The organism is Allobosea sp. 05T439 (assembly GCF_056396005.1).
This window is the reverse complement of the sequence record NZ_JBFTKP010000029.1, coordinates 1-57073: the sequence shown is the minus strand read 5'-3', so window position 1 is coordinate 57073 and position 57073 is coordinate 1. Positions and strand designations below refer to the sequence as shown.

Sequence of the window (57073 nt, the reverse complement as noted above, 5' to 3'; positions counted from 1 at the left end):
TCGGCGGACAGGCGATGGAGATCGGCGGCGGCAGACCCGCCTCGTCGGTCGCCTGCTTCAGGCCGGCGAAACGTTCGCGCTGGACCGAGGTTTCGTCATTATGCCCGGCGAAGGCGATGTGCCTGTGACCGAGCCCCAGCAGATGGCGACCAATGGCCTGCGTACCTGCCGCGTTCTGAGCGCCGGAATAATCCGAGACCAATCCCTCGACATGGCGCAACGCCTGGACCAGCGGCAGGTCGGACGGAATCTGGGCTCTCAATTCCGACGCATCGCTGCCGGTCGACGGGCAGAGGATCAGCCCGTCGAGCCGATGTTCGCGCATCCGGGTCAGGATTCGTGACTGCCGTCCGCAATCCTCGCGCGTGTCGGCGATCAGAACGAGCGCGCCCTCCGCCTCCAGGCTCTCGGACACGCCGGCGGCGAGCTCCGAATAGAAGGGGTTGGCAAGATCGAAGACGATCAACCCGATCGTGCCCGAACGAGCGCCCCGCATCGCGGCAGCGGCACGATCATAGATATAGCCCAGCTGGGACGCGGCGCGCTGAACCCGCTCGCGCGCCTCGGCCGAAACCGGGGCGCCGCGCAGCGCCAGCGAAGCGGTCGACTTCGACACGCCCGCCTGTTCCGCGACTTCGATCAGCGTGGGCCGGGACATCGCTAGAGAACGGCTCCGAGGAATTGCTGCAGTTCAGGAGTCTTCGGCGCACCGAAGAACTCCTCGGGTGGCCCCTGCTCGTGAATGCGTCCCTGGTGGAAATAGACCACCCGGCTCGCCGCCTTCCTCGCAAAAGCCATTTCGTGTGTGACAAGCAGCATGGTCATGCCGGACCGCGACAGGCCCTCCATGACCTTGAGCACCTCGCCCGTCAGTTCCGGATCGAGCGCCGATGTGACCTCGTCGAAGAGCATCACCTTCGGACGCATGGCCAGGCTGCGCGCGATCGCGACACGCTGCTGCTGCCCGCCTGAGAGCTGCTCCGGGAAGGCGTCGTATTTCTCGGCCAGCCCGACCTCGGCGAGCACGGAACGGGCGATATCCGAAGCCTCGGCCTTGCCGATCTTCTTCACCAGCCTGGGCGCCAGCTCGATGTTCTTACCGACCGTCAGATGCGGAAAGAGATTGTAAGACTGGAACACCATGCCGACATCCTGGCGCAGCGCACGCAGGGCCTCCTCACCCGGAGCAAGCGCGTGACCGGCAACGATGATCTGCCCGGAATCAGGCGTCTCCAAGCCGTTCAGACAACGCAGGAAGGTGCTCTTGCCCGAGCCGCTGCGGCCGATCACCGCGATCAGCTCCCCTTCGGAAACACTCAGCGAGACACCGTCGAGGACGGTGAGCGATCCGAACGACTTGCGAACGTCCTCAGCTACGACGACCGGCATGGAGCCTCCTCTCGAGCCGCTGGCTCATCACGCTCAGCGGCCAGCACATGGCGAAGTAAAGAAGTGCGACAGAGCCGAAGACCCAGAAGGGCTGGAATGTCACGTTGTTCATGAGGGTGCCGGCCCGCGTCAGCTCGACAAAGCCGATGATCGACGCCACCGAGGTGTTCTTGACGATCTGCACCATGAAGCCGACCGTCGGCGGTACCGCCAGCCTGACGGCCTGCGGCAGCACGACATAGATCATGCGCTGCGCCGGTTTCAGCGCGAGCGAGGACGCCGCCTCCCATTGCTGGCGCGGCACGGCCTCGATACAGCCTCGCCAGATGTCGCCCAGAAAGGCACTGGCATAGACCGTCATCCCGAGCGCCGCCGCCACGAGGGGTGGAAAGCGCAAGCCGAGGAACGGCAGGCCGTAGAAGACGAGGAAGAGCACGATCAGCACCGGCGTGCCCTGCACCACGCTGATCCAGCCGGCTGCGATGTTCCTGAGCATGGCGTTGCGCGACACCCGCATCAGCGCGACGACCATGCCGATCGCGCCGCCGCCAATKAAGGCCAGCAGCGAGAGCAGCACGGTCCAGCGCGCCGCCTCGACGAGAAAGGTGAATTCGGCAGGACCGAAGGAACGGATCATCGACGCACCGCCACCGCGCGACGGCGCGGAAACAGGAACCGGCCGGCGAGATCGAAGCTCAGGCGGAACAGCATCGTGAGGCCGAGATAGAAGCCGGCGAGGATGATGTAGACCTCCATCGAGCGATAGGTGCGGCTGTCGATCAGGGCTCCCGCAGAGGACAGTTCCTCGACGGAAATCTGGGAGAGGATCGATGAGGCAAGCATGGTGAGGACGAACTGGCTCGACAGCGCCGGCCAGACCCGCTCCAGGGCCGGCAGAAGCACGACGTGGAGCAGAATGTCGCGGCGCCTCAGTCCGAGTGCCGCACCGGCCTCGATCTGCGAGCGATGGGTGGCCTCGATTCCAGCGCGAATGATCTCTGCCGAATAGGCGCCGAGATTGAGGGTGAGCGCGATCAGCCCGGCCTGGATCGCCGTGATCTGAATGCCCAGGCCGGGAAGCCCGAAGAAGACGAGGAAGAGCTGGACGATGAAGGGCGTGTTGCGCATGCCCTCGACATATCCGGCTGCAAGAACGCGCAGGAGCCGGCTGCGTGCGCTGCGCGCGACCGCGCACAGGACGCCGATGACCACGCCGAGCACGATAGCGACAGCGGAGATCCAGACGGTCTGCAGAAGGCCGCTCAGGAGCGTGTCTAATTGCGCCCAAACGTCGGAAAAGACGAGGCTTGGCATAGTGCTGACATTTCGATCGCGGGAGAAGACGAAGCCGGTGCGCCGCCGGGGCGCACCGGCGCGCTAGCTCAGAAGACCGGGAGTTCCGGCAGAGGCGCGTTGAGCCACTTCTTGGAGATTTCGTCGAGCTCTCCAGAGTTCTTCATGAACCAGATCGTGTTGTTGAGCCACTGATGCAGCTCCATCTGGTCCTTGCGGACAGCCATCGAGTTGGGCTGCAGCGCGAAGGCAAACTTGAGCTCGGCGTTGGCGCCCTTGTTCTGACCCAGAATCTGATTGACCGTGGTGTCCGGAAGGGCCGCGGCATCGACCTGGCGGCTGAAGACCGCCTGGGCGCAGATCGCATCGTCATCGAAGCGCACGATGTTCGTACCCGGCATCGCCATGCGCGTCAGCGTGGTGTCCTGCGGGCTGCCGCGCGGAACCGCGACGCGCTTGCCGGCGAGATCAGCCAGAGACTTCGCGGCCAGATCGTTCGCGCCCATGATCGACATGCGGAAGGCGCTGTAAGGCATCGGGAAGACGATGGTCTTGGCGCGCTCCGGCGTCGGTCCGAGCGTCGCGACCAGCAGGTCCACACGCTTGGCCTGCAAGGCGGGAATGCGTGCCGGCGGCGCCAGCGCGGTGATCTCCGCCTTCACGCCCATGTATTTGGCGATGAGATTGGCGACATCGACATCGTAGCCCGATGCTTCGCCGCGCTCATTGACGATACCGAAAGGCGGCACGCCCGACACGACACCGATGGCAATGCTGCCGCGCTTGGTGAATTCCTCAGGCGTCGAGGCGCTGGCTGTCGTCGTGCTTGCAGTGACCGCAGCAGCGGCGGCCGTCCCCAAGGCTAGCGCGCCCAAAGCGGCGCGGCGTGACGGATTATGCTCGTCCATGCACTTTCTCCATGTCGCGTTTCCATGAGCCGGGCTTCTAGAACGTTCCAGCTTCGAACTGGAACGTTCCATATGACCAAATCGGTGTCAAGCCCATGAACGCTTCCATCCAGCTCATGGCTCTCCGCCCGCCAGCAAGAGCCGCCGAAAGCCTCTTCGAATTCTGGAGATCCAGGGCACAGCCGAGGCAAGCGAGCGATGCAGATGGCTGGTTCTCGCGCCTGGCGTGATGGCGCCTGCAGCGCGCCTGTGAGGTTGCATGCGAGCCGCCCCTGGTCGGTCGATCCAGGACTGAACGAACACTCCGGAAACCACCGCGCACGTGCCGCGCGATTTTTCCCGGGGGGCAGCTCAATTCTGCGAACAAGCAGGAATTCACCCTATACAACCTAAGCGAGAAACCTCAGGTTTAAGAGCAGCGCGGTGAGAAAATCTGCGAGCGGGGGAAATTGGCATGGCATGCCTTGATGTCGTTGATGCCCCCCACTGGATTCATCACGTCCTGGTCACGACGGACGATGTGAATCTGCGCCTCAAGCTCGACGCCATGGATGCGTGGCTCAGTCTGCGGGGAATCCCCTATCGCGTTGTCGCCCTGCCCAGGGACAAGATGGCGATACGGCTCTGCTTCCTGGAAGAGGAATCTGCCCACGCCTTCAAGGCGTTTGCCGGCGGGCTGAGTGTCCCCTCCGACGAGACGACCCTCGCGCTGGCTGCGGATCCCGCCAATGATGATTTCTATCAGGTGCTTGAACACCGGTTGGCTGATTGAGGCCGGATAGCGCTCGCCGCCCAAGGCCAGATCATCAGACCGGATATCGTATCCGGTCTGATGATCTGGCCTTCTGTGTTTGCATCGGCTTTTCCGAAAACCGCGATCCACTTTTCGGGCCGATGCTTTAGCCTGACGTCGACAACCCGCGCGGACACCCAGCCCGCTCATTTCGCGCTGTCCAGGATTCCGAGGTCACAGCGGTCCTGAGGACGGCCGCCTGACGTGAGCCCGGCGCGAACCAGCGCCCGAGAGATTTGCCGGGCCCGGCTTGGATCAGCGAAGGCGCCTGCCTTCAAGCGCCTCGACGATGGCCTTATAGCCCCGAGCGCGGGCATGTTGCAGCGGCGTAAGGCCGTCCCGATCAGCAATCMCGGGATTGGCGCCGGCAGCGACCAGGGCCCGCACGGTCGCGACATGCCGTGGGCCGCCATTGCCGAGCACCACCGCCTCCATCAGCGCTGTCCAGCCGAGATTGTTGACGTGATCGAGGGGCGCCTTCGCCTTGATCAGCTCTTCTACGATGCCCTCATGGCCGAGATGGGCGGCGGCGATCAGCGCGGTGCCGTCATAGCGGCTGGTGACGAGGGTCGCGGCCGCGCCCGCGGCGAGCAGAGCCTTCAACGTCGGCACATCGTCACTGACTGCGACGATGGTGACGGCATCATAACGCTGGTGGTCGAGAAGCGCCGGGTTCGCTCCCGCGACGATCAGGGCGCACGCCACGGCCCCCTGCCCGCGAAAGGCCGCGACATGGAGCGGCGTGCGGCCGTTCCCGTCCCGGGCGTTCAGGTCAGCCCCCGTCGCGGCAAGGTGGTTGACCCGGGCGACGTCGCCGGACGCGGCAGCGGCGTGGAGGCCCTGATAGGCGGACAATTCCGCGGCACTCGGCGGCGTCTGCGCCCGCACTTGGCCCGACAGGGTCGCGACCGCGAGGATTACGGCGGCGAACAGCGTTCTCGACATTGCCCCACTCCGACGATCCCGAAGACGGCCGAGCGCCGGCCGCCTTCATCGACATGCCTAAGAATAGTCTCAGCGCAGCTTCGCCTTCACCTTCTCGATGCCGGCATTGGCGCATTCTTCATCAAGATGCCCCCCGGGAGCGCCCCCGACCCCGACCGCACCGATGACCTCGTCACCGACCTTGACCGGCACGCCGCCGCCGAGCAGCAGGAAGCCTTCGATCGACGCAAGATGACGAGCGGCCGGATTCTTCTCGGCGCCCTCCGCGATCGCCGAGGTAGCGTTGCGGGCAGAGGCAGAGGTGAAAGCCTTGGCGCGGCTGGCCTCGACAGTGTGCGGCCCGGCCCGATCGGCGCGAAGCACGGCGCGCACGAGCCCGGCACGATCGACGACGGTCGCCGTCACATTGAAATTCTTGGCCGCGCAAGCCTCGACGGTGGCCTGGGCGAGTTCCTGGGCGATGGCCAGCGGCATGTTCCGTTCCTGAAGAACCTGAGCCCCGGCGACGACGGGGACAAGCGCAAGGGCTGCGGCGGCAGCAAGGCGGATCATGGACATGATTTCTCCGGTACTGAGCGTGATCGAACCCTGTGCTCGACGGAGAAAGGTTAGCCCGAGGCGGCGGCGAAGATTATCGGTGCGGTGCCGGAGCCATCTCCGTAATCATACGGAGACCTGCCGGAGGCCGAGCCCTAAAGCGCGGCCCGCACCATGGCGGCAACCGAGGTCGCGCCAAGCTTTACCCCGATATTGGCACGATGGGTCTCGACCGTGCGGGGCGAGAGGTCGAGAGCGCGTGCGATCTCCTTGGTCGACCGGCCCTGCGCTACCAGATCGAGAATTTCGCGCTCGCGTGGGGTCAGGCGAGCGAGCAGTGCGGCCCGCTCGGTCCGCTCTGCCTGATCCCGGCTCAGGTCGTCGCGCTGCGCGAAACCGGCCTCGATCGCTTCGAGCAGAACCTGCTCATCGACCGGCTTGGTCAGAAAATCGACGGCCCCGGCCTTGAATGCGCGCCGGCAGGCGGTGACATCGCCATGGCCGGTGATCACAACCGTCGGCATACGTACTGCCGCGGTGGCCATCCGTTCGAGCAGCTGCAGACCCGAGACCCCCGGCATGCGGATATCGACGACCACGCAGCCATCCTGCCGCGGATCCGGGCGATCAAGGAAAGCCTGCGCGCTCGAAAACGGCTTCGCGGCGAATCCCATGGTCTTCAACAGCAGGGTCAACGCTTCCCTGACATCGCTGTCGTCATCCACCAGATAGACCGTGCGTGCAGCCGGCTTCATTCCGCAGCAACCTTCCGCTCCGCGATCAAGACGGGGATACGGATCGTGAAGACGGCCCCACTCGCCGCTCCGTTCCGGACTTCCATGCGTCCGGCCGCGCTTTCGACCAAGCGCTCGCATAATGGCAGGCCAAGGCCCATTCCGCCGCTCTTGGTCGTGAAGAACGGCTCGAAGAGGCGCGCCATATCGGCATCCGCGATGCCGCTCCCCTGATCCGCGACCGAAATCACCGCCTCCCCCGCAACCTCCCGGACCCTGATCGTGATCACGCGCCGCTCCTCCGGCATCGCGTCGAGCGCCTCGGCAGCGTTTCGAACCAGATTATGCACGACCTGCTCGATGGAAACGCGATCCACCACCGCCCATGGCGGAATGGGGCTCAGCTCCAGCCGCAACGTGATCGCGCGCTCCTGCAGGTCGCGTTCGACCAGTTCGACCACATTGCGGGTAATCTGGTTGAGATCTGCAGGCTGCCGGACCGGATCACGTCGTKAGACATAGGCCCTCAGCCGCTCCAATATCTCGCCCGCCCTCCGCGCGTGACGGACATTGGCCTCAAGCACGCTCACGAGTTCGTCGGGGGTTTTCCCTCCCGACCGAGCCAGGCGAAGGCCCGCCTGGCTCTGGCTGAGGATCGCCGTCAGGGGTTGGGTTATCTCATGGGCAATGCCGGACGCCATTTCACCGACTGTATTGACCCGCATCGCATGGGCCAGCCGGGCCTCATGCTGGTGCAGGCGCATGGCCTCCCTTGCGCCCGCCGTTCGCCGTCTCTCGCGCCGGATCACCAGCAACAGGAAGACCGCGAGCCCCGTCGCGGTCAGGACGACGAATGCGGTGCGCGGCGGGAGGAGATCCGCCAGAACCGGCTGCCCGGCGAGGTGCAGCACGAGCGGCTGTGACCGACTGCCCAGCGCCCTTTCATAGGTGAGACGGGGGATCACTCCCTGTTCGGGAAGGGTTACCCCGGTCTGAACGAGGATCGCTCCGGCAGCATCCCGAAGCACGAGAGCGATCTCGTGCGGCTGGCCGCCCTCCGGTTCGACCAGGAGCTTGCCGTCGATCACCAGGATGAGCGCGCGGACTTCGGACGCAGTGTCGGGAAGGCGCTTGACCAGCGCGTAGAACGGCGTCCCCCCTCGGCTGGCGACCGTCCCAGCCTGCCCTGGCCCGAGTTCGCGGAGCTTTCCCGCAAGCGCCGCCATGTCGAAATCCCGGAGAGCAGATGGTGGGCTGCCGACATCCATTTCGGATGACTTGGGGAAATCGATCAGGGCGACAGCAGCGATGCGGGGATAGAAGCGCTGCATCGCCTCGACCACAGCCTGGAAGGTTGCGGATGATGCATCCGAGCTTGCGAGGACTGCTGCGAGGCTGGTCAGATGGGCGTCATGCTGATCGACGCGCTGCGACAGGACGCGGTGCAGCGTGCCGCCATCCCGCTCCAGCCCGTCCCGCACCCGGACGAATTCGGTAGCAGCCGCCAGGGCAAGGGCGATGAGCGCCAGCGGTATCCATAATCCGAGAAACGCGAGGAACCGTTGCTTCACGAGGGTGCGCCTAGTTTAGGCCAACCTATCGCGCAAGCCGTTCGCAGTCACCGTCGCGCTCGCCGAGCCGAAACAGCCAGCCTGTCCAGCCTCTCGCTTCCCACATCAGGCAGGATGCCAGAGGATGCGCGAGGCGGCGTTGAGCCTCGCGCATCGGCCTGTTTCAGAGATGACCGGCCTGGTCATCCGCCCTGCGGCCACCCCGGATATGGCCGGCCGGGTCGTCGGCGCCGCGGGCGCGACGTACGTCGCCGACCGGATTGTCTGCCCCACGCCCACGCCGGGCCTGGCCGACTGCATCGTCCGCACCCCGGCCCTGCCGCACATGGCCAGCCGGATCGTCCGCTCCACGCCCACGCCGGGCCTGGCCGACTGCATCGTCCGCACCCCGGCCCTGCCGCACATGGCCGGCCGGATCGTCCGCTCCACGCCCACGCCGGGCCTGACCGACCGCATCGTCCGCACCCCGTCCCTGCCGCACATGGCCGGCCGGATCATCCGCTCCACGCCCATGCCGAGCCTGACCTACAGCGTTATCAGCACCGCGACCGCCTCGGGCATGACCGGCTCCATCATCGGCGCCGCGGCCACGCGCATCGGCTGCGCTGCCACCGCCGCTCGACGAACCGCCGAGACCACCACCGCTGTCGCCACCGCGGCCGCTGCCGCCGCTACTGCCGCTGGAGCCTGAGCCGGAGCCGGAGCCACTTCCGCCGCCACTGCCTCCGCTGCCTCCGCCAGAGCCGCCGCTGCCACCACCGGAGCCTCCACCGCTCCCTCCGCCTCCAGAACCACCTCCGCCGCCGCCTCCGCCGCCACCTCCCCCGCCGCCGTCGCGCGCCAGGATGACGCGGGCCGCGTCCTCATGCGAGGTCGCACTCTTGTGAGCTGGGGAATCGTTCTCGCCCTCACCGCTCCGGGACAGGGCTGACGCCCCCAGGCGGATGATGCCTTCCAGGTGAGGCGAGCTGTCGTCACGGATGGCGGCGCTCGCGCCCTGCGAGCCGGTGGTCGCCACCAGGATGGTGGTCGCCAGCATAAGTGATCGCAATGTCATGGTCGTATCTCCTTGCCATAGCCACCGCCGATCATTCTCTCCTCGGTGACGGAGCAGAGCCTGCGCGCCCTCGAACCTCGCCAGCCTGACGCGGCCTGTCAGGGAAATGTCAGCTTGGGTGTCGTAGCTTCGAAAGCTACCATGCGACATTCACGCAACATCGCCCTGTGGCGCGCGGTTCCGGCCCTCGCGGTCGTATTTGCGCTCGTCACGACAAGCCCGGCCTGGATCGCCCCCTCCTTTGCCAAGGATGGCGGAGGCGATGGCGGCGGGGGCGGCGGCGGTTCTGGCGGCGGTGGGGGGGGCGGCGGTGGCGGCGGCGGCTCCGGAGGCTCCGGAGGTGGAGGTGGCTCCGGAGGCGGAAGCGGAGGTAGCGGTTCCGGCGGCGGCGGCTCCGGCGGTGGCAGCGGTGGCTCCAGCGGCGKCTCCGGATCCAGCGGCGGCGGAGGCTCCGGCAACAGCGGAAGCAATTCCGGCAGCGGCAGATCGGGCCATGACGGCGGGTCCGCCGCGAGCCAGAATTCGGGAGACAATCAGCGTGGTCGCTCGGGTCGCGGCGGCAGGAACGGCGAGGATGCCGTCAGCACCGGCCAGCACTGGGGCAATACGAGTGCCGATTTCGCACGTCAGGCGACCCAGGGAGGACAGGTCGTGTCGCTCGGCGCCGTCCTGTCAGTGGTGCGCGCGGCTGTTCCCGGTGACGTGCTCGAGGTCGATCTGCGCCTCGCGCCCACGGGCGAATGGCGCTATGAACTACTGGTTCTCGACGGCGCAGGCCGCTACCGCGAAGTCGTAGTCGACGCCCGGCGCAACCGGATCCTCCAAATGCGGAGGCGATGATGAGAATTCTCGTCGTGGAGGACGAACGGCGCATCGCCAGCGATGTCGCCTCCGCGCTCACGGAAGCCGGCTATGTTCCGGAGGTCGTCCATGATGGAGAGGCCGCCTGGTTTCGCGCCGAGACGGACGATTTCGATGCGCTCGTGCTCGACCTTGGCCTGCCGAAGCTCGACGGGCTCTCGGTTGTCCGCAAGCTGCGGGCAGCCTCGGTCAGGACACCTATTCTGATCCTCACCGCGCGCGGCGCCTGGATGGAGCGCGTCGAAGGCATAGACGCCGGCGCCGACGACTATCTGCCCAAGCCGTTTCAGGCCGAGGAACTGGTCGCCCGGGTCGGCGCACTCATTCGCAGAGCTGGCGGTCACCTGACGCCTCAACTGGTCTATCGAGACCTCAATATCGACACGCGCCGCAGAACGGTTGCGGTTGGCGGGCGCAATGTCGAGCTGTCTCCGCTGGAATATCGGCTGCTGCGCTACCTCGTGCATAATCAGGGGCGGGTTGTGTCGCAGGGCGAATTGATCGACCATGTCTATGGCGGCGATCACGAACCCGACAGCAACGCTGTCGAAGTGCTGGTCGGGCGCTTGCGCCGGAAGGTCGGGGCGGAGACGATCGGCACCCGGCGTGGCCATGGCTACATCATCGGGGGCTGAGGCGATGAGCTCGGGCTCGATCCGCAAGCGCATCCTGACGATCGCAGCCCTGACGATTGCCGTGACGCTCGCGGCCGCAGGCGCAGCGCTCATCTTGGTGTTCGAGCAGCATGTCCTGAAGCGCATCGCGATCGAGCTGGAGATCCGCTCCAGCGAACTCGCCAAGGCGTTCGAGCTCGATGCGGACGGCAACCCGCTGATCAACCACGATCTCGCCGATGCGCGCTATCAGCTGCCCTATGGCGGCGCCTACTGGCAGATCAGCGAAGGGGCGGTGCAGCATCTGCGCTCGCGCTCGCTCTGGGACCAGATCCTCGATACGAGCACGGCCAAGGGGGAGGACAAGAGCAAGGGCGCGTTCGAGATCGACGGGCCGAACAACTCCGAGCTCTACGTCCTCGAACGCTCGGTGAAGCTCGATGGCGCCGATGGCCCACGGACGTTCCAGCTGGCCGTCGCGCTTGATCATGCCGATATCGGCGAACTGCGCCACGCCTTCTCCCTCGATGTCGCCAAGATCCTGTTCCTGCTCGCATTGTTGCTGATCGGTGGGGCCTGGCTGCAGATGCGGTTCGGCCTGCGCCCCCTTCATCAGCTACGCGCGAGTCTCACCGCCGTGCGCGAAGGCCGCACATCGCGCCTGACAGGTACCCTTCCCGAGGAGATCAAGCCGCTGGTCGATGATCTGAACAGGCTGCTCGATCGCCAGGATGAGCTGGTGCGCAAGGCGCGCGACAGGGCGGGCCTGTTGGCCCACGGGCTGAAGACGCCGCTCACGATCCTGTCGAGCGAAGTGGCGCGCCTTGAAAAGTCCGGACAGCACGCGCATGCAGCCATTCTGCGTGAACAATGCGAAGCGATCGGCGCACATGTCGAGCGCGAGCTTGCGCGAGCGCGGACGCACGGTGCGATCCAGGCAGTGAGCATGAGAACGCTCGTGCTGCCGATCGTTAACCGGCTGGTCGATCTGATGAGCCGCATCGACAGCGCCGACAGCATCAGCTGGAGCGTCACGATTCCCGAACACGTCAGCGCCGCGATGGAAACCGACGACTTCGCCGAGGTCGTCGGCAATCTGCTCGACAATGCGCGCAAATGGGCACGCAGCGCCGTTACGGTGCAGGTCCACACCGCTGACGGCGGCAGCACCGTTCTCTCGGTCAGCGATGATGGGCCCGGCGTGCCGGGAGACCGACGCCAACTGATCCTGCAACGTGGCGTCCACTTCGCTCCGGACAGTCATCATTCATCCGGACTGGGCCTTGCAATCGTCTCGGATACATTGGCCGAGTACGGCCGGGAACTGATCATCGCCGACACCGAAACGGGCTGCACCATCTCGTTCGAAATCGAGCCGCCCCGGCGCAGCGAACGAAGGCAGGGCGATGGCACAGCGAAGCCGAGACCGGCAGTCATCCCCTCGGTTGCGCGGGCTGCCGAATGAAGCCCGGGCCGTAGCGCAGTCACAGCCGCAATCGCGTCAGATATGAATGGCGTGGCCGAGCGCCTTCAGCGCCGCCTCCTGCACGGCCTCGCCAAGCGTCGGATGGGCGTGGATCGTTCCGGCGATATCCTCGAGCGTTGCGCCCATCTCGATGGCGAGCCCGAACGCCGCGCTGAGTTCGGAGACGGATTGCCCGACTGCCTGGATACCCAGGATCACATGGGTGTTGGCCTGCGCGACGATGCGCACAAAGCCCTGCTCGCTGTGGAGCGTCATCGCACGGCCGCTGGCAGCCAGCGGAAACTGCCCGGTCTTAATTTCGAAGCCGGCGCGACGCGCCTCGCCCGGTGAAAAACCGGCCGAGACGATTTCCGGATCGGTGAAGCAGATCGCCGGAATGCAACGCTTGTCCCAGGCGCGCGGCAGGCCGGCGACGATCTCCGCCACCAACTCGCCCTGCGCCATGGCGCGGTGCGCCAGCATCGGCTCGCCGGTGACATCCCCGATCGCATGGATACCGCGCATCGAGGTCTCGCAGCGCTCGCCGATGCGGATGAAGCTGCCATCCATGTCGAGCACCAGTTCCTCGAGCCCGAGATCGGACAGCACCGGCTTGCGGCCAACGGTGACGAGTGTCGCGTCCGCCGCGATCCGCCGTTCCTCGCCTTCCGCCGTCTCCACCAGCAGGGACTTGCCGTCCGGAGTCGCGCCGCGCGCCTTCGCCCCGAGCAGAAGCCCGACGCCGAGCCTCGACAGCGATCTCTCGACCGGCGCGGTCAGCTCGGCATCGTAAAGCGGAAGAATCCGTGGCAACGCCTCGACGAGGGTGACCTGCGAGCCGAGCTTCGCAAAGGCGATCCCGAGTTCCAGGCCGATATAGCCGGCACCGACGACCGCCAGCCGCCCCGGAACCGCGGGCAGCGACAATGCCTGCGTCGACGAGATCACAGTGCCGCCAAAGGGCAGGAAGGGCAGCTCGACCGGCGCAGAGCCGGTGGCGATGACGATTGTTTCGGCCCGGATCAGCTTCGGGCCCGTCTCGGTCTCGACGGCAACGGTCTTGCCGTCGCGAAAGCGAGCCCGGCCATGCACGATCTTGACTTTGGACTTGCGCAAGAGCGCGGCGACGCCGTTGTTCAGGCGCTGGACGATCCCGTCCTTCCAGCCGATGGCCTGCTTAAAATCGAGCGCCGGCGCCGAGGCCGTGAGCCCGAACGGCGTCTTGCCCTGCGCGGCCGTGGCCAGCTTCTCATATTCATCGGCGACATGGATCAGCGCCTTGGACGGAATGCAGCCGACATTGAGGCAGCTGCCGCCAAGCTTCGTGCTCTCGACGATCACGGTGTCGATGCCGAGCTGGCCAGCCCTGATGGCGCAGACATAACCGCCCGGGCCCGCGCCGATGACAAGCAGTTTGCAGGTGATCTCGGTCATGGCGTCAGGCATCCACGAAGAGCATTGCCGGGTTTTCCAGAAGCTCCTTGAGCCGCTGCACGAAGACGGCCGCATCCCAGCCGTCGATGACGCGATGGTCGAAGCTCGACGACAGGTTCATCATCTTGCGCGGGACGAAGCTCGTGCCGTTCCACATCGGCCGGATCATCATCTTGTTGACGCCGACGATGGCGACCTCGGGGTGGTTGATCACCGGCGTGGTGGCGACGCCGCCGAGCGCGCCGAGCGATGTGACCGTGATCGTTGAACCCGTCAATTCGTCCCGGGTCGCGATGCCTTCGCGTCCCCGTTCGGCGAGCCGGCCGAGTTCCCGGGCGCAGTCCCAGAGATCACGAGCCTCGGCATGTTTTACGACCGGCACGATCAGTCCGGTCGGCGTCTGGGTCGCGATACCGATATGGATGCCGGCATGTTGGTGGACGATCCCGGCCTCGTCATCGAACAGCGCGTTCAGGTTMGGCTGCTCGGCCAGCGCCTTGACCAGCGCCCGCATCACGAAGGGCAGAAGCGTCAGCTTCGGTCGCTCGAGCGTCGGCTTCTTGTTCAGGACTGCGCGGAGGTCCTCCAGCGCGCTGACGTCGACCTCCTCGACGATGGTGATGTGGGGGATGCGCGCCTTGGACAGCGCCATCTTCTCGGCGATCTTGCGGCGCAGGCCGACGATCTTGATGTCGGTGACGGCGGTCAGGCGCGCCAGCCCTGGCGCTCGTTCGGCCTCGGGCCCGCGCAACGCGAAGCTGTCGAGGTCCTCGTGAGTGATGCGCCCACCCGGGCCGGAGCCCACGACCTGGCGCAGGTCGATCCCGGCCTCGCGCGCCTTCAGCCGGACGGCCGGCGAAGCGAGCGGCTTCTCGCCAGCCTGCCGCCTCGGTACGGCGCTCAGCGTGGGAGCTGAGACCGCGCGCGGCTTGGGCGATGCAGCGGGCCTGGCCTCGGTCAGCTTTGCCGGAGCGGGGGCGGGAGCTTCGTTCTTCGGCGCGGCGACAGGCTGCTCGACAACGACCAGCTCCGGCGCCGCGCTCCCTTCCGGTTCGCCAGGATCAGTCGCGCCCTCGCCTGCAACCTTCAGCCGGACCAGCGCCGAGCCGATCGCAACGGTGTCGCCGATATCGGCGCCGACCCAGACCACCTCCCCGTCGACCGGCGACGGGATCTCGACCGTCGCCTTGTCGGTCATCACAGCAGCAAGGAGATCGTCCTCACGCACKATGTCGCCGACTTTGACGTGCCACTCGACGAGCTCGGCCTCGGCAATGCCCTCGCCGACATCCGGAAGCTTGATGACCCGTTCCGCCATCATCGGCTCTCCATGATCTCACGCAGGGCGGCGCCGACGCGCGCCGGGCCGGGGAAATAGGCCCATTCCTGGGCATGCGGATAGGGAGTGTCCCAGCCGGCGACGCGCATGACGGGCGCCTCGAGATGGTAGAAGCAATGCTCCTGCACCAGGGCCGTGAGTTCTGCGCCGAACCCCGAGGTCAGCGTMGCCTCGTGCAGGACAATGCAGCGGCCGGTCTTGCGCACGGAGGCCACGATCGTATCGAGGTCGAGCGGCAGCAGGCTGCGCAGATCGATGACCTCGGCGTCGATGCCGGTCTCTTCGGCTGCCGCTTCGGCGACATGAACCATGGTGCCATAGGCGATGATGGTGACGCTCGCGCCCTCGCGCCGGATCGCGGCCTTGCCGAGCGGCAGCACGAAATGGCCGTCCGGCACCTCGCTGAGCTCATGTTTGGACCAGGGTGTCACGGGGCGATCGTGATGACCGTCGAACGGGCCGTTATAGAGCCGCTTCGGTTCGAGGAAGATGACGGGATCGGGATCCTCGATTGCGGCGATCAAGAGGCCCTTGGCGTCATGCGGGTTGGAGGGCACCACGGTCTTCAGCCCGGAAACATGGGTGAAGAGCGCCTCCGGGCTCTGGCTATGCGTCTGGCCGCCGAAGATGCCGCCGCCCGTCGGCATGCGGATCACCAGCGGACAGGTGAAATCGCCGGCCGAACGGTAGCGCAGCCTGGCCGCCTCCGAGACGATCTGATCGTAAGCCGGATACATGTAGTCGGCGAACTGGATCTCGACGCAGGGGCGCAGGCCATAGGCCGCCATGCCGACTGCCGTGCCGACGATGCCGAGTTCGTTGATCGGGGCGTCGAAGCAGCGGTTCACCCCGTATTTCTGCTGCAGGCCATGGGTGCATCGGAACACGCCGCCGAAGAAGCCGACATCCTCGCCATAGACCACGACGTTCTCGTCGCGCCCCATCGAGACATCGAGCGCCGAACGGATCGCCTCGATCATCGTCATTCGAGCCATCGCGTCAGACTCCGATCTGCTGACGCTGCCGGCGCAGGTGCGGAGGCAGTTCGGCATAGACATCCTCGAAGATGTCGCGTGCCGAGGGTTTGCCGCCGGCATGCAGGGTGCCGTGGCCCTCGGCCTCCTTCTGCGCAGCGATCACGGTTGCGAGAATCTCGGCCTCGGCCTGCTTGTGCCGCTCTTCAGTCCAGGCGCCCAATGCGATCAGATGCTGCTTCAGCCGGATCAGCGGGTCGCCGAGCGGCCAACCTTCCGATTCATGCTTGGGCCGATAGGCGGAGGGGTCGTCCGAGGTCGAGTGGGCGCCGGCGCGATAGGTGACGTATTCGACCAGCGTGGGCCCGAGATTGCGCCTCGCGCGCTCGATCGCCCATTGCGCCACTGCGTAGGTCGCAAGGTAGTCGTTGCCGTCGACGCGCAGGGCCGGAATGCCGAAGCCGAGTCCGCGCGCCGCGAAAGTGCCGGAGCCGCCGCGGGCAATGCCCTGGAAGGTCGAGATCGCCCACTGATTGTTGACGACGTTGAGGACGACCGGGGCCTTGTAGGTCGAGGCGAAGACCAGGGCGGCGTGGAAATCGGACTCCGCTGTCGAGCCGTCGCCGACCCAGGCGGCGGCGATCCTGCGATCGCCCTTGATCGCCGAGGCCATGGCCCAGCCTACCGCCTGAACGAATTGGGTGGCGAGATTGCCGGAGATCGAAAAGAAGCCGTGCGCCTTCGACGAGTACATGACCGGAAGCTGGCGGCCTTTGATCGGGTCTCGCTCATTCGAGTAGATCTGGCACATCATGTCGACGAGCGGATAATCATGCGCGATGAGGAGCCCGGCCTGGCGATAGGTCGGGAAATTCATGTCCTCCGGGCCGAGCGCGATGCGAAAGGCGCAGCTCACCGCCTCTTCCCCGGTGTGCTGCATGTAGAACGAGGTCTTGCCCTGGCGCTGCGCCATCTGCATGCGGGCATCGAAGGCGCGCAGCGTCATCATGTGGCGCATGCCCCGGATCAGAGCATCCCTGTCGAGATCGGGCACCCACGGGCCGACAGCCTGCCCCTCCCGGTCGAGCACGCGGATGATCGAATACGCGAGATCGCGAATTTCCTTGGGATCGATATCGACCGGAGGCCGGCGGACCGAGCCCGCTTCCGGGATGACGACATTGGAGAAATCCGGCCTGCCGCCCGGGCGGCTGGCGGGTTCGGGGACATGAAAGCGCAACGGCTGATCGGTCATGCCCGCACTCCGGCAAGGGCGCCCTGCCGACCCGCATGCAGCGAGCCGACATAGAATGAACCCGGCTCGTCGCCGAACTCGAAAGCCTCAACAGCTGCGAGCGCCGGATGGCGGGCAAGGCGGAAGCCGATCTCCGCGCAGTCCGAGACGCCTTCGGTCTCGATGACCATGCGGATCGCGGTTCGTCCGTCATCTTGGCGGGAGCTCGACAGTTCGACAAGGGCGAAGCCTAGGCGCTGGGCATCGAGCAGGAGTCTGACCAGCCCGTCATAGGCGTCGCTGGTCGACGCTTTCACCACAACTCGCCGTTGCATTCGCCCGGTCATCACGCACCCCCATCGCCGCAACGACGTTAATCCGGCAAACGGAAAGAGTTTTCCCGAAGACGCTCGACATTCGGCTCAATCTCGGCAAATTCTTCCGCCACTGTCTCCATTTACAGAAGATTCGCCCGATGACCGGCAAGTCCAGGCGCAGCGACGCTCTCGACCCTATCGACCGGCGGATTCTGTCCGCCCTGCGGGCCGATGGCCGCCTGACGACGAGCGCACTGGCCGAGAAGGTCGGGCTCTCGCCATCGCCTTGCTGGACGCGGGTCAGGCGGCTGGAGGAAAGCGGCGCAATCGAGCGCTATGTGGCAGTCCTGGATCACGCGGCCCTGGGGCTCAACAACACCGTCTTTGTCGAGATCACGCTCGACAAGCACGACGACAAGGTGCTCGACACGTTCGGGGACGCGCTGGCGCGCATTCCCGAAGTGGTCGAGGCGCATCTCGTCACCGGCGAATACGACTATCTCGTCAAGGTCGTGGTCAGCGGCACCGACCACTACGAGCGCTTCCTCCGTGAGACGCTGTACCGGATCCCCGGAATTCGCCAGTCACGCACGACCTTCGGTCTCAGGACGCTGAAGCGGGCGATCTCGGTCGATCCGCTGCAACTGCCGTGATGCACCATGCCAGGGGCCGGTTCAGTGCCGATGGCTCAGCGTAACCACATTGTCCTGCAGGCGCCGGACGATCAACCGCGTCACCGAGAGGGCCATGTTAGGGAACTCCGTCAGCAGAGCGACGAAAACCTCCTTGCGCAAGCGGAGCGCCGTCAGCGGCGTGGTCGCGATGACCGTTGCCGAGCGAGGATCATCCGTCACGATCCCCATTTCACCGAACAGGCTGTTGGCGTTCATGGTCGAGATCCGGACAGGCGGCCCCGACGCCTCGGACACGACGTCGGCCGAGCCCGTGATCAGCAGATAGGCGGCGTCCGACTCGTCTCCCTGGCGAAAGATGACCTCCCCCGCCGCGAACTCGACCCGCTCGCCAGTGAAGGCCAGCAACCTCAGGCGCACCGTATCGACATCGGCAAAGATCGGCACGGAACGCAGGGCGCGCAGCTCGATACTGCCCGCGTCAAACTGATCGCTCACGAACGCCTCGTCGGACTGAGCTTGCGTCTGAACCGCCGCGTCTGCGGAACTGACGGAGTTGGTTCCGTGGAATTCAAGGCTGGCGTCGAAACGACCCAGTTCCGCAATCTGCCGGCCGGCAACGAGAATGGTCCGCCCCTTCATGAAGGTCGTGATCCGTGCGAATAGCCTGGCAGCCTCGGCCTGCCCGAACGACGCCAACGCGTCGTTCAGGATCATGATCTGCGGGCGCTTGATCAGGCAACGTGCCAGAGCAACGGCCGCTTTCGCAGCCGGAAACAGGAACTGTCCGCCATAGCCGGCCTGTTGTTCAAGTCCCCAACGATAGACGTCACGCTCCAGGCCCAGTTCGATCAGGCTCTCACGGATGGCCTCGAGCGCGCGCTCCGCATCCGCAGCACTGCTGCTGGCAACGCAGCCGAACAAGAGATTGTCGCGCAGAGGGGCTGCCGGGCAGTAACGGGCCGGATCGTAGAAGGCGATGGCATCCGCCATCTCCGGGGTGGCCTGCGCGCGGAAAGACTGCCGCGCGGCGAGGATGCGGACCTCGTCCGCCTCGCTCAGCAGCCCCAGCCGATGCCGCGGCTCCGCATAGAGAAATGCCAGCGCGATCAACCGGGAGCGATCGGCCTCCCGGAGGGTGCGGGCCTCGGCCCGCCCGAGAATGACCTGATAGTCAGGGAACTGGGCCGCGGAAAGGAAGGAGAACTGCTCGAACAGGACGTGATCGGCTGGAAGATCGCGAAAGATCTCGAGCATGGTCGCCGCGATACGCCGCCCGATCTGGGTCAGAAGCGTGGTCAGGCCCTGCGCGTCCAGAATGGCGCGCACCAGCTTGTGACTGGCCAGGCGTTCCCCGGCGAAGCCGGGATCAGTGACGACGCCGAACAGGATGTTCTCGCCGATGGTCGCGTTTCGTGTGTATCGCTCGGGATCGTAGGGCTCCACCGCATCGCCCGCCCCGCGCCCAATCAGCCTGGAGCGAATTCTCGTACGGATCTCGGCAACCCTGTTGACGATCTCGGTCGGGTCGTCCGCACTCAATTGGCGCTGCAGGCCGAAGCGAAACACCGTTTCGGCGAGCCCGACCACGCCTAGCACCTCGACCAGGAGACGTTCGAGCTCGTGCCTGCTCGCGACGCCGGCGCCGCTGAAGTCGAGCGACCAGGGCTGGGCCCCGGCCTGGGCGACAACAGGGCGGCGCAGGCCATAGAGAATGTTGTCGCGCAGGGACGCATCGAGAATGACGGGCTCCGCTCCAAGATAGGCCAGTGTCCGCCCTCGCCGTTCGGAGGACAACGAAGCCAAGGGAATACCGGCCAGCGTCACCGCGCCGTCGAACGGCGCCATACTGCCCCCGAGCACAGACGCGAACGCAGCCGCCCCTTCCCCCGCCTTGTCGATCAAGGCGATGTTCCCCCCCAAGGGCAGAGCGAATGAAACGCGCTCGAGCAGCCGGTCGCCGGCCGGCCCAAGAACCGTCAGCCCCTTGGCCGCGATCATGCCTTCGCCAGGCACGATCCCATCTCCGGAGAGCGGGGCCTGCGGCCGTTCCGGCGCCGGGGCATCGTCCAGCGAGAATTGCTGGGTGACCTGCTGAAACCGCGCCTCGACGTCGAGACGCTGCTGATCCCAGTCGATCAGTTCCTTTACCGGCGTCGGCAGGTCACGATACGCGGCGATGACCGCGACGAGCTGGCCGATGTCGAGACGGCCGGTCAGGGCAAAATACCCCCCGATCGTGTAGAACAGGAATGGCGTCAGCTGGGCCAACAGGTTGTTCAGGAACTTGACCGCGAATTTGCGCCCATAGAGCTGGTAGCGGATGCCGAACAGCCTCTCGAGGCGCACTGCGACGAGTGCTTTTTCGACCGCAGAGGTGCCGTGGCCAGCAACCTCGTCCAGCGACTCGACGACCTCGCCGATCTTGCCGGCCAGGGCCCGCGACTCGATCTGGCGCTGTCGCCCAAGCCGGATCTGCTCACGCCGCATCCGGGGAATGATCACTGCCTGCACGAGAACGATGCCTGCCGCGATCGACCCCAGCGCCAGATTCTGCAGCAGAATGAAGATCAGCGCCGTCAGCGCCTGGCCACCGAGCAGAACCGGCTGGATGAAGGCATCACCGACGAAACCGCCGACTGGCTCGACCTCGTCCTTGATGACAGTCGCGGCCTCGGACGGTTTGAGCCGGCGCCGTGCCTCGGGCGTGAAACTCAGCAGCGTCGCGAAGAGGTCGGCGCGCAGGCGCTGCAGCAGCCGTTCGCCCAAGGCCCCCTTGCGCATGTTGATGACGTATTTGAAGGCGCCATTGATGAGCACCAGCAGCAGAAACAGGCCGGACAGCGCAAACAGATAGCTGATGCGATCGAGCATGACGCCGCTGAGAAGTTCACGGCTGCCCCCGAGCCAGGCCGGTAGGGCGAGCGAGAACCGGAAGAGCCGTGCAGTCTCCTGCCCACCGGAAAAGGCGCGGCCCTGGATGGCGTCCGTGATGATGTATTTCGGCAGCTCAAGCGAAAGATAGTAAAAGGGAAACGACAGCAGCACGATCGCGATGATCTGGAGCTGCTGCCGGCGGCTGTTGCGCCAGATATAGGCAAACAAGCCTGTTGCTGCGGGCGCGCTCGCCTCAACCGGCGCCTGAGGCGTGGTTTGCGCTGCCGCCTGTCCTGGCCGCGAGCGCAAGCGCTGGGCCGCCTGCAGAGAGGAACCATCCGCCATGGAGCGCATCCGGCCTGTGATGTGAGCGCTGCGCTCCAGCGTACCGCAATTTTCCCGTGTTGCGGACAATAGCTTCCCTGCGCCTGCGCATCAGTTCAGCGTATCCGTCTCGCCCCAGGGGCGTGGCATGTAACGGCTCAGCGGCCCCCATTGGGCAGCCTCGGCGTGGCTCAGCCCAATGTCATTCAATGTATGCGCATCCATGGCAACGCTCTGCGACTGCCCGCGCTGCGGGCCAAAGGCGAGCGCCAGCGATGTGACCAGCGCGCGGCTCGCGCGCGTCATCCTGCCAAGAAAGGGGCACTCGCCCGCCTGCGTCACTGTCTCGGGCTCGCGCAGCGGTTCGAGCGAGGTTGTCCTGAACGGCGTGGAATGAGTGTTGGCGGTGTGGTGCACGGCGAAACTCCCGTTCGGAGCGGCACACACAGCGACTGCGGGCTGCGGTCGCTGCGGCCTTCGCCGGGGGTTTTCGGCCGTTCCCGTGCTATCTTCTGTGAAACAGGTCACATAGGCGTCAGCTTTTCCTAGCAACGGAGAGAACAGGGGGACTTGGGAATGCGCAGCGCGCCGCATCTGGTGGTTCGGCTTCTATCGGTAAATCCGTTCTTCGCTGGGCTTGCTCACGACGCCCTGGTCAAGATCGCCGCAATTTGCCTGCCGAGGCACCTGGCACCGCACGAGGTCCTGTTCCTGAAGGGCGATCCCGGCGATGGCCTCTATGCCATCCGGCATGGCCGGATCCGAATTGGCACCACGGACGATGCCGGCCAGCAGCTGACGATGAACCTGCTGGGAGGCGGCGACGTCTTCGGGGAGATCGCCCTTCTCGACGGTCGCGCCCGCAGCGCCGACGCCATTGCGCTGGAAGACACCGAGATGTTCTTCGTGCCGCGGCGTGACTTCCTGAATCTGCTCGACAACGAGCCACTGATTGCAATCCGGCTGATCGAATTGCTCTGCGAGCGGCTGCGCGGCATGAGCGAGCGCATGGAGGACACGGCCTTCCTTCCAGCCGCATCACGGCTGGCGCGACGCATCGAAGTGCTCGTCACCKACTATGGCAGCGAGCTGCACATTTCCCAGGAGGAACTGGCGGCGCTGACCGGCGTCACCCGCGAAACCGTGAACCGCCAGCTGCAGCGCTGGAAACAGATCGGCATTCTCTCCCTTGGACGGGGCCGCCTCGTGATTCATAATGTCGACAGCTTTCGGCAGCTGGCGAAGTCCGGCGCGATCTGAATACCGAGCATGAGAGGCTTGCCATGCGCTTCCTCCGATTCTCGATTGCCGCTTGCGCCATTTGCGCATCGATCCCGCCCGCCGCCGCGCAACAACCTGCGGGCTGCACCCCGTCAGCGCGGACCGATCCGCCGAGAACCGTGTTCCGGTGCAGCGGTGGCCTGATCATTGAAGCGGAGGCCGCCACCCGCTTCCAGGTCCAATCGCCACAGCCCGGCCGCGCGATTCAATCAATCGCATTGGATGGCAAAGGCCTTCTGGTCGAGCTACCCCGTCGCCGCGGGCCCCTCCAGATCCTGACGCCCCACGCCATCGCCTCGGTCCGCGGCACGATCTATGCCGTCGACGTAACGACCTCGAAGACATCGGTGTTCGTCGCCGAAGGGCGCGTGCGTGTCACGCGCCGCGATGGCACGGACCCCGTCGAACTCAATCCCGGCGATGGCGTTGACGTCTCCCAGGAAAAGCGACTTGACGTGCACCGCTGGTCCCGCGAGCGCGCCGCAGGGCTGCTTGCTCGGTTCGGGCGGTGACCTCGACGCGCAGTGTCCGCCTGCCCGCGTCGATCACCATCCTCTGCCTCGTGATCGCCGCGCTCTGGTCCGGATTTCTGGGGCGAATGCATCTCGCGGGCGAGCGCAATCCTCTCGACCGAGTCGAGGCGGCGCTCGCCGACATGCGCCTGCTTATTGCCGGTCGACGCTCACCCCCAGGCGAAATCGTCATCATCGCCATCGATGATGAAACCGTGGCTCAGCAACGCGGCTACCCGCTCCAGCGCTCCACTTTGGCTCGGATGATCCTCGCCATTGGAACCGCGGCCCCACGCACCCTTGCACTCGACCTGCTGCTCGTCGACCCGACCTCGCCCGAGACAGATGAGGCGCTTGCCCAGGCTCTCGAACGAACGCCTTCACTCGTCGCCGCGGCCGGCAGCTTCGGCCGGGACGAGGAAGGAAGCTCGCAATTACCGGCACCGAAACAGATGCTCTGGCCGCTGTCGCCGTTCGACCGGTTGGCAGCCGTCGGTCTCGTCAATATTTCATCCGACGCAAGCGGCACCCCGCGGCATGTGCCGCTGCTTTTCCGGACCGACCGCGGGGTCATGCCATCATTCGTCCTAAGTGTGGCGGCAGGCTTCAAGGGCGAGGCTCCTGTGTTCGGCGTCGATACCGTGCGCCTGGCAGGCAGCCCGGTGAAGCTCGACCTCGGATTCCATCTTCCGCTCCGGTTCTACGGCCCGCGAGGCAGCTTCGAAACGATCAGTGCAACCGGCCTGCTTGCGGGCACCGTGCCCGTAGAGCGCCTGCGGGGCCGTATCGTCATTGTCGGCGTCACCGCCACGGCTATCGGCGACACCTTCAGCACCGCCTTCGATCCCGTGACGCCGGGCGTGGAGGTCCTGGCGACCGGCATCGCTCATTTGATCGCCGGCACCGGACTGGTCCGGGATCACGAGGTGCGGTTGCTCGACGCAGGCGTGGCACTCGTGCTGGCCACCGGCTCCGTCTTCTTCATCGCCTCTGCTCCGCTCGGCATCGGCGTCGGCGCAGCGGTCTTCGGTCTCGCTGCCTGGCTGCTGGCCACCACGGCGCTCTTCGCCGCAGGCTATTGGCTCAGTTCGGCGCTCCCGCTGGCGTCAGTCATTCCACCTGTCGTCCTCGCAGTGGTTTTACGGCAGACATGGGACCGCCGCCAGGCCACGGATATCGCCCGTTCCGAAGCCGCTTTACGGCAGTTTCAGCCGCCATTGCTCGCAGATCGCATTGCACGGGACCCGGGGTTCCTGCGCGAGCCGGTGCAACAGACGGTTGCGATCCTGTTCGTGGACCTCTCGGGCTTCACGCGGCTGAGCGAGCAGGCCGGCCTCACGCGAACACGCGAATTTCTCAAGGCGTTTCACACGCTCATCGAAAACGAGGTGACCGCGCATGACGGGCTCGTCATCTCCTTCATGGGCGACGGTGCAATGATCGCGTTCGGCATTCCAGATCCGCACGCCGATGATGCCGGCCACGCTCTCTCCACGGCCTGGGCACTGCTCAAGGATATGCGCGAGTGGGCCACCGGCGAAGAGGTATCGATTGGCCATCCGGATCTTCGTGTCGGTGTCCATTTCGGCCCGGTCATCGTCTCTCGTCTCGGGCACGAAGCGCATCAGCACATCACTGCGACCGGGGACAGCGTCAATGTCGCGAGCCGCTTGATGGAAGTCGCAAAGGAGCAAGGCGCCGCGCTTGCCGTTTCAGCAGAGCTCCTCGTCGCATCCGGCGACATCCGGAAGCGCCACCGCGAACCCGACAGCATTCGCACAGTCGAGATTCGCGGCAGGCGCCAACGCATCTCCGTCGCGCTCTGGGGCGCCTGACAGCATCTGTGATCCAGATCACAGAACGCATCCGCCTTTCCGGGAAGGGTTCGGCGACAATCCCACACAGGGGAAAGGCCATGGCCAAGTACAGGGCGATTCTTCCGCAGGTCCTGGCGCGAGAATTCCTCACGGACGGCGGACTGGAAACGACACTCGCCTTTCGTGACGGGCTTGAATTGCCATTCTTCGCCGCTTTCCCGCTGGTGCGCAGCGAAGAAGGCCGAGCCCGCCTCAAGGCCTATTTCCTGCCCTATCTCACGCTCGCCGCCGAGTACGGCAAGGGCTTCATTCTGGATACGCCGACCTGGCGCGCCAATCCCGATTGGGCCCGCAAGCTGGACTACTCGCGCACCATGATCGAGGAGGTTCAGAGAGCCTCGGTTCAGCTGGCGATGGAGCTGCGTCCTCACTACGAAACCAGCGATTCAAGGATCGTGATCAACGGCGTGATCGGGCCGCGTGGGGATGGCTATCGGATCGATACGCGCATGAGCGCGCGGCAAGCGCAGCTCTACCATCAGGATCAGGTCAAGACCTTTGCCCGCACCGAAGCGGACATGGTGAGCGCCATCACGATGACCTACAGCAACGAGGCGATCGGCATCGCCGCCGCTGCGCAGGCTCACCGAATGCCCGCCGTCATCTCCTTCACCCTGGAGACCGACGGCAGGCTCCCGAGCGGAGAGCCCCTGGGCCATGCGATCGAGCGCGTCGATGAGGCAACCGAGGCCTATCCCCTCCATTACATGATCAACTGCGCGCATCCCCTGCATTTCGAGCGGGTCATCTCCGGCAGCGCACCCTGGCTCGACAGGATCGGGGGCTTGAGGGCGAACGCCTCGACCTTGAGCCACACCGAACTCGACATGGCAACCGAACTCGATGCTGGGGATCCCCTCGACCTCGCCCATCGCTATCGCAGCCTGCGCAAGCAACTCAAGAACGCGCGTGTCCTCGGAGGCTGTTGCGGCACCGGCCTGCGCCATGTCAGGGCGATCTGCTATGCCTGCCTGTAGCGCGACGGGAGATTGCGCCGCTGCCGCGGCTGCTCATGCCGCATCAGCGGCCTATGACACCATCTGGCTGGCGACACGAGACAGGTCAGCCGCAGCGCCCGTCTCCCGCAAGGCGCGCGACACAGTCCCGGACAGATCGTCAAAGCGTGCGAGAGCCTCCAGACGCGCCTCGACCTCGGGGTCGAGGCCCTGCGGCCTGAGGTGATCCCGGAGGGACGCCAGGCAGCGGTGCTCCAGCACGGGAGAGTTCAGCCGCCTTGCCTTCTCCACCGCCGAGCGCAGTGCCGCCTCCGCATCCTGCTGCTGCGCCCGCACGCCCCTGGCCATGATGCCGGCCTGGATCCGATCCAGCTCCGGCTCCAGCCACAGCGAACCGCTTCGCGACATCAACGCGATCGCCCGGTCGCAGGAGGCTTGCGCCTCCGCCAACTGCCCGAGTTGAAGCTGAGCTTCGGCGAGATTGGCGAGATAGCCGGAGAGGGACAATACGTAACCGACGCGTTCGAATGCCGCGATCGCCCTCTGCATGGTTGCCGCGCCGCGCGCGAGATCACCCTTCTGGCAGAGCCCCCAGCCCAGAAACGCCGCGCCATGGGCCCGGAAGCCTGCGAGCCCGTGCTGCTCCGACAAGGCCACCAGCCGCCCTGCCTCCTGCATCAGCTCATTGGTCGCCTTCGAAAGCCCGAAGACCCAGCCACCGACATAGGACATCGGAATCGCCGCGGAATGAGGATGCCGCAAGGCGTCTGCGGAGCGAAGCGCATCGATGCCTATGCGCAGGGACTCGCCGACATTGCCGAGGCAGAAATGAGCGAGGCTCAGCAGTGATCTGGTGTGAATCTCGGTGTTCTGGCCGAACATGAATGTACTGGCCTCGTCGCGATCACGCTCTCCGATGAGCAGGGAGTGCTCGAGATGCTCGATCGCCTCGTCGGCCTTGCCCTGGCCGAGCCGCACCATGCCGATCAGACGGTGCCCGATGGCTCGGCCGGAGCCATAGTCCGCGCGCTCGGATCGATCGAGGAAGTTCTGGGCCAGCGACGCGGCTTCGGGCACATCGCCGCTGCAATTGGCGAAAGTGAACTTTCCGAACAGGAACGGAAACATCAATGCCGAGGGCTCGTCTTCGCTGCAAAGCTCCAACCCGCGCTTGCAGCATTGCAGCAAACCTGACGATGTCGGCCCCTGCGCGGCGGTGATGGAGCCGACCAGCGCCGCCTGAAGGCCGCGCTCGAGCGTCGTCCGCGCCATGTCCTCCGGCAATTTGTCGAGCAGAGACAAGCCGTGGCGAATATGCCCGATCGCCTCGATATGGGCAGAACGCTGTCCGGCGCTCGCCCCAGCCCTCAGCCAGGCCTTGACTGCCTCCTGGTAGCGGCCCGCCTCGGTGAGATGGTGCGCAGTGACCTCAGGCAAGGGGATATCGACGCCGTCCCCCTGATCGAGCAGGCCCAGAATGCGATCATGGATCGCGCGCCGTTCGGTGGCGAGCATCGATTCATGAGCCATGCGCTGAAGTAATGAATGCCGAAACTCGTAGCGGATTTCCCCGCCTATGCGCTTGGGCAGGAGAATCTCGGCGTCGACCAGCGCCTCGACAGGCGCGATCACCTCCCTGATGCCCTTCTCCAGGACGTGGGCGAGGAATACCGGGGTGAAGGAACGACCGATACACGCCGCGGCCTGTACGACGGGTCGGGCACCCGGACGCCGATCGAGCCGCTCGGACATGAGTTCCGCGAGGAGAAGCGGGACATTCGACGGTTTGCGGATGGGATGAGGCGTCTGGATGTGTTCGTCGATCAAGGAGAGCACGAACTGCTCGACAAAGAGCGGAACGCCCTCGGCGGCAGCGACCGCCTGCGCGATCTTTTCGGGAGGCAGCTCCTCCGAACCCGGAATCGCGTGCGCCAGTGCGAGACTCTGCTCCCCCGACAACGGCTCCAACGTCACGACTTCGTCGGGCTCCGGCAATCCCTCGGCGCGCGGGAACGGCCGTGCGGTGGCCACGACCATCAGTGCCTCATCGCCCCCGGCTACGAGGAGTTCCCGCAAGAGCTCCGCCGAGGACGGGTCGAGCCAATGCGCATCCTCGATCACCACAAGGGTCGGCTGTCGGCGGGCCGTGCGCACGATGACCGAGATGACGAACTCATACTGCTTGCGCTTGAACATTGTCGGGGCCGGGGCAAACTGCTCGCGGATGCCGGTTGCAGCCAAACCGATCAGGCTTGCCAGTATTTCGTTGTTCTCCGGCGTGTTGAGGCCGATTTCGTCCAGGACGGCGCCGATCTTCGCGCCGCGCACCTTGTTGTCGTCCTCGAACTTGAGACCAGCCCGTGCCCAGAGAAAGCTCGCGACCGGGTAGAGCGGCGTACTCGCGAACAGCTCATGGCAATAGGTCATGTAAATCGCTGCATCGGAGAGCGCCGGATGACCGCAGATCTCCGTGATGACCTTCGTCTTTCCGACTCCTGCATCCGCGGCCACGAGAACGAACTGCGCCCGCCTGTCGCTCGTTGCGCTGGTCCAGCGCGCAAGGATGCTCTGGAGATGGCTTTCCCGGCCGACAGCGATCGGAACACTGCTCGCGACCCTGCCTCGGCGCCGCGCCGTTCCCAATCGCTCACGAGCAATCTCGAAGACTTCGATCTCACGCGAAAGGCCCCGGATGGCTCTTGGGCCGAGGGCCCTGACTTCAAACAGCCCGGCGGTGAGGTCGGTGACCTCCCGGGTCGCCACGACCGTCCCAGGCGCGGCCTCAGCCTGCAGTCGCGCCGCGAGATTGATGGCCTCGCCCACCGCACCGAGTTCGCTGGAGCCGCTGCTGACGCGGGCCGGAGCCATCACGACGAGGCCCGTGTGAACGCCGATACGCGCTGCGATATCCGGAACGGTGCCATCCTCGATGCTCGTGTTCAGCGTCTTGATCCGCTCCATCAGCTCGAGGGAGGCACGGACGGCCCGTTCCGCGTCGTTCTCGCGGGCCGTGGGATAGCCGAAGAAGATGAGGACACCGTCGCCCGTGTAACTCGCAACGAAGCCGCCATAGCGCTCCATGGTCGTCAGGGTCAGTTGCTGGTAGCGGCGCTGAACGAGACGGAGCTCTTCCGGATCAAGCTGCTCCGACAACTGGGTGTAACCGACGAGGTCGACGAAGACGATCGTGACGTAGCGCCTCTCCGACACAAGTTTTCGAGGCTCGGCTTCGCTCATCGTCATCGCACAGGCTCCTGTGTCGCGAAAGTCGGCGCTCGGCTACTGTCTCGTCAGTTTGAATATGGCCGCATATGCGCATAGAGTGAAGTCATTACCTAGCTGTCTCTAGTTTTTCCGCCAGTATACGGGGGGCGACCGTTCATGCCTGCCTCAAGAATATCGCGTCTTTTCTCCCGAACATCAGCCGAAGCCAGTCCCGGCGCACCACAGACGATCAAAACGGTCGTCATTTGCGCCCATCTTCGGCCTGGTCGCGACAAACGGCGCTCGACGCATTTCATGCAACCTATCGCAGGTCTGCATATTGCTGCACTGATCGATGCAAAGCGATTTGATGTCGTGCTTTATCATGAAGACTGGCACGGCCCATTCGACCCTGCACATTGCAACAAGTACGACCTCGTATTCCTCACGGGGCTTCAGCCCGACTTCGATCGACTGCGGCAACTCTCCTATCATTTCAGACGCAGTGGAGCGACGGTCGTTGCCGGCGGGAGCGTATGCACGCTTTTCCCGGAATTCGCTCAGCAGTTCTTCGATGTCGTCTGCGCCGGCGGCGTCGATTGCGTCAGAGATGTCGTTAACGATTATTTGGCCGGCTCGCTCCGACCAATCTACCGCTCTCCGATTGCACAAATCTCCGACTACACGGTCGATTATAGCCTTTTGCGCAAAAGCGGCATCAATCCGAGCACGCATCTTGCGGAGACCTCACGCGGATGCAGCTTCAAATGCAGCTTTTGCGTCATCCCCTCGGAAGTCGGGGCGCATGTTCGCCATGGGCTAGCCAGCTTCAAGGCGTCGCTCGAAAGCGCGCTGCAATCGAGCCCCCGCTTGAGCATGCGCAGCTGGTATCCGATGGTCATGCTGCTGGACAATAATTTCTCGGATGACCGGGCCCATATGCTGGCCATCTGCGAGTTCCTGCGCGACCATCCCAAGGTGCGGGGCTGGGGCGCGCTGGTCACCCAGAACGTCGTCCAGGACCGCGCGCTCATCGAGACCTTCGCCGCCTCCAAATGCGTCGGGCTGTTCGTCGGGATTGAATCGCTCGATGCGAGCTTTCTGCGCCGCTACAACAAGACCCAGAACCTCAGCCGGCGCCAGAATGTCATCGATGACGTCGCCTTCGCCGAGGGGCACGGCATTGCCGTCGGTTACGGCTATCTCTTCGACCCTCGCTACCAGACGGCTGCGGAGATGCAGCAGGCCATGGAAGCCATCGCCGACAACCCGCTGATGCCGATGCCGACCTATCTCAGCGTCGTTGCTCCTCTCGCCGGAACCCAGCTCTTCTGGGAGGATCTGGAGAGCGGGCGCCTGGCTCCCAATCTTCGCTTCCGGGACCTGGACGGCGAGACGATCTGCTACGCGCAGCTTGCCGAACCGGCTCAGCCGATCGTCGCCTTTCTCGAACGGATCTTCCGGCGTCCCTGGACCGTGGTCGGGCGCATGCGCATCCTGCTCAAGACCTTGCGGAGGCTCCGCCACAGCCGTTCGTTCAACCCGATGCGATGGTACATCATCGCCTCGGCGAGCTTTCATTGCTTTACCTGGTCAAAGTCCTCGCCGGCGCGACCGCGCACCTATCTGGCTGGGAGCGATACGCTCGACCCGCAATATGGCGAACATCCGGACGATCTGTCGCCGGAGGATCGCGTCCGCTATTTCGAGCCGATCGCGCTCACCGATGGCGACGGCAAGCCGAGCCTCTGGCTCATTCCCTATGCCGAAGCCCGCCGGAAACCCAAGGCGACGGCACGACCTCTGCCGGTTTCGCCTCCCCTGGACACCGGCATCGTCGCCATGCGGCCGGAGAAATAGCGCAGCATTCCAGGCTCACTTGCCTTTCGGCTTTGGGCTGGCCCTGCCCCTCGGGGCTGGAGAGCGCGGTCGTGGAACCTTGGGCGAACCTTCCTCTTCCGTAGGCCCGCCATCCTTCGGCATCGTACCGAGCTTCTGGCTGGCGCTCTTGGGCGCATCGACATAGGCCCTGCCGATGAGTCCCTGCAATTCAGGCAGACTGTATTTGGCGATGTGCGCGAGCGTCGCCGTCCGGAGCTTGGTGCTGTCTCCGGCAGCCTCCGCCTGGGCAGCCTGGAGACCGTCCAGAAACCTGTTGAGCTCGTCCCGGGAGGCACGCAAAGGAGGCGGCGGGGACTTTGGCTTGCGTGTTTTCACGGCCATGACGCACCTCGCCAAGCTACTGCATGATGTTGAGGATCTGCGCGCGGATCTGCGGGCTCAGCATCAGATCCATATGCTCGAGACTGTCCCGGTCAATGTCTCCGGTCACGGTGCGCACATTGGCCGCGGGGGTCGAGACCAGACGCGCGGACCAGGCCGGGATCACGCCATCTCCCGGGCAACAGGAGTGATCGACAATGGGTGACGGATCGGAGTTCGGGTCGAAGGCGGGGTCGATCCAGTCCCATGTCTGCTCAAGGATCGTCTCGTCGACGGTTCTTCCACTGCGCTGCTGGACGCCGCGGATATTGTAGAACTTGCTCTTCGTGGCCGCCCCGAGCGGCAGCGCCACATTCTCATAGACCGTGTTGCCCCGGCCCAGGGCGGCATGGCTGAAGCCCCAGTTCACGGGGTAGCGCACCTGGGTTCCGTTCTTCCCGGGGTTGTAAGGATCGGCGATCGCGCCGGTATCGCGGTCCCTGACCGGATATCGCGACAGCGGATAGTTCGGATCGGCAGCCAACGCCGCCTGGTCACGCTGGAAGGTCGCCTGGTCCAGGTAGAGAAGCGTGTATGGCCCCGGCAACGACGAGATCAACTGGGTCAGATTGCGCGGGTCGTAGGACCATGAGAGCCTGTCCAGGTCGGGGTCGCCCTTGAAATAGCGGTTCAGTTGCCCGGCATAGCCGTAGAAGGGCGACCCGACGCTGATCGCCCGCCTGACCGCTGCGACATGCGAGCCGCCCTGGTTCAGGACCAGCTTGACGACCATGCCGCCGAAGCTGTGCCCGATCAGCGTCACATCGGCGAAGGGATCGGTGCCGCATTCCTCGCGGACCCGTTGACGGAACTTCGGCACGAAGCTCTTCAGGAAGAAGCGCGCCACGAGCTCGGGATCGCGCCGCCAGTCCCAGCCAAAGACGAACCAATCGAATTTCCTGGCTGTGCACCAGCTCAGGAAATCGTCGTAGGGGGTAAGCACCGGAGGAAACCGGACGCAGCCATCGGCGATCACGAAATGCCGGCCCGCATCGTCATCGCCCTTCATCTTGAGCAGCAGCGCGCCCCCGGTCAGGATGGGGCAATCCAGCCAGATCAGATTGTAGAAATAGGGCGTATTGCCCTGGGTCGTGGTCGCCCATTTGATGCTGGATCCCATGCCTCCCGGGAACAGGATGACCGTCTTGCGCCGCGCCGGTCTGTGCTGCCTGTAGCGCGCGATGAACTGCGAAATCTGCTCGTCGAGTTGCGCGAGCTGCTGCTTGTCACGATCAGCGACGTAGCTCATTTCGCCTCCGGTCGAGAACGCTCTCACATTCTGCGGGTAAGGCAGGCTTGCTCATCCAAGCGACAGGCCGGCAGGGATGGGGCAACAACGACGCGACCATCCCAAACCGCAATGACAGCATCTCTCAAACGACTGACGCAGGCAATGCTGTAGTGACGCTACGAGATGCTTCCCTCAGATCTGCGTCAGGAACTCAAATCCGAACCAAGACGAAGAATGGGCGCACCGTCCGGGCGCATTCCGGCCCGAGGACATGTCTGACCGTGTTCCTGCGCCCTCTCGGCGCTCGCCACCGGCAAGCCGCCAGCGAGCCGGAGCGGGGATACGGCCGCGGCCGGCTCGCATCGGTCACAACTTCACCGCCCGCAGCCGCGCGGCATTGGCGATCACGCTGACCGAGGACAACGCCATCGCGGCCGCTGCGATGATCGGCGACAACAGCAAGCCGAAGATCGGATAGAGCACGCCTGCCGCCACCGGCACCCCGAACGCGTTGTAGACGAAGGCGAAGAACAGGTTCTGTCGGATATTGCGCATCGTGGCCTCAGACAGACGCCGGGCACGCACGATCCCGGTCATGTCGCCCTGGAGCAATGTGACGCCGGCACTCTCGATGGCGACATCGGTCCCGGAGCCCATCGCGATGCCGACATCGGCTGCAGCCAGAGCCGGCGCGTCATTGACGCCGTCGCCCGCCATCGCGACCACGCGCCCCTCCCGCTTGAGCTTCGCCACGACCGCGCTCTTGTCCTCTGGGAGAACCTCGGCCTCGACCTCGGTGATGCCGAGCCTGCGGGCCACGGCTTGCGCCGTGGTACGGTTGTCGCCGGTGAGCATGACGACGCGTATCCCCTCGGACCGCAGCGCCGACAGAGCCTCCGGCGTCGAAGCCTTGACCGGGTCGGCAATGGCGATCACGCCAGCGGGCTTGCCGTCCACGCCCATGAAAATCGCCGTCGCACCGTCCCTGCGCAGGTCGTCCGCGATCTGGACGAGGCCCGACACATCGACGCCGTGCTCGGCCAGGAAGCGATCATTGCCGAGCACGATCCGCTGGCCCTCGACCGTTCCCAACGCTCCCTTGCCGGTCGGGGAATCGAAGTCCGTCACGGCCGCCGTCGTAACGCCCTTGGCTTCGGCAGATGCAACGATCGCAACCGCCAGGGGATGCTCGCTCGGCCGCTCCACGCTGGCGGCAAGGCGCAGAATGTCGGCCTCGGAAAATCCCGAAGCCGGCCGGATCGCGGTGACCGCCGGCCGCCCCTCGGTGAGCGTGCCGGTCTTGTCGACGACAAGCGTGTCGATCTTCTCCATCTGCTCAAGCGCCTCGGCATTCTTGATCAGCACGCCGGCCCGGGCCCCTCGCCCGACACCGACCATGATCGACATCGGCGTCGCAAGGCCGAGCGCACAGGGGCAGGCGATGATCAGGACCGAGACCGCAGCCACCAGCCCGAAGGCAAGGCGCGGCTCCGGCCCCCAGATGGCCCAGGCGGCAAAGGCGAGCAGGGCAATGGCGATGACGGCCGGCACGAAATAGCCAGAGACCTGGTCGGCCAGGCGCTGGATCGGCGCGCGGCTGCGCTGGGCTTCCGAGACCAGCAACACGATCCGCGACAGCATGGTGTCGCGCCCGATCTTCTGCGCTTCGATGACGAGGCCGCCGGACTGGTTCATCGTGCCGCCGATCACGGCGTCGCCGACAGTCTTGGTCACGGGCATGGATTCGCCAGTGACCATGGATTCGTCGACAGCGCTGCGGCCATCGACCACTGCGCCGTCCACGGGCACTTTCTCGCCAGGGCGAACCCGCAGACGATCCCCCAATTGCACCGTATCGAGCTGGATCTCCTCCTCGGAGCCGTCGGCATTCAGACGCCGGGCCGTCTTGGGAGCAAGATCGAGAAGGGCGCGAATGGCGCCGCCCGTGCTTTCCCGCGCGCGCAGCTCGAGCACCTGCCCGAGCAAGACCAGCACCGTGATGACAGCCGCGGCCTCGAAATAAACTGCGACCGAGCCGTCATGCCCGCGGAAGGCCGGCGGGAAGATCCCGGGCATCAACGTCGCCACGACGCTGTAGACCCAGGCAACGCCCGTTCCCATCGCAATCAGCGTGAACATGTTGAGGTTGCGGCTGACCAGCGAATGCCAGCCGCGCTCGAAGAACGGCCAGCCAGCCCACAGCACCACCGGCGTCGCCAGGGCGAGCTGGATCCAGTTGGAGAGGTGACGCGGAATCAGGTGGTCAAGGTCGAGCAGATGCCCACCCATTTCCAGGATCGCGACCGGGAGGGCGAGAACGAGGCCGATCCAGAAGCGCCGGCTCATGTCGACCAGCTCGGCATTGGGCTGTGCTTCAGCAGTCATCAGAACCGGTTCGAGCGCCATGCCGCAGATCGGGCAGGAACCCGGCCCGATCTGCCTGATCTCGGGATGCATCGGGCAGGTGTAGGTCGCCCCCTCCGGCGCGGTATCGGTTGCCGCGGCTAGCTCTGGATCGACGTAACGAGCCGGGTCAGCCTCGAATTTCGACTGGCAGCCAGAGGAGCAGAAATAATAGGGCCGCCCTCCGTGCTGCGCGCGGTGTGTCGTCTCGTGGGGATCGACCGCCATCCCGCAGACCGGATCCTTGACCTGCCCCTCATTCGTCTTCCCGGCATCCTGGTGCCCGACATGGGCACCATGTCCGTGGTTACCATGGTGGGCGGCATGGCCCACATGGGCCTCGTGACCACCGTGAGACGTCTCCTTCGGGGCATTCGCCATGATATTCCTTTGCACAATCCGGCCGCGATAGCGGCGGCATCGTGCAACCTTCCATTGTGGGAAGGTCAAGCCTGCCCCTCACCGCTCCGCAGCATGCGCCTCGCAGAATTCAGCCAAGCTCCGGAAGGTCCAGGCTGGGCGCGGCATATCCTTCGGTGGCAGCGTTGCGCCTCCGCCCCCCTTGTCGTGACGGCGGTCGATCCAGGCACTGCTGATCCCCATTGCGCTGGCCGGCACGTGGTCGTGGAACAGGCTTTGCGCCACGTGGAGGATCTTGCCCTTGTCCTCGCCGACATGGGCCAGCATGTACTCGAAATTGGCGAGCGATGGCTTGTAGGAGCCGATATCCTGCGCGGTGAACCGGAGGTCGAACTCCGTGCCGAGCAAGGCCGCACTGCGGCCAAGGCTCGCGCGGTCGACATTGGAGAGCACGACAAGGCGATAGTGCCTGGCCAGATATTGCAGAGCCTCGCGACTATCGGGGAAGGCCGGCCAGTTCCCGACCGAAGCACCGAATTCCCGGGCCGCCAGCTGATCAGGCGGCGTGCCGAAATGCCTGGCGAGGTCGCCATGCACGCGCTCCAGAATCTCGGGATAAAGCAGCCGCGGCTGTTCAGCCTCCCACTGGCTTTCGAGCCGGGCAAACTCGGCGAGCAGGTCTTCGTCACGGACGACAATCCCCCTGGCGTTCAGCCAAGGCTGCAATTGCGCCAGCAGACCGGACTCCCAGTCGATCAGGGTGCCGTAAACATCGAAGGTCAGGGTGGTGAAATCACGCAGCTTCATGGGCCGTCTCCATCATCTCTCTGGTGACGGTCATAGACCGGCGGCGATTCCCGCTCTTGTCCCGATTTCCAAACCTTTGGGCTCAATCTCCACGTCGCAATGCCGCGGGAGTGGTCGAGCGCCGACGACGCAGGCTTCGCGTCAGCGCACTTTGATCGCTGAACCCGACTGCAAGCGCGATCTCGGCAAGCGGACGCCGGGTTTCACGGATCAGTTGTTCGGCTTCCCGCAGGCGCAGATCGGCGAGATAGCGCCCCGGCGACATACCGATCCAACGCTGGAACAGCGCATGCAAGCCACTGACCGACACGCCGGCGGCGACTGCCAGCTGCTGGACGGTCAGCGTCGCATCATAGCCATGACCGAGCAGCGAGACCGCACGCTCCAGCGCTGGCGGCCAATGCAGCCGATCGCCGGACCGTTCCGCCACCGCCTCGAGCAACATGCCGCCGAGCCGATCAAGCAGGTCCGATCGGCGCGCAGGCGCCGCCGCATCATGGGCGATGTAATGCGCGAGATGCCGCAATCCGGCGTCGAGGGGGTGAAATGGCTGCCCCTCCGCCTGGTGGACGAGGCGATCCGGCAGGCCAAAGAAGCCCGCTCCGGTCGGAACATCGAGCACGACGAAATGGCCATGATGCGGGGTCGTGAAACGGTGGCGCGCCTGCGAGGCGACGATCACGAAGCTGCTGTCATCGACGATGCCATCCTGCCCCGCGATGCGCATCTGCATGGTGCCATCGACGGGCACGACAATCTGATGCCAGTCGTGCGCGTGCTCCGTTTCATGTGGCGGATAGGATCGTAGCGACAGGATCGGGCGCATCCGCAGCCTCCCCATTCGAAGTTCTGTGCCCGAAGTTCGACACCCCGGGGAAGCGCCGGCATGAGCACGGCAAAATGGGCAGAGAAGGGCCGCTTCGCAAGCATCATTCGACGGAAAACCGAAGCAAATGAGCCAGTCCTGGGGCGCTATTCCCTGGCTCGCCTGCGATGAGTTCATGGACCTTGCGGCGGCAATCGCTCATACCAGAGCCGAAAGTCCACAGCGGTGGATGATGAAATCGCCCCATGCTCAACCTCAACGACCTTCATCTCTTCGTCCAGGCCGTCGACAGCGGCGGCTTCGCGTCGGCGTCACGCCGCCTCGGCATGCCCAAATCGACGATCAGCAAGCGCGTCGCCGTGCTTGAAGCCAGTCTCGCCACACGGTTGATTCACCGGACATCGCGCAGCTTCACGCTGACTGAACTCGGGCGGGACTTCTACGAGCACGCGCGCGCCTCGCTGATCGAGGCGGAAGCCGCCGAGAGCATCGTCCGCCGGCGCCAGGCCGAGCCCAGCGGCACCGTGCGGGTCACGACATCGGTCCCGACAGCGCAGCTCTACCTGGCGGAACGCCTACCGGCGCTTGTGGCAGCCTATCCGAAGCTGACGGTGCAGCTTCATGCCACCGATCGCTTCGTCGACCTGGCCCAGGAGGGATTTGACATCGCGGTGCGCAGCCATTTCGCGCCACTGCCGGATTCGGGGCTCGTGCAGTTGCAGGTCGCCACGGTGACCATCATACTGGTGGCGTCTCCGGGCTATCTCAGCCAGCGGAGCGCTCCTGCCGTGCCAGGCGATCTCAGTGTGCATGACGGGCTCCTGGTCTCCCCCTCCGCCAAGATCTGGCGACTGCACGACAGCGCAGGCCAGGAGGTGCTCGCCGCGCCCTTCGGGCGCTTCATCGCCGACGAAACGCAGATATTGCTCGGAGCTGCCAAGGCCGGGCTTGGGATCGCATGCCTGCCGGAGGTCGCCTGCCGAAGGGCCATCGATGCCGGCGAAATCATGCGCGTCCTGCCGGACTGGACAGCCGGCACGGTCACGACCTMGATCCTGACGACACATCGGCGCGGGCAGCTCCCCGGCGTCCGCGCGGTCGTCTCGTTTCTGGCAAAGGGGCTGCGCGCTTAGCGTCGGGCGAGCCGACAAGGGAATAATCCCGCCCTCGGAAACAGTTTTCCTAAGCGAAGCATCGGTCACGATGCTATTCATCTCCGGCGCTCACCCCGAATCAGCCCGCCTGACGAAAATAGTTCGATGAGGATCCTCGCCCCGGCCGCCAGGTCTTCGCTGCCCCAGCTCCGCGACGAGCGGCTCGCCGACGGGTGGACAGGCCGGTGACGGAGAAAAGCCAGACCGGCTCTGTCGCAGCCCTCGGTGCGATCGTCACCGGTGCCCTGATCCTGCAGATCGCAAGCACGATCATTCACACGGTCGTACCCCTGCGCCTGGCGGTCGAAAAGCAGCCTCCTCTCCTCATCGGCATCGTCGGTTCCGCCTATTCGCTCGGCTTCCTGCTCGGCTGTTTCGCTATCCCCTCGCTGATCCGGCGGATCGGCCATATCCGTGGCTTTGCGGTCTTTGCCGCGGTGCAATCGGTGCTTGCGCTGAGCTTTCCGGCCATGCCGGTGGAATGGTGGGGCGTCTCGCGCTTCATCATGGGCGTGGCCGCAGCCGGGCACGGCATCTGCATCGAAAGCTGGATCAGCGGACAGGCGCCTTCGAGCCATCGCGGCCGGATTTTCGGCGCCTACCAGATCCTCAATCGCCTCGCACTGATCGGCTCGCAGATCGGGATCGGCTATGTCGCCATCGAATCCCACGACATCTTCCTGATCGCGAGCGCCGCTTTTTCGCTGGCGCTCATCCCGGTCGGGCTGACGCGCACGAGAGCCCCGGAATCGCACGAGCTCGTCTCGGTCAAGCTGAAGACGCTCTGGCTCCAGGCCCCGGCTGCCGTCGTCGGTTGTCTTTACGTCGGATTGATGGGCGGGGTGCTGACCAATGTCGCCCCGGCCTATGGCATCCTCATCGGTCTCGACCAGCAATCGGCCATCCTGCTGACCGCCTCGATCCAGATCGGCGCGCTGATCCTGCAATGGCCGATCGGCCTGATGGCCGACCGGATCGACAGCCGCATCATCATGCTGGGCGCGGCAACGATCGTGACGCTCGCTGCCGCAGCGCTCGGCGCCGTGCTCTTCGCCAATGCTCCGCACGCCAAGCTCTGGTCCTACACCCTCTTCGCGCTGATCGGGGGCTGCAGCGTTGCGCTCTACACCGTCGCGGTCACGCATGCCTATCTCAGGCTGGGGCAGGATCAGGCGGTCGGCCTTTCGGCCGGGCTGCTCTTCCTCTGGGGAACGGGCGCAGCCATCGGCCCGATCGTCGCCACCGGGTTCATGCAAGTGTTCGGGCCGCAGGCGTTGCTGGCCTATATCGGCCTGCTATCGGCCGGCCTCGTCGGCTATCTCGCTGTGCGGCTGTTGAAAAAGCCGCCGGCGGCAAGCCTCGGCTCCGAGCGCAGCACACGGCCACCGTCCATGCCGGATATCGGGCCGAGACCGCGATAGGCAGCTCTTACAAAGCGACAGACAGCTCTCGCAAAGCGGCCCGCCTGTGCCAGGCGGGCCCTGTTCATATCATACGCCGAGCGGGCTCGGTGTGCCGGCGCCAGGCTCAGTAGCCGAGCGCCATGCCGTCCTTGCGCTGATCGGAGCCGCCGAGCAGGACGCCCCGCGCCTCGTCGATCCAGATGGCCTGGCAGCCGCCGGTCGGCTCGGGCAGCACCGAGACATCATGGCCGCGCGCGGCGAGATCGGCGCGGATCTCGGGGCCGATCGTCGACTCGACCGTGAGCTTGCCCTCGGCGACGAAGCTGCGCGGGCGGTCGGCCGCCTGCTGCGGGTCGTCGCCACGATCGAGCATCGAAGACAGGACATGCGCGTGGCCGGTCGCCTGATACTGGCCGCCCATCACGCCATAGGTCATCTGGGTGCGGCCATCCTTGGTCAGCAGCGCCGGGATGATGGTGTGGAGCGGGCGCTTGCGCGGCGCGATCGCGTTGGGATGGCCCTCGATCAACCGGAAGCCGGCGCCACGGTTCTGCAGCATCACACCGGATTCAGGCGCATAGATGCCGCTGCCGAAGGCCCAGAACAACGAATTGATGAAGGAGACGGCGTTACGATCGCGATCGACCACGGTGAGATAGACCGTGTCGCGATGCACCGGCATGTCGTCGTCGACGGCGGGCTGCGCCCGCTTCATGTCGATCCGGTCGCGCAGGCGGCCGATGAAGGCATCCGACAGAACCTGCTGCACATCGACAGGCGCAAAGGCCGGATCGGCAACGAGCAGGTCGCGCTGGTGATAGGCAGCCTTCGTCGCCTCCGCCAGCAGATGGATACGATCGGCCTCGCTGACGCGCCCCTCGGCGAGATCGAAACCCTCGAGGATGCGGGCGATGATCAGTGCCGTCAGCCCCTGGCCGTTCGGCGGGCACTCGTGCAGGCGATAGCCACGATATTCGGCTGAAATCGGCTCGACATAGTCGGAGGTCTGGCCGACGAAGTCATCCGCGACATGCAGAGCGCCGTTGCGATTGAGGACGGAAACGATCTCGTCCGCCACTGGCCCGCGATAGAAGGCGTCGCGTCCGTGCTGGCCGAGCCGGCGCAGCGTCCGCCCGAGCGCGGGATGGGTCATGCGATCGCCGACGCGGGGGGCTTCGCCGCCCGGCAAATAGACAGCGGCCGCACCTTCATATTTACGCAGGCGATTGGCGTAGATCGCCCAGTCATGGGCGACGCGCGGGGTCACCAGGAAGCCGTCCTCCGCCGCCTTGATGGCGGGCTGCAGCACTTCCTCCAGGCTGAGGCGGCCATGGTCGGCCGAGAGCCGGCACCAGGCATCGGCCGCGCCTGGAACCGTCACGGCATGGGGTGAGTTATCGGCAATCGAGGTCATGCCCTGCTCGCGGAACCAAGCCAGCGTCGCCGCCGCGGGTGCACGCCCGGAGCCATTGAGCGCGATCGGCGCCTTGCCGGGCTGAGCGTAGATCGCGAAACAGTCACCGCCGATGCCGGTCATATGGGGGTCGATGACGCCCTGCATCGCCACGGCGGCGATCGCCGCATCGATCGCATTACCGCCCGCCTTCAGGATGCCAAGCGCCGCCAATGTGGCCGCGGGGTGGGAGGTCGCCGCCATCCCGTTCTCTGCCACCGCCAGCGAACGCCCCGGTCTGGTGAAATCCCGCGTCCCGAACATGGTCGTCTCTTCCCTTTGTCGTCAGCTCAAACCGGCTGCTGCTGCGCGGTCGCATATCATGATCGCGGCGCGATGTGTCCTGAGGATCGACGCAGGGCAGGCAGGATCGAGGGGCCCCTTGACCGCGCGGGCCACAGCCGCCGCCTTCCCCGCTCCGGTAGCGATCAGGATGATCCGGCCCGCCTCCAGAATCGTCCCGATCCCCATGGTGATGCCGAATTCCGGCACCGTTTCGCTTCCGTCGAAGGGCCCCTGGTTCGCTTCCTGAGTCGAGGCCGCGAGCGCGACCTGGCGCGTACGCGAGGTAAAATCCGAACCGGGTTCGTTGAAGGCGATATGGCCGTTGGAGCCGATGCCCAGCAGCTGCAGGTCGATGCCGCCGGCCGCCGCGATAGCGGCTTCATAGGCTGCCGCCTCACGAGCGAGATCGAACGCATTGCCGTCTGGCATGAAGGTGCGGGAGCGATCGGCATCGACCTTGTCGAACAGCGTCTCATTCATGAAACGCGGGAACGAGGCCGGGTGCTGCGGCGGCACGCCGACATAATCGTCGAGATTGAAGCTTGTGCTCGCGGCAAAGGAGACCCGCCCGGCGCGATAGGCCGCAACCAACTCGCCGTAGACCGGGCGCATCGTCTCGCCTGTCGCCAGGCCAAGCACGGTCGAAGGCCGCGACAAGAGTTCCGCCACGATCCTGTTCGCGACATCCGCGGCAACGGTAGCGGCATCGTCGAGCACGACGAGGCCGGGGGCAGTGACATGGGCGTTCATGCTGTCTCGGTCGCCTTCCCGACGGGGAGAGCGAAGTCGCTCTGGAGGCTGGTCAGGCCGAACAGGCTGTCATGGATTCGTGACAGCGCCGTGCCGACGGCTCCGACAAGCGTCGCGCGGCTGCCAAGCGCGCTCGGCTCGATCCGCAGGGCTCCCCCGAGATGCCGGGCTACGAGCGTACGCAGTCGCGAGATCAGTTCTTCGCGCACGCCAATGCTGCCGCCGAGCACAATCAGTTCAGGGTCKACCACGGCGCGGATCGCCATCATGCCCTGGACCATGACGCGCGCCGTCTCGTCGAGTGTCGCGATGGCGGCCTCTTCGCCCTGGGCGAGCTGCGCGAAGACACCGCGCACATCCTGCGCCATGCGACCGCCAAAGCCGCGGTAACGCTGAAGGATGGCTACGCTGCCGATCGCGGTCTCAAAGGGGCCATGGAACTGGCCGCGCGAGTCGAAAGGATCGCCGCCAACCGGCAGAAAGGCGATTTCGCCAGCAGCCCCGCTGGCGCCGCGGGCAAGTCGCCCATCCAGAACAAGGCCCATGCCGATGCCGGTGCCCATCGCGATGAAGGCGAAGTTGCGGACGTCCTTGCAGCAGCCCTGCCATTGCTCGCCCATCGCTGCGAGATTGACGTCATTCTMGATCACCACGGCACAGCCGAGACGGCGCTCGAGCTCGTCCGCCACCCGGATGCGGTCGAAGCCGGGGATGTTGGGCGCGATCTCGATCTTGCCCGAGCGTGGATCGACGACGCCCGGACTGCCCATGGCGGCGCAGCGCAGGCCGCCCGGAGCGAGGCCGGCCTTGCGCGCCAGCCGCTCAGCCAGCGCGCCGATCTGTTCTACCACCGCAAGGCCGCCGCGCGAATCCGTCGGCTCCATCTCTTCCGCGACGATCGTACCGACCACATTGGCAAGCGCGGCGTGGATCTTGGTGCCCCCGAGATCCACGCCGAGCACGAAAGCGGCGTCCTGCTGGATCTCGTAGGTCACGGCACTTCGTCCCACCGCGCCCTGCGTCTGCCCACGCACACGCAGCCAGCCGCTATCCTCCAGCGCGCGCACGACCTCGGAGGTCGTCTGCTTCGACAGGCCGGTGATGCGGGCCAGCTCGGCACGTGAAATCGGGCCGCGATGCAGCACGGCCTCAATCACCGAGCGCACCGACATCTGGCGCGCAACCGGCGTGGAGTAAGCCTCTGCGCGAGGCGGTTCATCCGTCAATTCGTCAACCATGCGAACTAATAACGGATCGTTCTTGCCAATTGTCAATCTCGCACATGCAAGATGCAACTAAATCCTCTTGCCGAGCGGCATTGTTCGTCAGGTGTCTTTACAAACTCGAGAGCACGTGCATGCATTCCCGTCAGCATCACGCTCAAGACGGCGCCGCCTCGGCGGCAGCTGGTGACGAGACGGCTCGGGAGGCTGGATCATGCGAAATTCTAGACCATTGGTTTTTGCCGCTGCGCTCGCAGCCAGTCTGGCAGGCGCTGCAGTTGCCGCTTCAGCCCAGGGCACCAATCTGCGGGTCGGCATCCAGGACGACCCCGATGCGCTCGACCCGGCGACGAGCGGGACCTATGCCGGCCGCTTCGTCTTCGCGGCCATGTGCGACAAGCTCGTCGATATTGCGCCTGACCTGACGATCGCACCGCAACTCGCCCAGAGCTGGGAATGGGCGCCGGATCAGAAGGCGATCACCTTCAAGCTCCGCCCAGGCGTGAAGTTCCACGACGGCACCAGCTTCGATGCGGAGGCCGTGAAGTTCAACATCGAGCGCATGCTGACGATGAAGGACTCTCGCCGGAAGGCCGAGCTTTCAGCGGTGGCTGGCGTCGAGGTCGTGGCCCCCGATCAGGTGCGCCTGACGCTCAAGGAGCCTTTCGCCCCCCTGCTCTCCGTGCTCAGCGACCGCGCCGGCATGATGGTCTCGCCTGCGGCCGGTGCGAAGGACGACTTCGCCAACGCGCCTGTCTGTGCGGGACCCTACAAGTTCGTCGAGCGCAAGGCGCGCGACCTGATCAAGCTGACGAAGTTCGCAGATTACTGGGACGCCGCCAATTACGGCTATGACAGCGTGGCCTATTATTACGTGCCGGATTCAACCGTTCGCCTGTCGCGCGTTCGGGCCGGCGATCTCGATCTCGTCGAGCGCGTCGCACCGACCGATCTCAAGACCGTGCGTGACGACAAGAGCCTCAAGCTGCACGGCGCGCCCGGTCTCGCCGTCTCGCATCTGATGGTCAATCTCGGCAATGGCGAGAAGGCCAACGGCCCCCTGGCGAAGGATGCCCGGCTGCGCAAGGCCTTCGAGCTCTCGCTCGATCGCGCCATCATCAACCGCGTTGCCTTCAACGGTGAATACACCGCCGACAACCAGATGATCCCGCCCTCGGACCCGTTCCATTCGAAGGCGCATCCGGTTCCGGCCCGTGACGTCGCCGCGGCCAAGGCCCTGATGGCGCAGGCCGGAGTGACCAGCGTGCCGGTCGAGATCACCTTCGAGAACGCCCTCACGGATGCGCGCGTCGCACAGATCGTGCAATCCATGGCCAAGGAGGCGGGCTTCGACGTCAAGCTTCTGCCGCTCGAAACGGCGAGTGCGATCCAGCGCTATCTCGCGGGCAATTTCGAGGTCTATATCGGCAACTGGAGCGGGCGCGGCGATCCGGATCCGACCCTCTACGCCTTCTTCTCCTGCGCCGGCGGGCAGAATTTCAACAAATACTGCAACCGCGATCTCGAAACCGTCCTGAACAACGCCCGTGCCGAGGGTGACGCCGGCAAGCGCAAGGCGCTCTATGAGAAGGCCACCGGCCTTTATCTCGCCGACCTGCCCAGCATCCCGCTTTATCATCCGAACTGGTTCTTCGCGGCGCGCGCCAATGTCGGCGGCCTCAGCGTGTATCCCGACGGGTTGCTGCGGCTGAAGGGCGTCAAGCCGGCGCCGTGAGGCACGTGCCGGCGGCCGAGAGGGGCGCGGAATGATCAACTTCCTGGCGGGGCGTCTGGCCGTCGCGGTGCCGACGCTGCTGCTGGTCTCGATCCTGGTATTCGGGCTGCAGAAACTGTTGCCCGGCGACCCCGCGCTCGCACTCGCCGGCGAGGATCGCAGCCCCGAGATCATCGCGTACCTCCGCGCCAAGTACCAGTTCGACCAGCCCCTGCCGGTGCAATACTGGAGCTGGCTGAGCGCCTTCGTGCAGGGCGATTTCGGTCTCTCGATCCGAACCCGACTGCCGATCGGCACGATGATCGCAGAGAAACTGCCGGTCACGATCGAACTCGCGACGCTCTCGATGCTGATCGCGGTCGCGATCGGAATCCCGGCCGGAATCATCGCCGCCCTGTGGCGCGGTTCGGTGCTCGACCACGCCGTCAGCCTGTTCGGCCTCGCCGGCCTCTCGATCCCGAGCTTCTGGCTCGGGATCATGCTGATCCTGCTGTTCTCGGTCTCGCTCGGCTGGCTGCCGTCAGGCGGCTACGTCCCCTTCTTCGAAAGTCCGCTCGGCAACCTGAAGACCATGGCCATGCCGAGCCTCGTGCTCGGCGCCGCCTCCGGCGCCATCATCATGCGCCATACCCGCAGCTCGATGTTGACCGTGCTGAAGCAGGATTTCGTCCGCACGGCGCGCGCCAAAGGCCTCAGCGAACATGTCGTCGTGGTCCGCCATGCGCTGCGCAACGGACTGATCCCGGTCGTCACCCTTGGCACGCTGCAATTCGGGCAGCTCCTCTCCGGCGCCGTGCTGACGGAACAGGTCTTCGGTATTCCCGGCTTCGGCAAGATGATCGTCGACGGCGTCTTCAGCCGCGACTACGCCGTGGTCCAGGCCGTGGTGATGTGTGCGGCCGGTTTCTTCCTGCTGATGAGCCTTCTCGCCGACATCGCCTATGCGGCGCTCAATCCGAAGCTGCGCGGATGAGCCAGGTCGAGATCATTGGGCCCTCTGTCCCGGTGCGGACCCGTACGGGGTGGGAGCGCCTGCTGCGCGAGCCTTCGGCGCTGATCGGCGGTGGCATCGTGCTCGTCTTCGCGCTGATGGCCGTCTTCGCCCCCTGGGTCGCCCCCTACGATCCCAATGCCTCGGACTGGTCGGCGATCCGGCTCGGCCCGACACTCGCCCACCCCTTCGGCACCGACGATCTGGGCCGGGACGTCCTGTCGCGCATCATCTTCGGCGCGAGGGCCTCGCTCGCGGCCGGCTTCCTCTCGGTGGCGATCGCACTGGTCTTCGGCGTGCCCTTCGGCCTGATCGCCGGATATTTCGGCGGTGTCGTCGACATCGTGATCTCGCGCCTGACCGACGCGCTGCTCGCCTGTCCGTTCCTGGTTCTGGCGATCGCGCTTGCCGCCTTCCTCGGCCCAAGCCTGCAGAACGCCATGATCGCCATCGGCATCTCGGCGATGCCGATCTTCGTGCGGCTCGCGCGCGGGCAGACCCTGATCGTGCGGGAAGAAGACTATGTCAGCGCGGTGGTCTCGCTCGGCGCGTCGCATCGCAAGGTCATCATCTCGCATATCCTGCCCAACATCATGCCGCCGCTCGTCGTGCAGGCAACGCTGACCACGGCGATCGCTGTGCTGGCGGAGGCGAGCCTCGCCTTTCTCGGCCTTGGCCAGGCGCCCCCCGACCCATCCTGGGGCAGCATGCTCGACGCCGCGCGGCAATTCCTGGTGGAGGCCCCCTGGATGGCGATCTGGCCCGGGCTCGCGATCGTCGTCGTCGTGATCGGCTTCAACCTGCTTGGCGATGCGCTCAATGACGTTCTCAACCCGCGCGACTGATCACGAGGTGGCCATGCCCGATCACTCCCTGCTTCCCACCCTGCGGATCGGCTTCGTCGGCTCCGGCTTCATCGCGCATTTCCATCTGACGGCGCTGATGGGAGTCCGCAATGTCGCGGTCACCGGGGTCTACTCGCCGCGCGCGGAACGCCGCGCGGCCCTCGCGGCGCGGGCGAACGAACTCGATCTTGGCCCCTGCAAGGCGTTCGCCAGCCTCGAGGCCATGCTGACCTCCGGCGAGATCGACGCGATCTGGCTGCTGAGCCCGAACCACACGCGCGTCGAGACGATGCGCGAGATCCACGCGGCGGTAACGTCCGGCCGGTCCCGCCTGCGCGCCATCGCCTGCGAGAAGCCTCTGGGCCGGACACTGCGCGAGGCGCGCGAGATGCTGAGGCTGGCCGAGGATGCCAGGCTGCTGCACGGCTATCTCGAGAACCAGCTGTTCTCGACGGCGGTGCAGCGCGGGCGCGAGATCATCTGGCGTCGCGCCGTGCCCGGCGCCGGTCGGCCCTATATCGCGCGCGCCGCCGAAGAACATAGCGGCCCGCACGAACCCTGGTTCTGGCAGGGCGAGAAGCAGGGCGGCGGCGTGCTCTCGGACATGATGTGCCACAGCGTCGAGGTCGCCCGCCATCTGCTGACCGCGCCGGGCGAGCCCCGCGATGCGCTGACCCTGGTCTCCGCCAATGCCACCGTCGCGACGCTGAAATGGAACCGGCCGGCCTATGTCAAGCAGCTCAAGGCTGGGATGGGCCCTGAGGTCGACTATGCCAAGCGGCCGTCGGAGGATTTTGCACGCGGGCTGATCACGCTGCGGGACCCCGACGGCAACGAGCTGATGATCGAGGCGACGACGTCATGGGCCTATGTCGGCCCCGGCCTCAGGATCACGCTCGAACTGCTCGGGCCGGAATATGCGATGGAGTTCAGCTCGCTGAACACGGGACTGAAGATCTTCATCTCGCGCGCGGTCAGCGGCGCAAGCGGCGAGGACCTGGTCGAGAAGCAGAATGCCGAGCACGGCCTGATGCCCGTGCTGGAGGACGAAGCCGGCGTCTATGGCTACACGCTGGAGAACCGGCATTTCGTCGAGGCGTTCCGGCGCGGCACCATGCCGGAGGAGACCTTTGCCGACGGCGTCGCCGTCGTGCACATGCTGATGGCGCTCTATCGCTCGGCGGAACTCGGCCGGACCGTGAACTTCGCCGATGAGGATCTGGACGAGTACGTCCCCGTCGTCGCGCGGCCGGCGACCTGAGATCAGCGCTGCCGCCCGGGAGAACCGGGCGGCAGCACATTTGGACCAAAGCCTTGGATCAGGCCTTGTAGTAGTCGTCGATCAGCTTCTGCTCGGCAGCGGCAGCCTCCTTCAGGGCCGCGAGCGGATCCTGGTTCTGCAGCAGCACCCGGTCGAGCATGTCCTGGAAGATCTGGCCCTGAGCCTCTTCCGCCACGAAATCGGTGGCATGGGCGTATTTGAGGCCAGCCAGCATCGGGCCGGAAAGCGGATCGGCCAGGTTCTTGGCGCTCAGTGCGACCTCGGGCTTGGCCGGCAGCTCGCCGGTCTTCTCGAACCAGAGCTGCATCGCGTCATTGGTGGTGATGAAGGCGAGGAACTTGAGCGCTGCATCGCGCTTGGCTCCGGTCGCGCTCGACGCCAGGCCATTGACCCAATAGGAGGCGTAGTTGCTGGCAATGCCGTTATGGGTCGGCATTTCCGAGACGCCCCAGTCGAAGCCACGCGCGCTCTTGAAGGTGCCGAGGCGGAACGAACCGTCGACATGCTGCGCCGCCTTGCCGGCCTTGAAGGCCGCCTGGCTCTCGGAGAGGAAGCCCGCCGCAGCGACCTTATGCTTGCGCTGCAGATCGGTATACCAGCCGAAGGAGGCGGCCCCCGCGTCGTTGGCATAGGTCACGGTGCGGCCATCGTCCGAGTAGGGCTTGCCGCCGAACTGGCGCAGCAGGATCTCGCGCCACCAATGGTAGTCCTGCGACGGGATGCCGATGGTCGCGCCGGCCGTGGTGATGTTGCCACGCGAGTCGCGCTCGGTGACGGCCAGCGCGTTCTTCAGCATGTCGTCAAGCGTCACCGGCGGCTTGCCACCAGATGCGCCCGGCTTGCTCAGCAGCGTCTTGTTGTAGAACAGGCCGAGGCTGCGGACGGCGGTCGGAAGCGCCCAGTATCCCTCGTTCGTCCGCATCATCCGGACGAACTCGAAATAGTTCTTGTCGATATCGGCGACGTTGAAATGCTCGGCCGGCAGCGGCTGGATCAGCTTCGACTTGGCGTATTCGCGCATCCAGCCGAAGAAGAGCTGCAGGACATCGGGTCCCTCGCCCGCCGGCACGGCAGCCGCCGTCTTGGTCCGGTACTGGGCGTAGGGGAAGTGCGTGTGCTTGACCTTGATGCCCGGATTGGCAGCCTCGAACTGCTGGATGAGCGCATCCATCGCCTCGACGCGTTCCTTGAAGAAGTACTGCCAGTACTCGATCTGCACGGTCTGGGCACGCAGCACACTCGGCGCCGCCACGGTCAGGCCGGCGGCCGCGGCCCCGGTCGCGAAGCTGCGCCGGCTGAGGCGGAAGCCCTGGTTGTCTGTCGTCATGGTCTACTCTCCCTTGTTGTCCCTGGTGAAGGATGGCAGGCGTGGAACAGGCGGGCGCCGGCCCGCATCTGTGGCTGGAGACTGAAATGCGGCGACTGGACCTCGATGGCGCAACGCTGTTTGCGCTGACCGATGCCGCGCCAGCGCCGGCTGCTTCGCGCTATGCGTTTCCCGAAGCCGATTTCGCGGCGCATCCTGAATTGACGGCGCGCTGGTTCCCCGGCGGGATGTTCCACACGCGCTTCGGCGTCTTCGCGCTGCTCTGCCGCGATGGCCGCATCCTCATGGTCGATGCCGGCCTCGGCCCCGGCCCCAGTCCCTATTTCGACGGGCTCGGCGGCCGGCTGCCAGAGGAGTTCAAGGCCGCTGGGCTCGATCCGAACGCAGTCTCGCTCGTGGTCTTCAGCCATTTCCATCTCGACCATGTCGGCTGGGCACTCGACGAGACCGGCGCTCTCCGCTTCAGCCAGGCGCGCTATCTCGCGCCGGCAGCCGAGATCGCGCACTGGCAGGCTCAGGGCGAGGAAGCCGCCCTGCCGCACCATGTCGCGGCCTTCCGGCGCAGCATCGCGCCCATCGTCGAGAGCCGTCGGCTCGAGGCCGCAGAGGCTGGACTGCCGATCTTCGACAGCGGCAAAATCACCGCCTCGCTCCTGCCGGCTCCCGGACATACCGCCGGCCATCATGCGATCCTGATAGAAGGTGCGGGCCGCCCCGTCCTGATCGCCGGAGACAGCTGGCACAACCCGGCCCAGATCGCGGTTCCCGAGTGGTGCCATCGTGCCGATCGCGACCAGGATCAGGCGCGGCAGAGCCGCCGCGCCGTGGCGGAACATGCAGCCAGAACCGGGGCGATCGTTGCCGCCGGGCATTTCATCGAGTCCGAGGCCTTCGGCCAGATCGTACAGGACGCCGCGACGGGCGCCCTCGCCTACCAACCGCTCCACCAATAGGCTGGCCGGTTCGATCTCGATTGCGGGACAAGCCGGCACCATGGCCTCAGCTCCCCGCCGCCAGATCCCGCCTGCCATTGGCCGGACGGGTTTTTCCTAGCTCCGATGCTCTCGCCGCACGCGCCGGTTTCGGCAGTTTTGCCGCACGCGGATGCGGCGTCAGGCCACTGAACAACGGCAAGGTCGCGCCGCCGAGAGCCGGCGAATTGCGGCCAGCGCGCCCGGTCAGCAAGCGCGGCTGCTGTCGGCCCTTGCGCTGGCTGACGGAGGCCGGCAGCGGCGCGATGGCCTGCATCAGCGCAGCCAGGACCCGCTCCGGCACCTGCCCACCAATCACGATAGTCTCGGGATCGAGCAGGTTCTCGATGTTGGCGATGGCGATGCGCAAATGGCGCGCGGCCTCGGCGATCCAGCATGCGACGATCGCCTCGTGACCGTCGAAGAGACGCTCAACGGCACAGTTGTCCGCATCCCCGACGCCGGCCTCACCCAGCATCCGACGCAACGCATGCAGCGAAGCACGCGCCTCCAGCGTCACAAGCCCACCCCGATCAGGCTCGTGGCCGACGATCATGCGGCCAATCTCGCCGGCATTGCCGAAGGCGCCGGTCACCGGTTGTCCCTCGACGAAGAGGCCGCCACCGATGCCTTCGGCAAGGTAGAGATAGACGAAGCTGCGCAGATCGCGCGCAACTCCATGCAGATGCTCGCCGATTGCCGCAGCCGTCGCGTCGTTGCCGACGATGACGGGCAGGTTCAGCCCCGCAGAGAAGGCTTCGCGAAACGGAAGCCGCGACCAGGCCGCCATGGCTAGCGGGTCCTGCTCGCTCTCCGCGACATCACCGAACGGGCCCGGCAATGCGATGCCGACGCCCCAGAGCCGGGCGCGCGCAATGCGGCCTTGCTCGACCAACTCGGCAACCAGCGAAATCAGGCTCGGGAGGGCGAGATCGGGGCGCCCCGTATCGCAATCGATGCTGCGCTCGGCCCGGACATGGGCGCCGAGATCGACGAGGATACCGGTCATGCGGCCAGGCTCGACCTGCACACCGACGGCAAAGCCGCCATCGAGCGCCAGCGCGAGATCGATTGGCGGCTGGCCGCGCGCCGAAGCGCGGCGGCCGACGATGCTCACCAGTCCTTCGCGACACAGCTCGTCAGTCACGGTCGAGACGGTCTGGGCCGAGAGCCCGGTCGCCGCGGCGATCTCCGCGCGCGAGGCTGCACCGGAACGCCTMAACGCCTCGATCACCACGCGGCGATGATGGCCGCGGCGATCGAACGGGGCGAGACCGGATACGCTCATGAGCGGCGCGAACCTTCCGATTGAAATGCAGAGCCTGTGGGCCTGGCGCGAAGCAGGGCTTGCATCATGTCGCCGGCTTCGTATTAAATCAACGGACTTGATTTAATCGGACGACACACAGCGGGGACGCCGGAACGGGGATGCGACGAATGCGGGGCTACGCGGGATTGACGATCGAGACGAAGCAGGCACTCACGGCCTGGGCGTTCCTTGCCGTGCCGATCGCATTCTTCGCGGTGATCCGATTCTATCCGGCACTGGAATCGTTCGGCATCGCCTTCATGCAGTGGAACCTGCTCTCGAAACCGGTCTTCATCGGGCTCGACAATTTCCGGAAGATGATGGGCGATCCGGTGTTCTGGCTCGCCTTCAAGAACACGTTCATCTACCTCATGGTCGGCACGCCGCTCAGCCTGCTCCTGTCCTTCGTCATCGCCTATTATCTCGATCAGGTCCGCTTCGCGCATGGCCTGATCCGGGCCTGCTATTTCATCCCGCACCTGACGACGACAGTCGCGATGGCCTGGGTCTGGCGCTGGTTCTACCAGCCGCCACCGATCGGGCTGCTCAACAACATGCTGAACGCGGTCGGGCTCGATGCGCAGCCCTTCCTGCGCTCGACGACGCAGGCGCTCTATGCAGTGCTGACGCCGGCGATCTGGGCCGGGCTCGGCTTCCAGATCGTGCTGTTCATGGCGGGCTTGCGTGCCATTCCGTCGAGCTATTACGAGGCGGCGCGGATCGACGGCGCGGGCAAATGGATGATCCTGCGCCAGATCACCCTGCCCCTGCTCAAGCCCACCATCGTCTTCCTGGTGGTGATCTCGTCGATCGGCTTCCTGCGCATCTTCGACACGGTCTACAACATGACCGACAACGGCGCCGGCGGACCTCTGAACAGCACCAAGCCTCTGGTGCTCTACATCTATGAGACCGCCTTCCGTTCATATCAGATGGGCTATGCGGCGGCGCAGACATTGGTGCTGTTCGTGATCCTTCTGACGGTCAGCCTCCTCCAACTCTGGCTGATGCGGGAGAAATCATGAGCACGGCAACCTCCGCCGCGTCCCCGATGCCGAACTGGCGGCTGCAACTCGCCGCTCGTCCCGGCCAGGTGCTCGCCTGGACGCTCCTCGCCATGGGCGCCATCGCGATGATGATGCCGCTGCTCTACATGGTCGCAACCTCGCTGAAGCTCTCCAACGAGGTCTATGAACTCAACATCATCCCGCGCGAACCGACCTTCGAGAACTACGTTTATATCTTCAAGAACACGCGCTTCGGCCTGTGGTTCGTCAACTCGCTGGTGACGAGCCTCCTCGTCACCCTGTCCGTGCTCTTCTTCGATTCGCTGATCGGCTACACGCTCGCCAAGTTCAAGTTCCGCGGCCGCGAGGTGGTGTTCATCGCCATCCTGACGACGCTGATGATCCCGACCGAGATGCTGGTAGTGCCCTGGTATCTGATGGCCAAGAATTTCGGCTGGCTGAACAGCTATTGGGGCATCATGTTTCCCGGACTGATGACCGGCTTCGGCGTCTTCCTGATGCGGCAGTTCTTCGCCGGCGTGCCCGACGACTACATCCATGCCGCGCGTATCGATGGGCTCGGCGAATTCGCGATCTGGTGGAAGGTGGCTTTGCCGCTGGTGACGCCGGCGCTGTCGGCCCTGGCGATCTTCACCTTCCTCGGCAATTGGACCGCCTTCCTCTGGCCGCTGATCGCCACAAATGACCGTGCGCTCTACACACTGCCGGTCGGCCTTGCCTCGTTCTCCGGCGAGTTCCTGACCGATTGGGAGCTKATCATGGCCGGTGCCACCATCGCGACGCTGCCGACGCTCGTCGTCTTCGTCATCTTCCAGCGCTACATCATCCGCGGCGTCGTGCTCGCGGGCCTGAAAGGCTGATTCTCGCATGAACGCGCTTACGCCCGACGCCCCTTCCGGCAGCGACGACCGTTTTCCGGCGCCGGTCTATGCCCGCACCGTGCTGGCGCCGGGCTTTGCCCATAGCCAGATGCATCATCTCGCCCATCTCCTGCGCCTGCACCGCGCCCATGGCGTCATGCTGGCCGAGCAGAGCCTGCTGACCCGCCCCGAGGCGGCGGCGATCTTTGGCGCTCTCGACATCGTGGAACGTGAACTCACCGGAGCCGAACCCGCCGCTTATACCGGCGAGCATGAGGACCTGTTCTTCTTCATCGAGACCAAGCTCGCGGCGCTGATAGGCAAGGACATCGCCGGGCGCCTGCATACCGGGCGCTCGCGCAACGATATCGACCACACCCTGTTCAAGCTCGCGCTGCGCGAGCGGCTCGACACGCTCGGCCTGCAGCTGCTCGACCTGATCACAACGCTGATCCGGCGCTCGCGCGAGGAGGCCGGCACGCTGATCCTCGCCTATACACACGGCCAGCCGGCCCAGCCTTCGACCTATGGCCACTATCTCGGCGCAGTGATCGAGGTGTTGCTGCGCGACGTGACCCGGCTKATGCAGGCGCGCGAGGTCGTCGACCTCAGCACGATGGGCGCAGCTGCCATCACCACGACAGGCTTCCCGCTCGACCGCGCCCGCGTCGCAGACCTGCTCGGCTTCCCCGATTTCCTGCGGAACTCCTATGGCTGCATCGCCTCGAGCGACTATACCGCCGGCGTCTATTCGGCCCTGCGGGTGCTGGCGCTGAATCTCGGCCGTTTCGCGCAGGACCTCGCCTTCTGGACCTCGTTCGAGGTCGGGCAACTGCGCTTCTCCGACGGCTTCGTGCAGATCTCCTCGATCATGCCGCAGAAGCGCAATCCGGTTCCCGTCGAGCATCTGCGCCTGATGGCTTCGCTCACCGGGGGCAAATGCGACGCGGTGCTGCTCGCCTTGCACAATACGCCCTTCACCGACATGAACGACAATGAGCACGAGGTCCATGGTCAGGGCTACGAAGCCTTCGTCATGGCCGAACGCGCGCTCAGCCTTCTCGGCGGGGTCTTCGCATCCGCCAAGGTCGACGAGACGCGGGCGCGGGCGAATATCGAGGCGTCCTACGCCACGATCACCGAGCTCGCCGACACGCTGGTGCGCCGCGAAAAACTGCCCTTCGCCATCACGCATCATGTCGCCGCCGCGATGGCAAAGCACCTGCAGGCGACCCGGCAGACCCTTGGCACGGTGCCCTATGCCGAGTTCGTCGCCTTGTTCCGCAAGGTCACCGACCGCGACCCGGTGTTGACCGAGGCCGAATTCCGCGAGGCCGTGACGCCCGAGTATTTCGTCTCGGTGCGGACCCTCCCAGGCGGACCGGCCCCTGCCGCGATCGCCGAAAGCCTCTCCCTCTACGAGGCACAGGCTGCAGAGGCGCGGGAGCTGATTGCCCGTCACGCTGCGCGGGACGCCGCAGCGGGCAAGACGCTGTCCGGCGCCATTGCCTCATTCTCCGCGCCGAAGGGACTTTGAGCCGATGGCCAGCGTTTCGCTCAGCAAGGTCGTCAAGCGCTATGGCGATGTCGGCATTGTCCACGGCATCGACCTCGAGATCGCCGATGGCGAGTTCATCGTCGTGGTCGGTCCTTCAGGCTGCGGCAAGTCGACAACACTCAGGATGATCGCCGGGCTCGAGAGCCTCAGCGACGGCACGATCTCGATCGGCGGCCGCGTCGTGAACACGCTGGAGCCCAAGGACCGGAACATCGCGATGGTGTTCCAGAACTATGCGCTCTACCCGCATATGACGGTGCACCGGAACATCGCCTTCGGCCTCTACGCTGCAAAACTGCCGAAGGCCGAGATCGACCGCAAGGTACGCGAAGCGGCCGCGCTGCTTGGGCTGACCGACCTGCTCGAACGCCGGCCTAATGCGCTCTCCGGCGGCCAACGCCAGCGCGTCGCCATGGGCCGCGCCATCGTGCGCGATCCCACCGTCTTCCTGTTCGACGAACCGCTCTCCAATCTCGACGCCCAGCTGCGCGGCCAGATGCGCACCGAGATCAAGCGGCTGCACCAGTCGATCGGCACCACGATCGTCTATGTGACGCATGACCAGATCGAGGCGATGACTCTCGCTGACAGAATCGTGATCATGCGCGACGGACGGATCGAGCAGGTCGGCACGCCGCTCGACGTGTTTCACACCCCTGCGAGCGCCTTTGTTGCCGGTTTCATCGGCACGCCGACGATGAACCTGCTGGAGGTCTCCGTGGTCCAGCAGAACGGGATGCCCGCGCTGGCGTTGGAGCCCGGTGGCGCGGCGCTCACTCTCGCCCCTGACGCGGGCGCGCGCCTCGGCGACCGCAGCACGGTTTTGATGGGCCTGCGGCCCGACAATCTCACGGTCGAGCCGCTCGATGCACCCGACCTCACCTCCGCGGGGCGGCAGAAGCTCAATGCCACGGTGGTCGTAGCCGAACCCCTCGGCGTCACGACGCAGGTCATCGTCAAGCTCGCCGGCCGCGAAGTGGTCGGCATGGCTGATGGCCGCTTCGTACCTGCCGCCGGAGCGGCAGTGAAACTCGCATGCGATCTCGACCGGCTACACCTGTTCGATGCGGAGACGCGGCTGCGCCTTTCCTAGSTGTTTGATCCCGGGCTTTGATGGTGCAGTCTTTTCGCGTGAGTGGAAGGAGGCGCTATGGGCCAGGTTCACCATGGGAGCGCCACGACGACAGAGGCGGTTCGTCGAGCGATACAGCATAGTCAAGAGAGCCTGAGGGCTCTGGCGAAGCGCTACGGCATCAACCAGAAGACGGTGGCCAAGTGGAAGAGACGGAGCTCGACGGCGGATCTCAAGACCGGTCCATGCGAGCCTCGATCGACCGTGCTGTCGATCGAGGAGGAGGCGGTGATCGTCGCCTTCCGCCGGCATACTCTGCTGCCGCTCGACGATTGCCTCTATGCTCTGCAGGCGACGATCCCGCATCTGACGCGCTCATCATTGCACCGCTGCCTGCAGCGTCATGGCATCAGCCGGTTGCCGGAGGTGGCAGGAGACAAGGAGCCGAARAGGCGCTTCAAGTCCTACCCGATCGGCTACGTCCATATCGACATCGCCGAGGTACAGACTGCCGAGGGCAAGCTCTACCTCTACGTGGCCATTGATCGCACGAGCAAATTCGCCTTCGTCCAGGTGGTCAGGAAGACCGGCCGGACCTCGGCTTCTGCCTTCCTGGTGGCTCTGATCGACGCGGTACCGTACCGGGTCCACACCGTTCTCACGGACAACGTCCTATGTCGGGAAGCAGCTTTGGGCTTTGGCCAACAGGTCTCATCGCGCCGGCAGATCGCCGACGTCAGCAGTAAGCTGATCCAGATGGTTTCCACCGTCAACGGGATCGCTCCCAGCCATAGCAAACACAGGATCCAG

At 65.4% G+C, this 57073-nt stretch carries 51 protein-coding genes (1 of these 51 cut by a window edge); 23 read left to right on the top strand and 28 right to left on the bottom strand.

The features are described from left to right. From AC1DIO_RS25815 to AC1DIO_RS25795, 5 genes are all read right to left on the bottom strand, one after another. Positions 1 to 658: the 5' portion of a LacI family DNA-binding transcriptional regulator gene (locus AC1DIO_RS25815; protein ID WP_441507860.1), read on the bottom strand. It extends 365 nt beyond the left edge of the window; only the first 658 of its 1023 coding nucleotides appear in the window; it begins with the start codon at positions 656 to 658; the stop codon falls past the left edge of the window. A gap of 2 nt (positions 659 to 660) precedes the next feature. Further along, complete coding sequence (locus tag AC1DIO_RS25810) at positions 661 to 1389, bottom strand: amino acid ABC transporter ATP-binding protein (RefSeq protein ID WP_069877795.1); 729 nt, start codon at positions 1387 to 1389, stop codon at positions 661 to 663. Beyond that, complete coding sequence (locus tag AC1DIO_RS25805) at positions 1370 to 2026, bottom strand: amino acid ABC transporter permease (RefSeq protein WP_476854282.1); 657 nt, start codon at positions 2024 to 2026, stop codon at positions 1370 to 1372. Before AC1DIO_RS25805 ends, AC1DIO_RS25810 begins: the two co-directional genes overlap by 20 nt. Continuing rightward, positions 2023 to 2703: an amino acid ABC transporter permease gene (locus AC1DIO_RS25800; protein ID WP_441490266.1), complete on the bottom strand. Its 681-nt coding sequence runs from the start codon at positions 2701 to 2703 to the stop codon at positions 2023 to 2025. Before AC1DIO_RS25800 ends, AC1DIO_RS25805 begins: the two co-directional genes overlap by 4 nt. A 68-nt stretch (positions 2704 to 2771) precedes the next feature. Next, positions 2772 to 3590 carry a transporter substrate-binding domain-containing protein gene (locus tag AC1DIO_RS25795; RefSeq protein ID WP_069877798.1) on the bottom strand — a complete coding sequence of 273 codons (819 nt, stop codon included), beginning with the start codon at positions 3588 to 3590 and terminating at the stop codon, positions 2772 to 2774. Between the two features lie 454 nt (positions 3591 to 4044). Here AC1DIO_RS25795 and AC1DIO_RS25790 point away from each other — a divergent pair, with 454 nt between their 5' ends. After that, a complete protein-coding gene (locus tag AC1DIO_RS25790) occupies positions 4045 to 4362 on the top strand; it encodes a hypothetical protein (RefSeq protein WP_441507858.1) in 318 nt (105 codons plus the stop codon). 276 nt (positions 4363 to 4638) lie between these two features. Here the strand turns inward: AC1DIO_RS25790 and AC1DIO_RS25785 are convergent, their stop codons facing one another. The 4 genes from AC1DIO_RS25785 to AC1DIO_RS25770 all read right to left on the bottom strand — a co-directional run bounded on the left by AC1DIO_RS25785 (position 4639) and on the right by AC1DIO_RS25770 (position 8170). Then, entirely contained in the window at positions 4639 to 5328 is a 690-nt protein-coding gene (locus AC1DIO_RS25785; protein WP_476854281.1) for an ankyrin repeat domain-containing protein, read from the bottom strand. A gap of 69 nt (positions 5329 to 5397) precedes the next feature. Further along, positions 5398 to 5886 carry a GlcG/HbpS family heme-binding protein gene (locus AC1DIO_RS25780; protein ID WP_441490269.1) on the bottom strand — a complete coding sequence of 163 codons (489 nt, stop codon included), beginning with the start codon at positions 5884 to 5886 and terminating at the stop codon, positions 5398 to 5400. A gap of 134 nt (positions 5887 to 6020) precedes the next feature. After that, positions 6021 to 6620 (bottom strand): response regulator transcription factor, encoded by a 600-nt coding sequence (locus AC1DIO_RS25775; protein WP_441507856.1) that lies wholly within the window; start codon positions 6618 to 6620, stop codon positions 6021 to 6023. Beyond that, positions 6617 to 8170: a sensor histidine kinase gene (locus AC1DIO_RS25770; RefSeq protein ID WP_476854280.1), complete on the bottom strand. Its 1554-nt coding sequence runs from the start codon at positions 8168 to 8170 to the stop codon at positions 6617 to 6619. Before AC1DIO_RS25770 ends, AC1DIO_RS25775 begins: the two co-directional genes overlap by 4 nt. 124 nt (positions 8171 to 8294) lie before the next feature. On the opposite strand from AC1DIO_RS25770, the gene AC1DIO_RS25765 reads away from it, so the two are divergent. The 4 genes from AC1DIO_RS25765 (at position 8295) to AC1DIO_RS25750 (ending at position 12167) form a co-directional block, all read left to right on the top strand. Continuing rightward, positions 8295 to 8861: a hypothetical protein gene (locus AC1DIO_RS25765; RefSeq protein ID WP_476776570.1), complete on the top strand. Its 567-nt coding sequence runs from the start codon at positions 8295 to 8297 to the stop codon at positions 8859 to 8861. Between the two features lie 507 nt (positions 8862 to 9368). Next, positions 9369 to 10067, top strand: a complete 699-nt coding sequence (locus AC1DIO_RS25760; protein ID WP_476854279.1) for a PepSY domain-containing protein — start codon at positions 9369 to 9371, stop codon at positions 10065 to 10067. Then, positions 10067 to 10723 (top strand): response regulator transcription factor, encoded by a 657-nt coding sequence (locus AC1DIO_RS25755; RefSeq protein WP_441507852.1) that lies wholly within the window; start codon positions 10067 to 10069, stop codon positions 10721 to 10723. The genes AC1DIO_RS25760 and AC1DIO_RS25755 overlap by 1 nt, the downstream gene beginning before the upstream one ends. Beyond that, positions 10701 to 12167, top strand: a complete 1467-nt coding sequence (locus tag AC1DIO_RS25750) for an ATP-binding protein (RefSeq protein WP_476768629.1) — start codon at positions 10701 to 10703, stop codon at positions 12165 to 12167. Before AC1DIO_RS25755 ends, AC1DIO_RS25750 begins: the two co-directional genes overlap by 23 nt. Before the next feature lie 36 nt (positions 12168 to 12203). Here AC1DIO_RS25750 and lpdA read toward each other — a convergent pair whose 3' ends face one another. From lpdA to AC1DIO_RS25725, 5 genes are read right to left on the bottom strand one after another with little or no spacing between them, the layout of a single operon-like run. After that, positions 12204 to 13601, bottom strand: coding sequence for a dihydrolipoyl dehydrogenase (gene lpdA / locus AC1DIO_RS25745; RefSeq protein ID WP_441507850.1), 1398 nt, complete (start codon positions 13599 to 13601; stop codon positions 12204 to 12206). A gap of 4 nt (positions 13602 to 13605) precedes the next feature. Continuing rightward, the gene (locus AC1DIO_RS25740; protein WP_441507849.1) at positions 13606 to 14919 is read right to left on the bottom strand and encodes a dihydrolipoamide acetyltransferase family protein; all 1314 of its coding nucleotides are present in this window, start codon (positions 14917 to 14919) and stop codon (positions 13606 to 13608) included. Beyond that, a complete protein-coding gene (locus AC1DIO_RS25735) occupies positions 14919 to 15935 on the bottom strand; it encodes an alpha-ketoacid dehydrogenase subunit beta (RefSeq protein ID WP_441507848.1) in 1017 nt (338 codons plus the stop codon). The genes AC1DIO_RS25740 and AC1DIO_RS25735 overlap by 1 nt, the downstream gene beginning before the upstream one ends. Before the next feature lie 4 nt (positions 15936 to 15939). Continuing rightward, on the bottom strand, positions 15940 to 17169 hold the full coding sequence (locus AC1DIO_RS25730; protein ID WP_441490279.1) for a 3-methyl-2-oxobutanoate dehydrogenase (2-methylpropanoyl-transferring) subunit alpha: 1230 nt from the start codon (positions 17167 to 17169) through the stop codon (positions 15940 to 15942). Next, positions 17166 to 17465 (bottom strand): hypothetical protein, encoded by a 300-nt coding sequence (locus AC1DIO_RS25725; RefSeq protein WP_441507846.1) that lies wholly within the window; start codon positions 17463 to 17465, stop codon positions 17166 to 17168. The genes AC1DIO_RS25730 and AC1DIO_RS25725 overlap by 4 nt, the downstream gene beginning before the upstream one ends. A gap of 158 nt (positions 17466 to 17623) precedes the next feature. On the opposite strand from AC1DIO_RS25725, the gene AC1DIO_RS25720 reads away from it, so the two are divergent. Continuing rightward, entirely contained in the window at positions 17624 to 18118 is a 495-nt protein-coding gene (locus tag AC1DIO_RS25720) for an Lrp/AsnC family transcriptional regulator (RefSeq protein WP_441490281.1), read from the top strand. A 21-nt stretch (positions 18119 to 18139) separates the two neighbouring features. On the opposite strand, the gene AC1DIO_RS25715 is transcribed toward AC1DIO_RS25720, so the two are convergent. Both AC1DIO_RS25715 and AC1DIO_RS25710 read right to left on the bottom strand, forming a co-directional pair. Then, entirely contained in the window at positions 18140 to 21319 is a 3180-nt protein-coding gene (locus AC1DIO_RS25715) for a cyclic nucleotide-binding domain-containing protein (RefSeq protein ID WP_441507845.1), read from the bottom strand. Positions 21320 to 21409: 90 nt separating this feature from the next. After that, complete coding sequence (locus AC1DIO_RS25710) at positions 21410 to 21715, bottom strand: hypothetical protein (RefSeq protein ID WP_441490283.1); 306 nt, start codon at positions 21713 to 21715, stop codon at positions 21410 to 21412. Between the two features lie 159 nt (positions 21716 to 21874). Here AC1DIO_RS25710 and AC1DIO_RS25705 point away from each other — a divergent pair, with 159 nt between their 5' ends. From AC1DIO_RS25705 to AC1DIO_RS25690, 4 genes are all read left to right on the top strand, one after another. Continuing rightward, positions 21875 to 22558, top strand: coding sequence for a Crp/Fnr family transcriptional regulator (locus AC1DIO_RS25705; protein ID WP_476854278.1), 684 nt, complete (start codon positions 21875 to 21877; stop codon positions 22556 to 22558). Positions 22559 to 22581: 23 nt separating this feature from the next. After that, positions 22582 to 23091, top strand: coding sequence for a FecR domain-containing protein (locus AC1DIO_RS25700; protein ID WP_441507844.1), 510 nt, complete (start codon positions 22582 to 22584; stop codon positions 23089 to 23091). Beyond that, positions 23088 to 24926 (top strand): CHASE2 domain-containing protein, encoded by a 1839-nt coding sequence (locus AC1DIO_RS25695; RefSeq protein ID WP_441507843.1) that lies wholly within the window; start codon positions 23088 to 23090, stop codon positions 24924 to 24926. The genes AC1DIO_RS25700 and AC1DIO_RS25695 overlap by 4 nt, the downstream gene beginning before the upstream one ends. Positions 24927 to 25006: 80 nt before the next feature. Beyond that, a complete protein-coding gene (locus AC1DIO_RS25690; protein WP_476854277.1) occupies positions 25007 to 25945 on the top strand; it encodes a homocysteine S-methyltransferase family protein in 939 nt (312 codons plus the stop codon). Between the two features lie 51 nt (positions 25946 to 25996). On the opposite strand, the gene AC1DIO_RS25685 is transcribed toward AC1DIO_RS25690, so the two are convergent. Together AC1DIO_RS25685 and AC1DIO_RS25680 are read right to left on the bottom strand one after the other, a co-directional pair. Next, entirely contained in the window at positions 25997 to 29167 is a 3171-nt protein-coding gene (locus AC1DIO_RS25685) for an ATP-binding protein (RefSeq protein WP_441507841.1), read from the bottom strand. A gap of 177 nt (positions 29168 to 29344) precedes the next feature. Then, positions 29345 to 29863, bottom strand: a complete 519-nt coding sequence (locus AC1DIO_RS25680; RefSeq protein WP_441490289.1) for a hypothetical protein — start codon at positions 29861 to 29863, stop codon at positions 29345 to 29347. A gap of 135 nt (positions 29864 to 29998) precedes the next feature. Between AC1DIO_RS25680 and AC1DIO_RS25675 the strand changes: the two genes are divergently transcribed. Next, the gene (locus tag AC1DIO_RS25675; protein ID WP_441490290.1) at positions 29999 to 30988 is read left to right on the top strand and encodes a radical SAM protein; all 990 of its coding nucleotides are present in this window, start codon (positions 29999 to 30001) and stop codon (positions 30986 to 30988) included. 15 nt (positions 30989 to 31003) lie between these two features. Here AC1DIO_RS25675 and AC1DIO_RS25670 read toward each other — a convergent pair whose 3' ends face one another. The 5 genes from AC1DIO_RS25670 to AC1DIO_RS25650 all read right to left on the bottom strand — a co-directional run bounded on the left by AC1DIO_RS25670 (position 31004) and on the right by AC1DIO_RS25650 (position 37017). Next, entirely contained in the window at positions 31004 to 31351 is a 348-nt protein-coding gene (locus tag AC1DIO_RS25670; RefSeq protein ID WP_441507840.1) for a hypothetical protein, read from the bottom strand. Positions 31352 to 31367: 16 nt separating this feature from the next. Then, positions 31368 to 32639: a hypothetical protein gene (locus AC1DIO_RS25665; protein WP_441507839.1), complete on the bottom strand. Its 1272-nt coding sequence runs from the start codon at positions 32637 to 32639 to the stop codon at positions 31368 to 31370. 348 nt (positions 32640 to 32987) lie between these two features. Further along, positions 32988 to 35405, bottom strand: a complete 2418-nt coding sequence (locus AC1DIO_RS25660; protein WP_441507838.1) for a heavy metal translocating P-type ATPase — start codon at positions 35403 to 35405, stop codon at positions 32988 to 32990. A 78-nt stretch (positions 35406 to 35483) separates the two neighbouring features. Next, complete coding sequence (locus tag AC1DIO_RS25655) at positions 35484 to 36191, bottom strand: HAD-IA family hydrolase (RefSeq protein WP_441507837.1); 708 nt, start codon at positions 36189 to 36191, stop codon at positions 35484 to 35486. A gap of 82 nt (positions 36192 to 36273) precedes the next feature. Then, complete coding sequence (locus AC1DIO_RS25650) at positions 36274 to 37017, bottom strand: helix-turn-helix transcriptional regulator (protein WP_441507836.1); 744 nt, start codon at positions 37015 to 37017, stop codon at positions 36274 to 36276. A 245-nt stretch (positions 37018 to 37262) separates the two neighbouring features. Between AC1DIO_RS25650 and AC1DIO_RS25645 the strand changes: the two genes are divergently transcribed. Together AC1DIO_RS25645 and AC1DIO_RS25640 are read left to right on the top strand one after the other, a co-directional pair. Next, positions 37263 to 38150 (top strand): LysR substrate-binding domain-containing protein, encoded by an 888-nt coding sequence (locus AC1DIO_RS25645; protein WP_476854276.1) that lies wholly within the window; start codon positions 37263 to 37265, stop codon positions 38148 to 38150. 206 nt (positions 38151 to 38356) lie between these two features. After that, positions 38357 to 39592, top strand: a complete 1236-nt coding sequence (locus AC1DIO_RS25640; protein ID WP_441490297.1) for an MFS transporter — start codon at positions 38357 to 38359, stop codon at positions 39590 to 39592. A gap of 106 nt (positions 39593 to 39698) precedes the next feature. On the opposite strand, the gene ggt is transcribed toward AC1DIO_RS25640, so the two are convergent. The 3 genes from ggt to AC1DIO_RS25625 are packed head-to-tail and all read right to left on the bottom strand — an operon-like array spanning position 39699 to position 43300. Beyond that, positions 39699 to 41291 (bottom strand): gamma-glutamyltransferase, encoded by a 1593-nt coding sequence (gene ggt, locus AC1DIO_RS25635; RefSeq protein ID WP_441507834.1) that lies wholly within the window; start codon positions 41289 to 41291, stop codon positions 39699 to 39701. Positions 41292 to 41312: 21 nt separating this feature from the next. After that, positions 41313 to 42062, bottom strand: a complete 750-nt coding sequence (gene nagB / locus AC1DIO_RS25630) for a glucosamine-6-phosphate deaminase (RefSeq protein ID WP_441507833.1) — start codon at positions 42060 to 42062, stop codon at positions 41313 to 41315. Further along, a complete protein-coding gene (locus AC1DIO_RS25625) occupies positions 42059 to 43300 on the bottom strand; it encodes an ROK family transcriptional regulator (protein WP_476854288.1) in 1242 nt (413 codons plus the stop codon). The genes nagB and AC1DIO_RS25625 overlap by 4 nt, the downstream gene beginning before the upstream one ends. 199 nt (positions 43301 to 43499) lie before the next feature. Here AC1DIO_RS25625 and AC1DIO_RS25620 point away from each other — a divergent pair, with 199 nt between their 5' ends. Genes AC1DIO_RS25620 through AC1DIO_RS25605 form a run of 4 tightly spaced genes read left to right on the top strand, consistent with a single transcriptional unit; the run spans position 43500 to position 48117 of the window. After that, positions 43500 to 45020, top strand: a complete 1521-nt coding sequence (locus tag AC1DIO_RS25620) for an ABC transporter substrate-binding protein (protein ID WP_441507832.1) — start codon at positions 43500 to 43502, stop codon at positions 45018 to 45020. A gap of 31 nt (positions 45021 to 45051) precedes the next feature. Further along, the gene (locus AC1DIO_RS25615) at positions 45052 to 45993 is read left to right on the top strand and encodes an ABC transporter permease (protein WP_069877829.1); all 942 of its coding nucleotides are present in this window, start codon (positions 45052 to 45054) and stop codon (positions 45991 to 45993) included. Beyond that, positions 45990 to 46856: an ABC transporter permease gene (locus tag AC1DIO_RS25610; RefSeq protein WP_441507831.1), complete on the top strand. Its 867-nt coding sequence runs from the start codon at positions 45990 to 45992 to the stop codon at positions 46854 to 46856. Before AC1DIO_RS25615 ends, AC1DIO_RS25610 begins: the two co-directional genes overlap by 4 nt. Positions 46857 to 46869: 13 nt before the next feature. Then, on the top strand, positions 46870 to 48117 hold the full coding sequence (locus AC1DIO_RS25605; protein WP_441490303.1) for a Gfo/Idh/MocA family protein: 1248 nt from the start codon (positions 46870 to 46872) through the stop codon (positions 48115 to 48117). 58 nt (positions 48118 to 48175) lie between these two features. Here AC1DIO_RS25605 and AC1DIO_RS25600 read toward each other — a convergent pair whose 3' ends face one another. Continuing rightward, positions 48176 to 49465 carry an extracellular solute-binding protein gene (locus AC1DIO_RS25600; RefSeq protein WP_441490304.1) on the bottom strand — a complete coding sequence of 430 codons (1290 nt, stop codon included), beginning with the start codon at positions 49463 to 49465 and terminating at the stop codon, positions 48176 to 48178. Between the two features lie 86 nt (positions 49466 to 49551). On the opposite strand from AC1DIO_RS25600, the gene AC1DIO_RS25595 reads away from it, so the two are divergent. Then, positions 49552 to 50418, top strand: coding sequence for an MBL fold metallo-hydrolase (locus tag AC1DIO_RS25595; protein ID WP_441507830.1), 867 nt, complete (start codon positions 49552 to 49554; stop codon positions 50416 to 50418). A gap of 46 nt (positions 50419 to 50464) precedes the next feature. On the opposite strand, the gene AC1DIO_RS25590 is transcribed toward AC1DIO_RS25595, so the two are convergent. Further along, positions 50465 to 51724: an ROK family protein gene (locus AC1DIO_RS25590; RefSeq protein ID WP_476854275.1), complete on the bottom strand. Its 1260-nt coding sequence runs from the start codon at positions 51722 to 51724 to the stop codon at positions 50465 to 50467. Between the two features lie 149 nt (positions 51725 to 51873). Between AC1DIO_RS25590 and AC1DIO_RS25585 the strand changes: the two genes are divergently transcribed. The 5 genes from AC1DIO_RS25585 to AC1DIO_RS25565 form a co-directional block, all read left to right on the top strand. Beyond that, positions 51874 to 52770: a carbohydrate ABC transporter permease gene (locus AC1DIO_RS25585; protein WP_441490307.1), complete on the top strand. Its 897-nt coding sequence runs from the start codon at positions 51874 to 51876 to the stop codon at positions 52768 to 52770. Beyond that, the gene (locus tag AC1DIO_RS25580; protein ID WP_441490308.1) at positions 52767 to 53633 is read left to right on the top strand and encodes a carbohydrate ABC transporter permease; all 867 of its coding nucleotides are present in this window, start codon (positions 52767 to 52769) and stop codon (positions 53631 to 53633) included. Before AC1DIO_RS25585 ends, AC1DIO_RS25580 begins: the two co-directional genes overlap by 4 nt. A 7-nt stretch (positions 53634 to 53640) precedes the next feature. Beyond that, on the top strand, positions 53641 to 55170 hold the full coding sequence (argH, locus tag AC1DIO_RS25575; RefSeq protein WP_441507828.1) for an argininosuccinate lyase: 1530 nt from the start codon (positions 53641 to 53643) through the stop codon (positions 55168 to 55170). A 4-nt stretch (positions 55171 to 55174) separates the two neighbouring features. Further along, complete coding sequence (locus tag AC1DIO_RS25570; protein ID WP_441507827.1) at positions 55175 to 56284, top strand: ABC transporter ATP-binding protein; 1110 nt, start codon at positions 55175 to 55177, stop codon at positions 56282 to 56284. Between the two features lie 57 nt (positions 56285 to 56341). Further along, positions 56342 to 57073, top strand: a 732-nt coding sequence (locus AC1DIO_RS25565) for a transposase family protein (protein ID WP_476854274.1), incomplete at its 3' end; no start/stop codon positions are given.

What these genes read in the sequence shown, in the direction of transcription:
- AC1DIO_RS25765 (WP_476776570.1), top strand. Translation starts at nt 8,295, where the DNA reads ATGCGCGAGGCGGCGTTGAGCCTCGCGCATCGGCCTGTTTCAGAGATG.
- AC1DIO_RS25655 (WP_441507837.1), bottom strand. Translation starts at nt 36,191, where the DNA reads ATGAAGCTGCGTGATTTCACCACCCTGACCTTCGATGTTTACGGCACC.
- AC1DIO_RS25775 (WP_441507856.1), bottom strand. Translation starts at nt 6,620, where the DNA reads ATGAAGCCGGCTGCACGCACGGTCTATCTGGTGGATGACGACAGCGAT.
- AC1DIO_RS25660 (WP_441507838.1), bottom strand. Translation starts at nt 35,405, where the DNA reads ATGGCGAATGCCCCGAAGGAGACGTCTCACGGTGGTCACGAGGCCCAT.
- AC1DIO_RS25755 (WP_441507852.1), top strand. Translation starts at nt 10,067, where the DNA reads ATGAGAATTCTCGTCGTGGAGGACGAACGGCGCATCGCCAGCGATGTC.
- AC1DIO_RS25600 (WP_441490304.1), bottom strand. Translation starts at nt 49,465, where the DNA reads ATGACGACAGACAACCAGGGCTTCCGCCTCAGCCGGCGCAGCTTCGCG.
- AC1DIO_RS25595 (WP_441507830.1), top strand. Translation starts at nt 49,552, where the DNA reads ATGCGGCGACTGGACCTCGATGGCGCAACGCTGTTTGCGCTGACCGAT.
- AC1DIO_RS25585 (WP_441490307.1), top strand. Translation starts at nt 51,874, where the DNA reads ATGCGGGGCTACGCGGGATTGACGATCGAGACGAAGCAGGCACTCACG.
- AC1DIO_RS25665 (WP_441507839.1), bottom strand. Translation starts at nt 32,639, where the DNA reads ATGAGCTACGTCGCTGATCGTGACAAGCAGCAGCTCGCGCAACTCGAC.
- AC1DIO_RS25605 (WP_441490303.1), top strand. Translation starts at nt 46,870, where the DNA reads ATGCCCGATCACTCCCTGCTTCCCACCCTGCGGATCGGCTTCGTCGGC.
- AC1DIO_RS25570 (WP_441507827.1), top strand. Translation starts at nt 55,175, where the DNA reads ATGGCCAGCGTTTCGCTCAGCAAGGTCGTCAAGCGCTATGGCGATGTC.
- AC1DIO_RS25685 (WP_441507841.1), bottom strand. Translation starts at nt 29,167, where the DNA reads ATGACGATGAGCGAAGCCGAGCCTCGAAAACTTGTGTCGGAGAGGCGC.
- AC1DIO_RS25700 (WP_441507844.1), top strand. Translation starts at nt 22,582, where the DNA reads ATGCGCTTCCTCCGATTCTCGATTGCCGCTTGCGCCATTTGCGCATCG.
- AC1DIO_RS25720 (WP_441490281.1), top strand. Translation starts at nt 17,624, where the DNA reads ATGACCGGCAAGTCCAGGCGCAGCGACGCTCTCGACCCTATCGACCGG.
- AC1DIO_RS25690 (WP_476854277.1), top strand. Translation starts at nt 25,007, where the DNA reads ATGGCCAAGTACAGGGCGATTCTTCCGCAGGTCCTGGCGCGAGAATTC.
- AC1DIO_RS25715 (WP_441507845.1), bottom strand. Translation starts at nt 21,319, where the DNA reads ATGGCGGATGGTTCCTCTCTGCAGGCGGCCCAGCGCTTGCGCTCGCGG.
- nagB (WP_441507833.1), bottom strand. Translation starts at nt 42,062, where the DNA reads ATGAACGCCCATGTCACTGCCCCCGGCCTCGTCGTGCTCGACGATGCC.
- ggt (WP_441507834.1), bottom strand. Translation starts at nt 41,291, where the DNA reads ATGTTCGGGACGCGGGATTTCACCAGACCGGGGCGTTCGCTGGCGGTG.
- AC1DIO_RS25670 (WP_441507840.1), bottom strand. Translation starts at nt 31,351, where the DNA reads ATGGCCGTGAAAACACGCAAGCCAAAGTCCCCGCCGCCTCCTTTGCGT.
- AC1DIO_RS25615 (WP_069877829.1), top strand. Translation starts at nt 45,052, where the DNA reads ATGATCAACTTCCTGGCGGGGCGTCTGGCCGTCGCGGTGCCGACGCTG.
- AC1DIO_RS25810 (WP_069877795.1), bottom strand. Translation starts at nt 1,389, where the DNA reads ATGCCGGTCGTCGTAGCTGAGGACGTTCGCAAGTCGTTCGGATCGCTC.
- AC1DIO_RS25620 (WP_441507832.1), top strand. Translation starts at nt 43,500, where the DNA reads ATGCGAAATTCTAGACCATTGGTTTTTGCCGCTGCGCTCGCAGCCAGT.
- AC1DIO_RS25750 (WP_476768629.1), top strand. Translation starts at nt 10,701, where the DNA reads ATGGCTACATCATCGGGGGCTGAGGCGATGAGCTCGGGCTCGATCCGC.
- AC1DIO_RS25800 (WP_441490266.1), bottom strand. Translation starts at nt 2,703, where the DNA reads ATGCCAAGCCTCGTCTTTTCCGACGTTTGGGCGCAATTAGACACGCTC.
- AC1DIO_RS25650 (WP_441507836.1), bottom strand. Translation starts at nt 37,017, where the DNA reads ATGCGCCCGATCCTGTCGCTACGATCCTATCCGCCACATGAAACGGAG.
- AC1DIO_RS25795 (WP_069877798.1), bottom strand. Translation starts at nt 3,590, where the DNA reads ATGGACGAGCATAATCCGTCACGCCGCGCCGCTTTGGGCGCGCTAGCC.
- AC1DIO_RS25610 (WP_441507831.1), top strand. Translation starts at nt 45,990, where the DNA reads ATGAGCCAGGTCGAGATCATTGGGCCCTCTGTCCCGGTGCGGACCCGT.
- AC1DIO_RS25780 (WP_441490269.1), bottom strand. Translation starts at nt 5,886, where the DNA reads ATGTCCATGATCCGCCTTGCTGCCGCCGCAGCCCTTGCGCTTGTCCCC.
- AC1DIO_RS25790 (WP_441507858.1), top strand. Translation starts at nt 4,045, where the DNA reads ATGGCATGCCTTGATGTCGTTGATGCCCCCCACTGGATTCATCACGTC.
- lpdA (WP_441507850.1), bottom strand. Translation starts at nt 13,601, where the DNA reads ATGACCGAGATCACCTGCAAACTGCTTGTCATCGGCGCGGGCCCGGGC.
- AC1DIO_RS25730 (WP_441490279.1), bottom strand. Translation starts at nt 17,169, where the DNA reads ATGACCGATCAGCCGTTGCGCTTTCATGTCCCCGAACCCGCCAGCCGC.
- AC1DIO_RS25680 (WP_441490289.1), bottom strand. Translation starts at nt 29,863, where the DNA reads ATGCGTGCTCGGATTGATGCCGCTTTTGCGCAAAAGGCTATAATCGAC.